Raw genomic sequence first — 56498 nt, 5'->3', positions numbered from 1 at the left:
CGGAACTGCACCTCGCGGCCGTCAATTTCCAGGAACAGGCCGTCCACTTCGTTGGCAATGAGGCGGGCCCGGAACGTGGCCGCCCCGCGCAGCGAGTAAGTTTCGCGGCGGGCGGCGGTGTTTTGCAGCATCACGGGGCCCCGCTTGTCGTCGGCGTTGGTGAGAGCGAAGGCCGTTTTGGGCAGCGCGTCGAAAAAGCCTTTTTTGGCCTTCAGGTAGTTGTCGAAGGTGCCGTGGTAGTCGAGGTGGTCGTGGGTGAGGTTGGTGAACACGCCACCCGCGAAGCGCAGGCCGGTGGTGCGGTGCTGGGCCACGGCGTGGCTGCTCACCTCCATGCAGGCGTGGGTGCAGCCTGCGCCTACCATGCGGGCCAGCAGCGCGTTCAGGCGGATGGCGTCGGGCGTGGTGTGGGTGCTGGGAATCACGTCCTCATCAATCTGGTTCTGCACCGTGCTCAGCAGGCCGGCGTGGTAGCCCAGCTCGCGCAGCAGCTTGTGCAGCAGCGTGGCGCAGGTGGTTTTGCCGTTGGTGCCCGTCACGCCAATCAGCTGCAGCTGGCGCGACGGATGCCCGTGAAAGGCCGCCGCCACCAGGCCCAGGGCCGCCGCGCTGTCGGCCACCTGCACGTAGGCCACGGTGGGGCTCAGCACGGCCGGCAGCGCTTCGCACATAACGGCCGCCGCGCCCTGGGCCACGGCGGCGTCGATGTACTGGTGGCCGTCGGTGGCCGTGCCGCGCAGGGCGCAGAACAGCTGCCCGGGGCCCGCCGCCCGCGAGTCGAGGGTGAGGCCGGTGATGGGCACGTCGGCGGGCCCCTGCTGCTGGAGCACGGCCACGTCGGCGAGGAGGGAAAAGAGCGGGAGAGAAATCAAGCTGGTGTGCCGTTGGGCGGCGGAGCCGCAAAGTTTCGCGCGGCCGGGGCTAAGCGCTGCGCGGAGATTTTTTGGGTTTGCCGGCGGCGAGGCGGGTTTTGGCCAGCTTCGCTTTGGCGTCGGTTTTCGTTTTATTCACTTTGGGGTCGGCCTTCGCTCTGCCCTTCGCCTCGGGCCGGGCCTTCGTGCGGGCCTTGGGTTGGTCCTCGGGTTCGGCCTCAACCGCCGCCTTAGCATCCGCCGGCTTGGCCGATTTGGCCAACTTGGCCGCGCCCCGGGTCGACTTGGCGGCTTTGGGGGCCAGGGGCTCGGGGTCGGCGGGGGTCAGGAGCTTGTTTTCGGCCAGGTCGGTGTGGTCGGGCGCGGGCAGGGCGCGGGGGGCGTCGGCGCGGGGGCCAGTTTCGACCAGCGTGAGGGCAATGGCGTCGCCCCGCTTGTAGGGGGCCCCCACCGGCAGGCTTTGCTCGCGCACGCGGCCCGTGCCCAGGGCCCGCACGTGCAGGCCCCGGTTTTCGAGCAGGAACAGCGCGTCGCGCAGGCTCAGGCCCCGGGCGTTGGGCACGCGGCCGGTGCGCACGGGGTTCACCACCAGGGCCACGGTGCGGGCGTGAAAAGCCGTGTCAGACGCGGCCCGCACCCATTCCTCGCCGCCGGTGGCCAGGGTGTTGCCGGCCAGGCCCAGGCGCTGGCAAACCAGGGCCAGCTCGTCCTGCATGCCGGCCCGCACCAGCGGCACGCGGCTCTTGTTCAGGCGGGCCTTGGCCAGCAGCGGGCGCTGGCTCAGCAGGTCGCGGGCCATGCACTTGTCGGCCACCTCGCGGAACACCGGCGCGGCCACGTCGGCCCCGTACACGCGGCCGTTCTTGGGGGCGTCCACCACCACGATGCAGCTGTACTTGGGCTTGTCGGCCGGAAAATACCCGCAGAAGCTGGTCGAGTACAGCTTGGTGTAGTGCCCGCCCTTAAATTTCCAGGCCGTGCCCGTTTTGCCGGCAATGGTGTAGTCTTTGGGCTGAATGGCGCGGGCCGTGCCCTCGGCCACCACGCCCTCCAGCATGGCTTTTAGCTTGCGCAGCGTGGCGTCGGAGCAGATTTTGGGAATCAGCACCCGCGTCGGAAACTCCTGCACCACCTGGTCGGCCTGCTTCACCTGCTTCACAATCATGGGGGCCACCTTCACGCCGTTGTTGGCCACGGCGTTGTAGAAGGCCAGCGTTTGCAGCGGGGCCAGCTTCAATTCGTAGCCGATGCTCATGGTCGAGAGCGAGGTGTGGCTCCAGCTGCGGTCGGTGGGGTCTTTCACGTAGGGCAGGGCCTCGCCGTTCATCTGGAAGCCCAGGGGCTTGTCGAGCCCAAACCTCTTGAGGTAGTCGGTGTACTGGCTGGGGTGGGCCCCGAAGTGCTCCTGCACCAGCCGGGCCACCCCGATGTTGCTCGACTTCTCGAACACCTGCTGCACGGTGATGCGGCCGTTGGGGTGCGAATCGGTTTTCACGGCCCCGCCGATGGCCATGCGGCCCGGCCCGGTGTCCACCACGTCGTCGAGCCTGAGGCTGGGAAACGCCTCCATCAGGGCCATCATCGAGGCCAGCTTAAACGTCGAGCCCGGCTCGGTGCGGCCCTGGTCGGCGAAGGCGTAGTTGTAGTCTTCCTTGTAGGTGTCGTCGGCGGCCTTGCCCAGGTTGGCCACGGCCTTGATTTCGCCGGTGGCCACCTCCATCAGAATCACGCAGCCGTACTGGGCGTTGTTGTCCACCAGCGACTTGTAGAGCGCGTTTTCGGCCACGTCCTGCAAGTTGATGTCGAGCGTGGTTTTGATGTCGTAGCCCGGCTGGGGCTTGATTTCGGTGCCGTCGTAGAGGGGCTTCACGCCGCCCGGCACCCGCTCAAACAACGCTTCGCCGGCCTTGCCCGCCAGGCTGGGCCCGAACGTGAACTCCAGCCCGGCCCCGTGCTGGTCTTCGTTGATGAAGCCCACCGTGCGCTGGGCCAGGCCCCCGAAGGGCCGGAAGCGCTTGTCCACCTGCTCAAAGATGGCCCCGCCGCGGTGGCGCTTGGCCCGGAAAATGGGCCAGTTGGCCAGCATCTTCTTCTCCTGGAAATTAATCTGGCGCGGGTTCAGGCGGATGTAGCGCAGGGCCGGGTCCTTGGCCGCGTGGGCGTTGACGAGGCGCTGCTTGTACTCCTGCACGCTGCGGTCCTGGAAGAAGTGCGACAGGTGCCAGGCCAGCGAATCGACGCCGGCCTGAAACACCGATTCCTCCACCACGCCCGGGTCCCAGGCCACCCGGTAGAAGGGCAGCGAGGTGGCCATGATGCTCTCGTTGTCGGAGTAGATGTTGCCCCGCGTGGCCGGCACCGATTGGTAGCTGATGCGCCGCTCCTGCTCCAGGGCCCGCCACCGGGCCCCCTCCTGGAACTGGATGCGCGTGGCCTTCCACAGGATAAGGCCCGAGAAAGCGGCCACCCCCAGAAAGGCCAGCCGCACCCGCGTCACAATCGACTTTTTAACGCTGCCTTTCATCGGCCGTGGGAGGTATGGGGTTGGGTACGAGCCGCCTGCTTGTTGTACTTCGTTGTACTTTTTTGTACTGGCTTTTTATTGTCGGGCTTACGGCTGCCCTTGGCTTTTGCCTTAGCTGCCAGCGGCCGGGCCACCCGGCGGGCCGGTCCCGGCGCAGCGGCGCGGGTCGAATCGTCGTCAATGGCCGCGATGATTTCCGGGCCCCCGTCGCCGGCCGTGGCGGCGTAGCGGCGGCGGCCGGCCAGGGCGTCGGACCGCTGAGCGGCCAGCGAGTCGCGGTTGGCGCGGGCGGCCAGGGTGTCGGCCGTCAGCACGGGCATCAGCTCCAGGGCAGCGGCGTCGAGGTGGCCGGCGGGCACCTGGATGCGGAAGGGCGGCGACGAGCTTTCGACCAGCCCAAAGGCGGCCACTTTGCGGGCCACCTCGCTCTGCTTGCTGGCCTCCATGTAGTCCGATTTCAGGGTAGTATAATCGGCCCGCAGGTCCTCGGTTTCCTGCTTGAGGCGCTGGATGTTGCGGTTCATGCGGTTGCCGTAGTGCGTGTTGCCGATGTAGAGCAGCACGAGCAGCATCACGAAGAGCAGGTGCGGCAGGTAGCGCACCGGCAGCCCCTCGCGGAAGAGGTGGTCCACGCTCGTCGCCCGGTCGAGCAGCGAAAAGAGGCTCCAGGTGCGCGGCGGCCGCGGGGGGCGCGGCGGCCGCCGAGCCCGCACCGGCCGCTCGGGGGCCACCGCCACGGGCTCGGCCGCGGGGAGCGGCGCGGGCACGGGGGCCGGCTCCGGCTCCGCGGGGGGGCGGGGCACGTTGGCGCGGCGCGGCGCTTCGGTGGGGCGGTAGGTGTTGGCAGCCAATTTTTTTAATTAAAAATCAGGAATGAGCAAAAAATCGGGATTTGGCGAAGATTAGGTCGTCATGCTGAGCTTGCCGAAGCATCTCTCCCGCAGCAGTAATCAAGGATTAGTCAGCGGGAAAGATGCTTCACTACGTTCAGCATGGCGGCCTGTTTTTTGTATTTTGAGTTACTGCTAATTTCTTTTCATCCCCTATCAATTCCGCACCGCAACCCGCAATTTAGCGCTGCGGGCCCGGCTGTTCTGGGACACTTCCTCAGCCGAAGCCTCTTCGGGGCGGCGGTTGAGGGCGGTGAACGGCTTGGTTTCGTGGCCGAAAAAGTCTTTTTCTACCTCCCCAAAAAACTTTCCCTTGGCGATAAAATTCTTGGCCAGCCGGTCTTCGAGCGAGTGGTAGCTGAGCACCACCAGCCGGCCCCCGGGGCGCAGCACGTCGGCGGTTTGCAGCAGCATTTCCTGCAAGGCCTGCATCTCCTGGTTCACCTCGATGCGCAGGGCCTGGAAAACCTGGGCCAGGTACTTGTTCTCCTTGCCCCGCGGCATCACACGCTGGATGGCAGTTTTCAGGTCCTGGCTGGTGGCCAGCGGCCGCCCGCGCCGGGCCTGCGCCACGGTGGCGGCCAGGGTGCGGGCGTTGGTCACCTCGCCGTACATCCCGAAAATGCGGTGCAAATCGGCCTCCGGGTAGTCGTTGAGCACATCGGCGGCCGTGGGGCCCTGGTCGGCGTCCATGCGCATGTCCAGGGGCCCGTCGAAGCGGGTCGAAAAGCCCCGCGCTGGCGTGTCGAACTGGTGCGAGCTGACGCCCAAATCGGCCAGCAGGCCGTCCACGGGCAAGGCGTCGCGCTGGCGCAGCTCGGCGGCCAGGTCGCGGAAGTTAGCCCGCACGAACGTGAATTGGGACCGGGCCAAGCGGGCGGCTTCGGCCTCGGCGTCGGCGTCCTGGTCGAAGCTGTAGAGGTGGCCCGTAGTCAGGCCGTCGAGGATGCGGGCCGAGTGGCCCCCGCCGCCGAAGGTTACGTCCACGTAGCGGCCGGCGGGCTGCACATCGAGGCCGGCCAGGCACTCGGCCAGCAGCACGGGGCGGTGGTAGGCGGTATCGTTGGGGCGCGGCTCCATCGTCAAAAGGCCAGGGTGGAATCGGTGGCCAAAAACTTCTGCGCCTGCTGGCTAAACGTCTGCTGGTCTTTGACGAGGAACTCCTCGTAGCGGGCCGGGTCCCAGATTTCGCAGCGGTTGCCCAGGCCCACCACGATGGCCTCCTTCTCGATGCCGGCGTAGCGCAGCATGGTGCGCGGCAGCATGAAGCGGCTGATGCTGTCCAGCTCCACCTCCGTCATGCCCCGGAAAAAGTTGCGCTGGAACTGCCGGTACTCCTCGTTGAACTCGTCGAGGGCCATCACTTTGTCGTGGATGACACGCCAGGCGGCCCGCGGGTACAGCACGAGGCAGGGCTCGAAGCCGCGCACCAGCACGAGCTGGTTGCCCGATGCGTCGGGCAAGTTGGCCTTCACCTTGGCCGGGAGCACGAGCCGCCCCTTGGGGTCGAGCTTGCATTCGTATTCGCCGGAGAGCAGGTGCATGGCAGAGGCCAGAAAATGGGGAGGGAAGCAAACAAAAGTACGGGCCCCGTTTTGAATAACAACCACGATTTACCATTATTTACCACAATTTGAAACTGGTTTCTGGGCCATCTAGGGCACATCCGGGCAGGGGCCGCGGCCGGTTTGCCAAAATGGCAGCTACCTTCGGGTTCGTTCCCAACCGTTTTGCTTATGCGCTTGCTTCGCCCCCGTTCCGCCGCTTTGCTGCTTGCCGCCGGGGCGGCGCTGCTGCCCGGGGGGCCCGGCACAGCCGCCCCGGCCCGCCCCCGGCCGCGGGCACCGGTGGCCATCCTGTTCGTGGGCAACAGCTTTTCCCACGGGGCCCGCCTGCCGGTGCTCACCTACAACAGCGCGGCCATCACCGACGAGAATTACGGCCAGCCCGCCGGCTCGCCCCGCGCCGAGGGCGGCGGCCCGGGGCCCTGGGGCGGCATCCCGGCCATCTTCCAAAAGCTGGCCGACGAGGCCGGCCTGCGCTACGACGTGCACCTGGAAGCCATGAGCGGCCAGACGCTGAAGTTCCACTTCGACCATGCCCTGGCCGTCATCGGCCAGCCCCGCTGGCAGGCGGTGGTGTTGCAGGAATACAGCACGGGGCCCCTGCCGGCCCGGCGCGGGGGCAAGCGCGCCGAATTTAACGACTACGCCACCCGGCTGGAGCAAGCCGTGCACCGCGCCAACCCGGCCGCCAAGCTCTACCTCTACGAAACCTGGGCCCGGGCCGACCTCACCTACCCGCCGAACCGGCCGTACTCGGGCCAGCCCGTGGACTCGATGACGGCCGACCTGCACGCCGGCTACTACGGCCTGGCCCGGGCCAACGGCCGCTTCGCGGGCGTGGCCCCGGCCGGCGACGCCTGGCTGCGGGCCATCCGCACGGGGGTGGCGCTGCCCAACCCCTACGCCCCCGCCCCCGGCCGGCTTGACCTGTGGACCGATGACCACTACCACCCCAGCTCCTCGGGGGCCTACCTGAACGCCTGCGTGCTGCTGGCCACCCTCACCGGCCACGACCCGCGCCGGCTGGGCCCCCGGGAGCAGGCCGCCGCGGCCCTGGGCCTGTCGCCGGCCGACGCCGTGGCCCTGCAACGCCTGGCCTACGAGCAGGTGCGGGCCGCGCCGGCGGCGGAGCCCGTGAACGGCTTTGGACGGAAGCATCCGCCCAAAGCCAAGCGATTGAAAGCCACAGCGGACCGATAAGTCGGCGGGGCAGAATCCTGCACGCGGCGGGCCCGGATTTTAGCGGCTTGCAATCCCCCGCCGCCGTACCTTTGCTGCGTGCAAGCCCGGTCCCATTCGCTCGTCCGCCGCATCGTCAGCCTCTGGCTGGCCGCGCTGGTGCTCACCGCCTCGGTGGGCCTCACGGTGGCGCGGCACACCTGCCGGTTCAGCGGGCGCAGCCGGGCCAGCCTGGCGCTGCTGGGGCCGGCCCCGCGGGGGTGCTACGGGGCCACTACGCCGCCCCGCGTCAAGGACGGCTGCTGCGACTTCAGCACCCACCTGCACAAGCTAACGGCCCCCGCCGACGCGCACGCCATCAGCAAAGTGCTGGTGCCGGGGCCCCTAATGGCGGCGTGGCTGCCGGGAGCCGCGTGGCCGCTGGCTCCGCAGCGGCGGGCGCGGGTAGCGGCGGCGGGGCCGCGCTGGTTTGCGGCCGATGCCTCGCCGCCCCCGCGGGGCGGGCGGGCGCTGCTGCGGTGGGCGGGCAAGCTGGTGGTTTAGGTTTTTTCGGACGATGCGCCCGCCGGTGAGGGGGCGCGGCCGGGGCTTTTTAGCCCGGGCTATTTCTTTCGGAAAACCTTAACTTTCAGCTATTATGAAACCTTTGCGCGGGCTGGGCCCGCTGCTGCCGCTTGGCAGGTTATTACCCCTATTATTGTTTCTAGGGGCCCCTACCCCGGGCCAAGCCCAAACCGCGCCCGGCCCGGTGCACGGCGAAATCACGGAGCAAACCACGGCCGCGCCCCTGCCCGGCGCGGTGCTGCGCTGGCTGGCCGACGCGCCCGCGGCCGCCGACAACTTTCCGACCGCGGCCGCCGACGCGGCGGGGCATTTCGTACTGGCCCGCCCGGCCCGCGCCGCCGGCCGCCTGGTGGTGCAGGCCCTCGGCTACCGGCCCGACACGGTGGCCGTGGCCGCCACCGGCAGCCCCTACCTGCGGGTGGGCCTGCGCCCCGGCCTGGAGCTGGGCGAGGTGACGGTGACCACCCGGGCCCTGGCCTACTCGGCCCTCACGCCGGCCAACACGCAGGTGATTTCGGCCCGCGACCTCACCAAATCGGCCTGCTGCAACCTGGCCGAGAGCTTCGAAACCAACGCCGCCGTGGAGGTCACCACCTCCGACGCCGTGTCGGGGGCCAAGCAGATTCAGCTGCTGGGGCTGGACGGGGCCTACTCGCTGCTGACCGTGGACAACCAGCCGGCCCTGCGCGGGCTGGCCGCCCCCTACCGCCTGGGCTACCTGGCGGGGCCCTGGATCGAGAACATCGAAATCATCAAGGGCACGGGCTCGGTGGTGAACGGCTACGAGGCCATTTCGGGCCAGGTGAACGTGAAGCTGCGGGAACCCGAGAAAACCGACCAGCTGCTGTTCAACGCCTACGGCAACGACCTGGGCAAATTCGACGTCAACCTCAACGCCTCGGCCCGCCTCAGCCCCAAGTGGAGCACCGTGCTGCTACTGCACACCGACCACCTGGGCCAGCGCGTGGACCGCAACCACGACGGGTTTCTGGACCTGCCGCTGGCCACCCAGTTCAACGCCCTGGACAAGTGGAAGTACATTTCGGGCCACGGCGTGGTGACGGAGGTGGGCCTGGGGGCCCTGCACGAAACCCGCCAGGGCGGCCAGCTGGGCTTCCGGCCCGACGCGCCCGACGCCTACCGCCAGGCCTGGGGCACCACCCAGACCACCCGCCGCTACACGGCCTTCACCAAGACCTCCTACACCTGGCCCACCCGCCCCTTCCAGAGCCTGGGCCTGCTGATGAACGGCACGAGCCACGACTTCAACTCGACGTACTCGTTCAGCGAGGTGACCGGGCCCCGGCGCTACGACGGCACCCAGCGCACGGGCCAGGCCACGCTGCTGTTCCAGAGCATCATCGGCAGCACCAAGCACGGCTACCGGGCGGGCCTGAGCTACCTCTACGACGACTACCAGGAGTATTTCAGCGACGGGCAAACCTACCTGACCGAGACGCCGGCCGACGCCGACGCCCGCGAGCACCGCGTCCGCCACGAGCGGGTGCCCGGGGCCTTCGCCGAGTACACCTACCAGGACAGCCGCCACCTGACCTTCGTGGCCGGCCTGCGCACCGACCGCCACAACCTCTACGGCTGGCAGGTGACGCCCCGCCTCAACGCGAAGTACGACGCCGGCCCGAACAACATTTTCCGGGCCTCGGCGGGCCGGGGCTTCCGGGTGGCCAACCCCATTGCCGACAACGCCAGCCTGTTGGCCAGTGCCCGCCAGTTCGTCATCGGCACCAACCTGCGCCCCGAAACGGCCTGGAACACGGGCGGCAGCTACACGCACTACTTCACGCTGTGGGGACGCCAGGCCACGTTCGTGACGGACTACTACAGCACCGTGTTCGGCAACCAGGTGGTGGCCGACATGTACACCGCGCCCCAGCTCGTGCTGATTGACAACCTGGGCGCCACGGGCCGCTCCTTCGCCCATAGCCTACAGGCCGAGCTGCAAGCCGAGCCCGTGAAGGGCCTGCAAGTGAAAGCGGCCTACAAGCACCTCGACGTGCGCACCACCTACGACAACGAACTGCTGCCCAAGCCCCTGACGCCCGCCAACCGCGCGTTCCTCAACCTGGGCTACGCCTCGGCCTTCGACAAGTACCGGGCCGATTTCACGGTGCAGTGGTTCGGCGAGCGGCCGGTGGCCCACCTCGGCAACGACGCCACCCACGCGCACGGGGCCGGCTCACCGGCCGTGTACTACGCCCCGCGCTACGCGGCCCTCAACGCCCAGCTCACCCGCGCCTTCAAGCGCCTGGAAGTGTACGCGGGCGTCGAGAACCTCACCAACTACCGCCAGCCCAACCCCATCGAAAGCGCGGCCTTCCCGTTCAGCCCCAACTTCGACGCCGCCATGGTGTGGGGCCCCGTCTACGGCCGCCTCACCTACGCCGGCCTGCGCTACCGGATTGAGTAGGTAAATAAGCTGCTAGCTTTTAGCTGCTGGCTGTTAGCTTTTGTTCTGACTAACAATGATTGAACGGCAAAACAATATTGAATTGACGTGGGTCAAGCATTTAGCCGGTCAGATTTCAACCAGGCGAGCCATCATGCTTATCTGGCTTCATTTTCGCACTAATCATCTCATCATTCTCGTTACCCATTTATGAAATCCTTCGCATTTTTCCTATTCACCGCCCTGAGTGCCGCCGGCCTCAGCGCCCAGGCCCAGACGGCCCCCGCCATTGCCCAAGCTGCCACCGGCACGCAAACGGTCCAATTCAAAACCTCGGCCGTGTGTGACATGTGCAAGGCCCGCCTCGAGAAGAGCATGGCCTACGAGAAAGGCGTGCAAAGCGCCACCCTCGACGTGCCCACCAAGGTGCTGACCGTGAACTACCGCCCCGACAAAACCAGCGTGGCCGCCCTGCGCACCGCCGTGCTGAAAACCGGCTACGACGCCGACGACCAAACCGCCGACGCCCACGCCTACGGCCGCCTCCCCGACTGCTGCAAGAAAACCGCCGCCGCCCATTAATCAAAACCGCAGATTAAGCAGATTTAACGGATAAGAACGGATTGTTGGAGCGCTCGAAAGACATTTATTAGGCCACATCAGTTAAAAAAAGGCCACTCAATGAGTGGCCTTTTTTACGCAAATAGCCGGCTTCAACAAGCCGTTCTTGTCCGATAAATTTACTTAATCTGCGGTTCAGGGCTTTGTTTGCCACAGCCGCCACCAGGGCAGGTAGGGCTGGTCGTGGTGCTCGTAGTGGTAGCCAAAGAAGTAGCAGCTCACGAAAGCCCACACGTGGTGCCGTAGTTGGCTGCGCGAGTGGTGCTGGTTGTCGGGCGCGTGCTCGCCCCGGTGGGGCAGGTAGGTGCCGAAGAAGAACAGCTGCAACGTGGCCAGCACGGCCGGTACCATCCAGAAGGCAATAACGCTGGCCTGCGGAAAGTAAAGCTTCAATACGTTGTAGGTAACGGCCATCAGCAGCACCTGCCACCAGGTCACGTAGTTCCAGGCGAAGCGGGCCAGCCAGGGCAGGAAGCCGGCGTAGTGCTCGGGGTGGAAATCGGGGTCTTCCTGGGTGCCTACGTGGCGGTGGTGGTCGTGGTGCTTGGGCAGCTGGTTTGGGAACCAGTTGTAGGCAAACAGCACCGTGGCCACCGTACCGATGGCGTTGTTGAGCCGCTTGTTCGGGCTCACCACGCCGTGCATGGCGTCGTGGGCCGTGATGAACAGGCCGGTGTAGAGGTGCGTTTGGAGCAGCACCAGCAGGTACGGGGCCGGCGAGTGCCAGTTGGGCCGGTAGCCGGCCAGCAGCCACGCCAGCAGCCCGCCCCAGGCGGCCATTATCAGCAGGGCCGCTGCCACGCCCTTGCCGGCCAGCGGCGCGGGGGCCACGCGGCGGGCGGATACGGAAGGGGCAGCGGACACGCTCATCAAGCTAACTCTAAAATTACAGCGCCACCAGCGCCTCGCGCACCTGCTCCATCAGCCACATGGGCGTGCTGGTGGCCCCGCAAATGCCCACCGACTGCCCCGGCTCGAACCAGGCGCGGTCAATGTCGCCAATGTTGGAAATGAAGTGCGTGGCCGGGTTGGTATCCTTGCACACCTGGTAAAGCACCTTGCCGTTGGAGCTTTTGGTCCCCGACACGAACACCACCTGGTCAAACTGTGCCGCGAAGCGCCGCAGGTCCTTGTCGCGGTTGCTCACCTGCCGGCAAATGGTGTCGTTGGCGTTGATGCGGTAGCCGCGCCCCTCCAGCTCGCCCTTGATGCGGTAGAAGCTGTCGGTGCTTTTGGTGGTTTGGCTGTAGAGGGTGAGGTCGGCGGGCAGCTCGTGGGTCAGCAGCTCGTCGAGGCTTTCGAACACCACGGCCTGGCCGCTGGTCTGGCCCAGCAGGCCCAGCACTTCGGCGTGGCCGTGCTTGCCGTAAATAAAAATCTGCTCGCGCTTGTCGAAGCTGGTTTTGATGCGGTTTTGCAGCTTCAGCACCACCGGGCAGCTGGCGTCAATCAGGGTCAGGTTGTTTTCGAGGGCCAGCTTGTAAGTGCTCGGCGGCTCGCCGTGGGCCCGGATGAGCACCGCCTCGTCGCGCAGCTCCGCCAGCTGCTCGTAGTTGATGATGCGCAAGCCGCGCCGCTGTAGGCGCTGCACCTCCTCGTCGTTGTGCACAATGTCGCCCAGGCAGTAGAGGTACCCCTGCTCGTCGAGCAGGTCCTCCGCCATTTGAATGGCGTAAATCACTCCAAAGCAAAAGCCGGAGTTGGGGTCGATGCGAACACTAAGCGACAAAGGCACCATATGGCAAGGTAACCGGAAATGCTCACGTAAGGTTGCGGTTACAGTTTGCCAAACCCGCAGGGGCCCTCCCCGACCCCGGCACTTCTGCGCGTACAGTTGTGCCTTTGTACCCATCGGCGGGCCACCCGGGGGCCCCCGGCCCGTCTGCCCGCCGCAGCCTGGCCACGGCCAGGCTACCAAACAAAAGGGCCTCCCGCAGCTGCGGGAGGCCCTTTTGTTTAAAGAACGAAGTTTTCAGAACTTCACCACGCGGCCGTGCACTTGCTGGCCGCCCACGTTCACCAGGTAGGTGCCGGCGGGCAGGGCGCTCAGGTCCACTTCGCCGTTGGCCGGCAGGGCCATTTCCTTCACCACGCGGCCCATCATGTCGCTGATGCTCACGCGGGGGGCGGCGTCCGCCAGGGCCTGGGGCAGGCTAATGGTCAGCTTGCCGGCCGTCGGGTTCGGGTAGATGCCAATGGCCACCGCGCCGTCGCCCTGCACCGACACCACGGGCGAGTAGGCCACCGTGCCGTCGAGGTCGATTTGCTTGAGGCGGTAGTAGCTCAGGCCCGGCAGGGGCTGGCGGTCCACGGCGTCGTAGCTGGTGCGGGCGCTGGAAGTGCCCTGGGCCGCTTTCGAGAGGATGGCCGTGAACTGCCGCCCATCGGCGCTGCGCTCCACGTCGAAGCTGCGGCTGTTCTTCTCGCTGGCCGTCACCCAGTTCAGGTTCACCTGCTTGCCGCTGCGCCGCGCCGTAAACGACACCAACTGTACCGGCAGCGGGCTCAGCGGCTGGTTATTGGGTACCAAGTAGTTCTCAGCGTTCAGCACCCCGTCGTTGTTGAACTCGAAGGCGTAGAAGTAGTACTGCGTGTTGGGGTCAAGACCCGACACGTTGAAAGTGCTGGAGGCTCCGCTGAACACCGCGTAGGTATTGCTCGAAGCCTCGATGGCCGAGCCCTTTCCGAACACGTAGGCCCCGTTGCTGTCGGTAGTACCCGGGTCGAAGTTTTGCTTATCCTGTGGGAACAGGTTGGTAGGAAATTGCGCATACGTCGGGGTGGCAATCACCAGGCGGTTTTGGCCGTAAGCCGTACCTGCTGGCGGGTTGCTCAGGTTGAAGGCAATGTTCACGCTGGTCCCGTCGGTGCTGCGCGTGACGCTGGCCGTGGACTGCACCGTGGGCTGGGTGCTAATGGCAAATCCGGAGGCCTGGCCAAAACCGCTGCTCAGCACAAAATAATTGCCGTTGCTGAAGCTTGGGTTTCTGAACTGTAGCTCCTGCGCCGCGTTTCCTACCCGCACCGGCGCAAAGCGCACCATCAAGTTCTGGGAGAAGTTACCCGTCATCGGGTCGGGCATCACGGTGCCCGTCGTGTCGTAGGTCATACCGCCGTCAAGCGAAAACTGAAATGCTGGCGTGCGCTGCGGGTTGCGAGCCAAGTCAGACCCATCGGCGGGGAAGCGAATGTCGACGTTGCTTCCCAGCAGGAAGCCGTCGAGACGCACCGTCGTAGCCGCCGATGTGGTCCCTTTTACGATGTCCGCCGGAAAGGCCGGAATGGTCCGGCTCAGGCGAAGGGTAGGTTGGCTAATGCCCGTCACCGACACGTCGGCGGTGCGAGCCGGTGAGCTGGAGCTGCTAATGTTCGCGTTCACCGTCACGGCGTTGTCGCCCGGCACGAAACGCACGTAAACGGTCTGCTGGGGCACGTTACCGTTCATATCGGGCACGTAGGTAAGCGAAGAGGTAAAAGTGACGTTATCGCTCGATACCTGGAAATAACCGGCGTTGGGGCCAGTCGGGGCCACCGTCAGGTTTTGCAGCAGGTTGGTGCCCGATACCCGGAACGACTGCGAAACCGACGTAGTGGTGGGACGGGTGGCGAACGTGAAATCGTTGCCGTTGGGATTAGTTGCCGAGATATCCGAAATCTTGCCGCTGCTGTTGTTGGCCGTCACCACTACCGTGGCCGAGGCGGTGTTGCTAGCTGCCGCGATGGTTTCGCTGTAAGCCGCGCCGGGCACGGTGGCCACCAGCTTCACCTCAATGGTTTGGGTGGCTACCGTGCCGTTGGTTTGCGTCAGGGTGAGGGGGTTGCTGGAGAAGGCCCCTCCGGCCGAAGCATTCCTGAACTGCAGAGTATTGGCGCTCGGCGTCAGCACAATGTTGGCGGTCAGGTTGGTACCGCTCACGTCAAACGTGCGGGTATTGGTACTGCCACTGCTGGTCACGGTGCCAAAGTCGATTGCGCCGGGGTTCACAATAACGGTAGGACCAGTAGGGGCCGGGGTAGCCGTACCGCTCACCTTCACGTACCTAGCCACCTTAGCAGTGCTTCCGTTGGGCGTGGATACGATTACAGAGTCTTTGTACGCCTGCGCGGCCGTGGGCGTGAAGCGCACGTCGACGGTGGTGGTAGGGATCGTACCGTTGGTTACCGTCAGCACAATCGGATTGGTCGAAAACACGTCCGTGCCGGTGCGAATGCGGAATCCCATGGGCGGCGTGATGGTCACGCTGCTTTGTAGGTTCTGCCCGCCAACCGTGAACGAGTTGGTGGCCGTGCCCGAATTACCTACCACCACCGAGCCGTAGTCGGGCAGCGTTGTGGGCGACACGTTCAGCACGGGGGTGGGCATTACGCCAGTGCCCGACACCGACAGGCTCTGGTCGGCAGCCCCGGGGCTGGTCAGGGTCACGTTGCTGACGTAGCCCTGCGCCGCCGTGGGCTTGAACACGATGTAGACCGTGGCGTTGGTCACCGCTCCGCCATTGGGAGCCAGCGACACCGACGAGGTGTACGTGCTGTTATCCGTGCTTACCTGAAAGCCGGTGGGGGCCGTCACCACAATGGGAGCGGTGAGCGAAGTCCCGTTCACCGTCACCGTCATCGGGTTAGACTGCGTGTTGATAATCTGGTTATTGAACCCTAGCGCTGCTGGATTGATGGTGATGGTTGGCGTACCAGGGGTACCGGTACCCTTCAACTGAATACGTACCGGAGCGGGCGTTATCGTGTTACCATCGTCGTCAGAAGTAGGAAGATTAAAAAACGGCTGGATAGTGGTAGTAGCCGTAGGACTAAATCGTATATATATTACTGTACTGATGTTGCCACTACCATCGGGTACTAGGCCAATAGTGGAAGGCGAAGGGATGAACGTGGTACCATTAACACTGCCTTCAAACTTATTAGGAATGTTAAAAGTGATGTTAGTACCGCTCACAAGACCGCTTCCAGTCACGGTGTAAGATTTGGCAGCCGACTTGGTACCCACGGCCACCGACCCAAAATCTTGCGGATCGCCCGCAGCATTTGGCGTTATAGTCACCGTTTGGGCAAAGCCCAACCCGGGCAGGGCCGTTAGCAGACACAGGCAGAGCCACCGCAGCCAGCTTTTTGAAAAAGAGTAGGAATGTTTCATCATTTTAAGGGTAGGCGCGTGAGCTTAGTGGATAGGAAAGTTAATTATGAGAGATTAAATTGAATTTTACAAGGACGGGGTTTGGCCAAATACAACTCCTATTCATTTCCAGAGCATATTTTCATACGCGAAGTTATACTAATCCAAGCGAACCCCCAATACTACATTTCGATTCATAGGGTTGCACAGTTTGGTAATACCTGCCTAAAAGCCCGATCAGAGCATAAATTCGTCTTTTGCAATTCTTCTATCTTACAAATTATCGCCTTGATAATTAATATTTTGTATTGAAAATGGCTCAAATTGGGAAAAATTATTCAAAATGGGAGCGTAGTAGGATTTTGGGGGTTTAGTAGGCCCTGGCTTGGCCCTGGCAGGCCCCCGGGGTTGCACTTCGCCGGGGCCAGCGCCCACGTCGCGGTCGGCCCACCGCACCAAACGGCCGCGGGGGCCCGGCGGCCCCTTCCGGTTGGGAAGAGGTTCGCCGGGCCCCCGCGGGTTGCAAAGCGCCGGTTACCTTTTTGTTAGTTCACTCCGCCACTTCGCCCAGGCGGGCCGCGTCGGCCCCGCTCACGTGGCCGCGGGCCACCAGGAAGCTGCGCACCGTGCGAAACGCCTCCGCATCGAGGCCCGATCGGGGGTGGGCCAGCGCCGAGCTGAGCAGAAAGGCCTTGTCTTCGTCCACGTGCTGGCTCAGGCCCAGGAAGGCGGGCAGGTTGCTCTCGACCGAGAAGCGCAGGAAGCGGATTTCGGCGTTGTCGGGGGCCAGGGCCACGGCCTGGGCGAAGGTGCGGGCCGCGTCCTGCACGTAGGCGAGCTTGTTGAACATGGACGCGTCGCGGGCGCGGATGGCCTGCGCGGCGGCTTTGTAGCCCAGCACCAGGGCGTCCTGGTCGTGGTAGTCGGCCAGGAGCTGGTAAAAGGCTTCGCCGGCGGCTTTGTCGGCGGCGGCCAGCTCGTAGTGGCGGCGCAGCTGCGCAGGGTCGTAGGGAGAGGGCATGGCAAGGAAAGTGAGGGGCCCTGGGCGCGGCGCGGCCGCTGCCGGGGCCAGGGTGAGCAGTAAAAGGGCCAGTGGAAGGCGCACGGGCCGCAAAGCTACCGCCACCCAGCTGCCCGGCTTCAAATCCGCGCCAGCCGAAACCGGAAGTAAGAGCCCAGCAGCAGCAGCAGCTTGGTGTTGGTGGGCACCCGCACCCGCTCGTGCAAAATGTGCGCAGCCGGCGCTTTCCTGATCTTATAAAAGAGCTTCAGGTAGTACACGTAGGCCAGGTACACCCCCAGCCGGGCCGGGCGCGGCAGCTGCTGAATGCCCGCGTAGCCGGCCTCGAAATCGGCCCGGATGTCGGCTTCGATTTCGCGCTTGGCCGCGTCGTCGAAGCGGTGGTAGGCCACGCCGGGGAAGTACACCCGGCCCCGGTCCTCGTAGTCGGAGCGGATGTCGCGCAGAAAATTCACTTTCTGAAACGCCGCGCCCAGCCGCCGCGCGGGGCTCCGCAGCTGCTCGAACAGGGCCGGCTGCCCGTGGCAGAAAATGCGCAGGCACATGAGCCCCACCACTTCGGCCGAGCCGTAGATGTACTCGTTGTACAGGCCCGGGTGGTAATTTTGGTCCTCCAGGTCCAGGGCCATGCTGTACAAAAAGGCGTCGATGAACTCCTGGTCGATGCCGTACTCGTGCACCACGGCCTGGAAGGCGTGCAGCACCGGGTTCAGGCTGAGGCCGGTGGCCAGGGCCTCGGCCGTCTGGCGCTGAAAGTCGGCCAGCAGTGCCGCCCGGTCATGGCCGTGGAAGGTGTCCACAATTTCGTCGGCCCAGCGCACGAAGCCGTACACGGCGTACACCGGCGCGTGCAGCCGCTCGTCGAGCGTGCGGATGCCGAGCGAAAACGACGTGCTGTAGCGCTTGGTAATGAGCTTGCTGCACGCCAGGCTGGTATCAGTAAAAAGTTTAACGTGGTCCATTGGCTGAATTAAAAATTATGAATTATGAATTATGAATTAAAAATTGAGTACGCCAGAATCACACCGTAGCCCTCCCACTTTTAATTCATAATTCATACTTCATAATTCATAATTATTTAATTCTCTTTAAGTACCTCCCCCGCCACCACTTGGCCCGAAATAAGCGAAGGCGGCACGCCGGGCCCCGGCACGGTGAGCTGGCCCGTGAAATACAGGTTATTGACCTTTTTGCTTTTCAACGTGGGCTTGAGGATGGCGGTTTGCCGCAACGTGTTGGCCAGGCCGTAGGCGTTGCCCTTGTAGCTGTGGTAGTCGGCCTGGAAATCGCGGTGGGCGTAGCCGCGCTTGTACACCACCGCGTCGCGGATGGGGTGGCCGCAGTGGCGCTCCAGGCGGTCCATCAGCTGGTCGTAGTACCGCTCGCGGGTGGCCTCGGTGTCGGCCAGGCCGGGGGCCACGGGAATGAGCAGGAACAGGTTTTCCTGGCCCTCGGGGGCCACCGTGGGGTCGGTTTTGCTGGGCACCGAAGCGTAGAACAGCGGCCGGCTGGGCCACTGCGGCGCGGCGTAAATCTCGCGGGCGTGCTGGGTCAGGTCCTCGTCAAAAAACAGGTTGTGGTGGCGCAGCTTGTCGAGCTTCCGGTTCACACCTAAGTAAAACAGCAGCGACGAGGGGGCCATCGTGCGGCTGTCCCAATATTTTTCGTCGTAGTGCCGGTACGGCGGGGCCAGCACTTCCTGCTCGATGTGGTGGTAGTCGGCCCCCGCCACCACGGCATCGGCGGCGAAGAAGCCCTGGGCAGTGCGCACCCCGGTGCTGCGGCCCTGCTCCACCACGATTTCCATTACCTCTTGGTTGTAAAGAATTTCCACGCCCAGCTCCTGGGCCAGGCGCACCATGCCTTCCACAATTTTGTGCATGCCGCCCAGCGGGTACCAGGTGCCCAGGGCCAGGTCGGCGTAGTTCATCAGCGAGTACAGGGCCGGCGTATTCTCCGACACGGCCCCCAGGAACAGAATCGGGAACTCGACCAGCTCCAGCAGGCGCGGGTCTTTGAAGAAGCGGCGCACGTGCTTGTGCATGCTTTGCAGCACGTCCATGCGCAGCATGTCCACCAGCAGCCGCGGGTCGGCAAACTCCAGCACCGAGCGGCTGGGCGCGTACACGAGCCGGTTGATGCCCACCTCGTACTTGTAGGCCGCCTGCTTCAGGAATTCGTCGAGCCGGGCCGCGCTGCCGGGCTCGTAGCGCTCGAACAGGGCCCGCAGCTCGCTCATCTTCGCCGGGATGTCCACGGCTTCGGGGCCCTTAAAAATGACCTGGTACGAAGGGTCGAGGCGGACCAGCTCGTAGTAGTCGGACACTTTTTTGCCGAAGCGGGCGAAGTATTTCTCGAACACGTCGGGCATCCAGTACCAGCTCGGGCCCATGTCGAAGGTGAAGCCCTGGGCCCGGAACACGCGGGCGCGCCCCCCGGGGCCCTCATTTTTTTCGAGCAGCGTGACGCGCCAGCCGGCCTGGGCCAGCGTGCTGGCCGCGGCCAGGCCGGCAAAGCCGGCCCCGATGACGACGGCCTGTTTCGGTGAGCCTGCGGGCGGTACGGGGGCCGCACCAATGGCAGCGTTAACGGCGATAGTGACAGCGGATGCGGCAGTGGTGGCAGCGGACACAGAATGAGGTGCGAAGACAAACGTGGTGGGAAGAACGCAAAGAATTTTAACAGAAACCGCCGGCCCCGGCGCTGCTTGTGCAACGCCCGGGCCGGCGGATAGTTTTAAAGCCAGCTTGTTTGGTACCTAATCTTCCATGGCGTCGCTCACATCGGCAGCGCTGGCCCCCACCGGGGCGTACACCTGCAAGGCAGCTTTGAGCTCTTTGCGGGCGATGTGGATGCGGTTTTTGACGGTGCCAATGGGAATTTGCAGCTTCTCCGCAATTTCCAGGTACTTGTAGCCGATGTAGTACATCATAAACGGCGTGCGGTAATCGGTGCCCAGGCCGGCGATGGCCTCGTTGATGTCGCGCACCACAAAGTCAGACGTGGCCCCGTTGTGGGTGATGTAGTTCTGGTCGGTGTTGAAATACTGGAAATACTCCGTCGAATCAATATTGGAGCTGCGCTTGGTAATCTTGTTGTAGTTGTTGATGAAGGTGTTGCGCATGATGGTGTACAACCACGCCTTCAAATTAGTACCCGCCTTGAATTTATCTTTGTTCAAGAGGGCTTTGAGCAGGGTTTCCTGCACAAGGTCCTTGGCGTCGTCGGCGTCGCGGGTCAGGTTGAGGGCCGCGGGCCGCAGGGTAAGGGATATTTTCTGCACTTGCGAAGTGAATTCAAGCGAAGTCATAAAGTCTTGTTTTCGTGACAGAATAAACAACCAATGACCCAACCCAGAATTCTTGCGAAAAACGACGGCCGGCGGCTTCGCTTTCCAGTTGTTCTGAATGGTGCTGCAAGGTACGGCTCACAAGCGGGCAACGGCTTGGTTCAGGACCCACTATATGTTAACTTTTTGCAATTTAACCATAAGCAGTGCTTATAGCAGTCCGGCAAAAGTTATTAAATGTCTGTACATCAATGGTGGTGCGCCGCGCTAACGCTGGCAGCTTAGGCCCGGGGCAGCTGGGCGGAGGTGCTGGCAGTCGGGCGGCGCAGCCGGGTTTGCTCGCGGGCCAGGCGCAGGTACTTGGGCGATACCCACAGCAGGCCAAACTCCACGGAGCCGTCGCGGCCGGTGGTTTTGTGGTGCATCTTGTGGGCCATGTTGAGGGCCCGTAAATAGGGGTTTTGTGATTTTTTCCAGAACCGCAGCCGGCCGTGAATCAGCACGTCGTGCACGAAAAAATATACCGTGCCGTAGGCGGCGATGCCCACCCCCACCCAAAACCACCAGCGGCCGCCGTTGGCCCCGGTGATGAAAAGCGCCGCGGACAAGGACCCGTAAATCACGAAAAACAAGTCGTTGCGCTCCACCGGGTGCGGGTGCCGCACGTGGTGCGAGCGGTGCAGCACCCACAGCGGCCCGTGCTGCACAAACTTGTGCATGAACCACGCCCACAGCTCCATGAAGGCGAACGTGGCGAGGGTGACGGCGGCGGCAGGCAAAAAAGACATGGAAAGCTAACCGGCAAACGCCGCGGTTGGTTTTAGGCGGGCCAGGGCCTACCAGCTGATTTTTTCCTTGCTGAGAAAAGCCCCGATGCCGCGGCGGCAGTCGTCGGAGCCGCGCAGCTCGGCGTTGCGCTGGGCGGCAAAGCGCAGGGCCTCTTCGAGGGCCATTTCGGGCAGGGCGGCCAGCATTTCCTTGGTTACCTCCATGCTCTGGCCCGAGTTTTCGCGGCACATGCGCTGGGCGTAGGCCCGCACGGTGTCGGCCAGGGCCTCGGCCGGGGCCAGAAACGTGACGAGGCCCAGGTCGAGGGCCGTTTGGGCCGATACCACGTCGCCGCTGAGCAGCAGCTGCTTGGTGCGGGCCTCGCCGATTTTGCGCAGCAAAAACACGCTCACAATGGCCGGCAGGAAACCGATTTTGACTTCGGTGTAGCCGAACTTGGCTTCGGGCACGGCAAAGGTGATGTCGCAGATGGCGGCCAGGCCGCAGCCGCCGGCGATGGCGTGGCCCTGCACCTGCCCGATGACGACTTTTTTGAGCGTGTAAATCTGGTGGAACAGCTGCATGAGGTGCGTGCTGTCCTCCAGGTTGTCGGTGTAGCCGAAGCCTTGCAGCTCCTGGATGTAGGCCAGGTCGGCCCCGGCGCAGAACACGTCGCCCGCCGCCCGCAGCACCACCACTTTGCAGTTATCGTCGGCCTCGGCGTGGTCAAAAGTTCGCTTTAGCTCCGTTACCACGTCGGCGTTCAGCGCGTTGCGCTTGTCGGGGCGGTTGAGGGTGATGTAGCCGATGCGCTCCTGGCAGTGGTAGGTGAGGTAGCGCAGGGCTTCGAGTTCGGGCGTAAGCAGGTTTTCCATGAGCGGGCGGAATGGCGTGGGGGCAGGCCGGCGGGGCACAGTAAAGACCAGTTCGGGGGCCGCGGGGTGGCATCCCGGTCGGTAATTAACGCAAAAACTTGGCGGTTGGTCGGCAACTTTCGCCGATGTCCGCATTTACCCGGCCCAACCGGCCCGGTTGCGGGCCCAAACTGCGGCGGGCCCGCGGCTCAGCGGCCCGGCGGGCGCCGCCGGAACGCGCCCTGGGCCGTCACGTCCCAGGGGCGCAGGCCCAGGGCCCGCAGCGCCGAATCGTGGCGGGCCACGTACCAGCTTTTGCACGACGAGTCGAACACGACCTGCACCTGCGGGCCGAACGCGGCGGCGAGGGCTTCGGGGGCCACGCGGGCGTTGCGGCGCAGCACCAGCACGTCGAGGGGCGTGGGGCGGGCGGCGGGGGCCAGCCGGCCGCTCACGAAGCCCAGGCGCAGGCCGTGCCAGCGGGCCAGCACCACGGGGCTGGTTTTCAGGTAAAACTTGGGGTTCGCGCTGTCGGCATCGGCGAGGCGGCGCACGGGCACGGCGGCCCCGCGCCAGCCCACGCGGCAGGCCGGGGCCCGCGCCCCGCGCTGGATGAGGCCGGGCAGCAGGCGGTAGGTGCGCTCGGTTTCGGAGAGCGGCAGCGAATCGGCGGCCACGAACTCGGCCGTGGCCCCCTGCCAGAAGCCCACCACCGAGCGGCGCGGGATGCTGTACACCACGAACTCCTCGAGCGGGGCCCCGGCGCGGGCCTCGGCCACGCGGCTGCCGGCCAGGGCCACCGCCAGGCCGGCCCCCGCGCCCAGCCAGCCCAGACGGCGGGTGTGCTGCCAGGCCAGCCACGCGCCCAACAAGCCAAACACCAGCACCGTTTGCCCGGCCGTGACGTGGATTTCGCGCACCAGGGCCCCCGGCAAGGCCCGCCCAATCCAGAAAATGTACTCGTTGAACAGCAAAATCATGCGCTCGAATACCCAGGCCACGGCCTGCGGCAGGTAGTCGAGGACGGGCGCGGCGGCGGGCAGCGCCAGCGCGGGCAGGGCCACCAGGCCTTTCAGTACCAGCAGCCCGAGGCCCACGTACACGGCCCCGCTGGAGATGGGCACGGCCACGAGGTTGGAAAGCAAAAAGCTGAGCGGGAACTGGTGGAAGTAGTAAAGCCCCAGCGGAAACGTGGCCACCTGCGCGGCCAGGCTGAGGGCCGTGGCCTGCCACACGGCGTCGGCGGCCCAGCCCGCGCCGCGCCAAGCGCGCTGCACAACCGGCGGCTGCCAGGGCCGCTGGCGGTTGGCAAAGTAGGCGTGGGCATCGAACCAGCGCCCGATGCGCGGCTGTAAGTACACGATGCTGAGCACGGCCAGAAAGGAGAGCTGGAAGCCCACGTCGGCCACCAGAAACGGGTCGTACACGAGCAGGCAAAACGCGGCCACGGCCAGCGTGTTGAAGATGCCGTCCTGCCGCTCCAGCGCCCGGCCCACGATGACGAAGGAGAACATTACCGCCGCCCGCAGCACCGACGGCGAGAGGCCCGTCAGAAAGGCGTAGGCCCAGATGACGGCCAGCCCCACCCCCACCGACCAGTACCGGAACCCGCGCGTGCGCCCGAAACTCACCCGCAAAAACCACGTCATGAACCCGAACAGCAGCCCCACCTGCAAGCCCGACACGGCCATGATGTGGGTGGTGCCGGTGGCGGCGTAGGCCTGCTTGGTTTCGGCGTCCACGTCGTCCTTGATGCCCAGCACCAGCGCCGAAGCCATGCTGTACTCGCGCTTCGGCTTAATGTAGTGCTTGAAAACCCCGTCGAGCTGCGCCGCGGCCCGCATGCTGATGGCTACCAGGTAGCTGGGCGGCCGCGTGGCCACCACCCGGTACTGGTCGGGGTGGATGAACTGCTGGTGGTACACCTGGTGGTAGGCCAGGTAGCGGCGGTAGTCGAACTCGCCGGGGTTGAGCGGGGCCTTGCTGGGGTCGGGGTGGCCGCGCACGAGCCACACCTCGCCGTAGCGCGGGGCGGGCACCCCGCCGGCCCGCGGCACCGACACCCGGATGCCGCCGGTGGCCGTGCGCCAGCGGCCGGCCACGCGCACGGCCCGCACCCGCAGCGTGGTGGCGTAGGTGGCGGGCCGGGCCACGGTGTAGTCGTCCACCACGGCCTCGTAAGCCTCGGTTTGGGCCGCCACGTGCGTGAGGTGGTCGGCCCGGCGGCTTTCGGTGGCGCGTTGGGCCAGCGCGGCCCCCAGCGCGGCCACGGCCAGCAGCGCCAGCAGCCCGGCCGCGTCGGTGGCCGCCGGGCCGGGGCGCCGCACGGCCAGCAGCAGCAGGGCCCCGGCGGCCCCGGCCAGGCCCAGGGCCCCGGGCCACGCCGGCGGCCAGCCGGCCCCCAGCACTAGGCAGGCCACAATGCCCAAAATCAGCGCCGGGGTGTAGCGTAGGAAGGGAAAGGTGGCCCAGGTAATCATGCGTGCGGGCCCCGGGGGTGGAGTAGCCCCGGGCCCGGCAAGGTAGCCGGTGGCGCCCGGAACGGCGGCCACCGGCTACCTTGCCGGGCCCGGGGCGGCTGTTATCTTGCCCAACAAACCCCGCGCCCACCCATGCTCTCCTTGTTTCGCCGCCTCAAGCTCAGCTACGCCGTTTACAACCTGTTTCAGCGCCGCCGGCTGGTGCACAACGTGCCGGTTTACAAGAAGCTGGGGCTGAACAAGCGCTATTTTTCGCCCGTCAGCAGCCGCGATTTTGCCCACTTGCCCCCGCCCGTCGTTGGCGCGGGCCCCGCGCTGGCCCAGCGGCTGGCGGCGTGCCCCGCCTTCGGGGCCGTGGGCGCGGCCGGGCAGGCCAGCCTGCTGCGCTTCGAGGCCGACGGCTTCGCGGTACTGCCCGGTTTTTTCAGCCCTGAAGCGGTGGACGGCATCAACGCCGACCTGGCGCAGCTCATTGACCGCCGGCAGATTGGCCTGCGCTACGGCAACAAATTCATGTTTGCCTTTCGCCAGTCGGCCCGCATCCGGCACGCGGGCGAGGCCTCGGGCCTGCGCGACCTGGTATCGGCCCTGCTGGGCCACGAGGCCCAGCTGTTTCAGAGCATCAACTTCCTGCGCGGCAGCGAGCAGCACACCCACTCCGACAGCATCCACATGAGCACGTACCCGCTCGGCGGGCTGGCCGCGGCCTGGGTGGCGCTCGAAGACATCACGCCCGACAACGGGCCCCTGCACTACTTCCCCGGCAGCCACGCGCTGCCCTACTACCTCAACGCCGATTACCAGAACGAGGGCACGGCCTGGCTCATCGGCGACAAGGACTACTCCGCTTACGAGCGGTTCATTGCGGGCCGCGTGGCCGCGCTGGGCCTGCAAAAAGAGGTTTTCCTGGCCCGCAAAGGCGACGTGTTCATCTGGCACGCCAACCTGCTGCACGGCGGCGAGCCGCACCGCGACAAAGCCCTGATGCGCCGCAGCATGGTGTTCCACTACTTCAGCCCGGCCCACGTGTGCTACCACGAAATTACCCAGCGCCCGGCCTTGCTGTAGCGGGGCGCGGCGGCCGGCTACCCGCCCAGCACCATCTTAAAGTGCTGAATGCCCGCTTCCTCGAACATCTCCCCTACTTTCTGGAAGCCGTGGCGCGCGTAGAACGGCACGGCCCGCAGCTGCGCGTTCAGGTACACGGTGGCGGCGGGCAGCTCGGCCCGCACGTCGGCCAGCACGGCGTGCAGCAGCGTGGCCCCGATTTCCTGGTTGCGAAACGCGGGCAGTACGGCGAAGCGCTCCAGCTTCACACCGCCCGCGGTTTCGCGCCAGCGGGCGGCCCCGGCGGGCGTGCCGTCGGGGGCCCGGGCGAGGTAGTGGCGGGCGTCGCGGCGGTCGTGCTCGTCGTTTTCGAGCGCGGCGGGCACGCCCTGTTCGGCCACAAACACGGTTTCGCGGATGGTAAAAGCGGCGTCGAGGTCGTGCAGGTCGGCAACGCGGAAGGCGGTAGCGGGCATGGGATGAGCCGTTTGCACGGCGGGCTAAAGCAAAAGGGCCCCGGCTTTCACGCCGGGGCCCCGCTAAAGTCCGAAATAATCGGCGGTTGAAGGCGGTTTACAGCGCCTGCTCGTGGTTCAGGGGCAGCTCGGGTTCGGCCGCGGGCAGGCCGGCTTCGGCCTGCTGCTCGCGCAGGCGGCGCTCGTGGCGCTCGTCGCGGCGCTGGCCGTTCTGGCCGCTTTGCTGGCCCTGGCGGATCATTTCCTCGGTGTCGTACTTGTCGTAGGCTTCCACAATTTCCTTCACCAGGCGGTGGCGCACCACGTCTTCGGAGGTCATCTCGACGTAGCCGATGCCCTGCACGTTTTTCAGGATGTCGAGCGCCTGCATCAGGCCCGATTTCTGGCGGGTGGGCAGGTCAATCTGGCTGCGGTCGCCGTTCACCATCACCTTGGCCGTGGGGCCCATGCGGGTCAGGAACATCTTAATCTGGCTCGGCGTGGTGTTCTGGGCCTCGTCGAGCAGCACGAAGGCGTTGTTGAGCGTGCGGCCGCGCATGTAGGCCAGGGGTGCGATTTCGATGATTTTGTTCTCCTGGTAAAACTTCAGCTTTTCGGCCGGAATCATGTCCTCCAAGGCGTCGTAAATCGGGCGCAGGTAGGGGTCTACTTTCTCCTTCATGTCGCCGGGCAGGAAGCCCAGGCTTTCGCCGGCCTCCACCACGGGGCGCGAGATGATGATTTTCTTCACCTCCTTGTTCTTCAGGGCCCGCACGGCCAGGGCCACCGAAATGTAGGTTTTGCCGGTGCCGGCGGGGCCCAGCGTGAAGGTCAGGTCGTGCCGCATCACGGTGTCCACCAGCTTTTGCTGGTTGGGCGTTTTGGCCTTGATGACGCCGCCCTTGGCCCCGAACAGAATCACGTCGGGCGAGGCGGCCAGCACCCGGCCCTCGGCTTCTTCGCTCGTGGCCGACAGGTACTGGGTCACGTCGCGGTCGGTGATGGAGCCGTACTGGTGGTAGTGCTCGATGAGCGAGGAGAGGATGTCGTTGATGCGGGCGATGACTTCCGTCCGGCCCTGGATTTTGATTTCGTTGCCGCGGCTGATGATTTTCGAGCCCGGAAACGCGGCCGCCAGCTGGCGGATGTTCTGGTTGTCGGTTCCGAGGAAATCAACCAGCGACATGTTTTCAAGGGTGATGACTTTTTCGACCAATCTTTTGGAGGTGAGGAAGTGAGGGGAAGACGGGCAAGCGGGGCCGTGCCGGGCGGCCGGTTCTCGGCGCAAACCGGCTACTTTTGCGCCGGCCCGAGTGGTTCAACAATACTACGAAAAACTACGGAACGCGGGCACGGTACATGGGTTTGATAACGCTGCTGACGGATTTTGGCTACCGCGACCATTACGTGGCCGCGCTCAGGGCCCGGCTGCTGCGCCTGGCCCCGGGCCTGCCCGTGGTCGACATCAGCCACGGCGTTGAACCCTACAACACCGCGCACGCCGTGCACGTTCTGCGGGCCGTGTTCCGCGACTTTCCGGGCGGCACGGTGCACGTCGTCGGCGTGAACGACCACGGCGCGGGCCCCGAGCCCACCTGGCACGCCGCCCGCTACGCCGAGCACTACTTCGTGGTGGCCGACAACGGCATCCTGGCCCTGCTCTGCGACGGCCCCCCCGACGAGTGGGTGGCGCTGCCGGCGGCCGCCACCGCCTCGCCCACCCGCGACGTGCTGCTGCCCGCCGCCGTGGCCCTGGCCCAAGGCGCGGTCCTGGCCAGCCTGGGGCCCCTGGTCACGGATTTGTACCTGCTCACCAACCGCCAGCTGCGGCTGCAAGACCACCGCATCACGGGCCACGTGGCGCACGTGGACCACTACGGCAACCTGATTACCAACATCTCGCGCGCGGCGGTAGAGGCCGTGGGCCACGGCCGGCCGTTCAGCGTGCATTTTGGCCGCGAGGTGGTGCGCGAGTTGCAGCCGCACTTCTCGGCCGCGCCGCCCGGCGAGGCCGTTTCGGTGTTCAACAGCCAGGGTTGCCTGTGCCTGGGCATCTGCCAGGGCAACGCCGCCGAACTGCTGGGCCTGCACTTCGACTCGCAGGTGGACGTGCGGTTTCCGGTGGAGTAGGCCCCGGCGCGGTTTGGCGACTGGGTTCAAGCCGTAAAAAAGAACGTCGTGCTCATCTGGCGTCCGCGCAGCCGAAGCACGACGTTTTAATGATACGCCAATAGAGCAATAAAGCCTACTTGCCAAACGCCTTTTTTAGGTCGTCGGCGGCCAGCTGCTCGGCTTCTTTGGCCTGGGGCACCACGGCCCCCATGCCGTAGAATTCGTGGGTCGTGCCCGGGTAGAGCTTGTAATCGACTTTCACGCCGGCTTTTTGCAGGTTGTCGGCCAGGGTTTTGCCTTCGCTCATCAGCGGGTCCAGCTCGGCCCCGATGATGGTGGTGGGCGGCAGGCCTTTCAGGTTGGCGTTCACCAGGTCGATGCGCGGGTCTTTGCCGTCGGCGGGGCTGCGCAGGTAGTTCTTGAAGAACCAGCCCATGGCGGCCTTGTTGAGGGGCACGTAGTCGGTGGCTTTCAGGTAGGACGGCGTGTTCTGGTCGTAGCCGGCGATGGGGTACACCAGCACCTGGTACTTGGGCAGGGCTACTTTCTTGTCGCGGGCCATCAGGCTGACGGCCCCGGCGAGGCCGCCGCCGGCGCTTTCGCCCACCACGGCCACGTTCTTGGGGTCGCCTTTGATGCTGGCAGCGTTCTTGAGCACCCACTGGTAGGCGGCGAAGCTGTCGTCGTGGGCCGTCGGGAACTTGTGCTCCGGGGCCTGGCGGTAGGCCACCGACACCACCACGGCCCCTACTTCTTCGGCCAGGGCCTGGGCGGAAGAGCTGTAGGTGTCCACGCCGGCAATGACCCAACCGCCGCCGTGGTAGTACACGATGACGGGGAAGGGCGCGGTGCCCGTTTTGGGCGTGTAGATGCGGGCCCGCACGCCGGGCACCAGGGTTTTGCCCACGGTGTCCACGTTCATGGGGGGCACGGGGATGCCGGCCGCTTTCATTTCCTTCATAGCCGCGTCGGCGGCGGTGGGCAGCTGGCGGGCCGCCTGGGGCGTGACGGACGTGAGCGGCGGCGACTTGAAGCTCATCAGCTGCTCAATCACGGCCTGCATTTCGGGGGCGATGGTGGGGCCCCAGGCGGGCTTGGGGCCGGTGGGCTTCACCGCGCCGGCTTTGGCGGTGGCGGTGCTGTCGGAGGCTTTGGTTTCCGAGCCGGGCACGACCACGGTGGTTTTACTGGCGTCGGTTTCGGCGGGCTTGCCGTTGCAGCCGCCCAGCAGCAGGCCAGCGGCCAGGGCCGCTAGCCAAAGCGACGCGGCGGAACGCGAATAAATGGTGTTCATGAAGGAAAAAATGAAATGCTATGATGAATTAGGGTGGCTTACGGTCCGGCAGAAACTTAGTTCAGCGCCGGGCTTTGGTGGGCGCGGGTTGCCACCGGGCCATCTTTGCCCCTCACCAACTGGTTTCCGCTATGCTGCTGCGCGTGGTTCGCATGACGTTTGACCCGGCCCGGGTGGCCGATTTCCGGGCCATTTTCCGGGCCACGGCCCCCCGCATCCGCCAGCAGCCCGGCTGCCGCCACCTGGAGCTGTGGCAGGACGCCGACCAGCCCCACATCTTCTGCACCTACAGCCACTGGGACGACGCGGCGGCCCTCGACGCCTACCGCCAATCGGCGCTGTTCGGCGAGGTGTGGCCGGCCACCAAGCGGCTGTTCGGGGCCCCGCCGTTTGCCTTCTCCTCACTCACCCGCCGTGACGAGGCGTGATTTCCGCCAATTCTTTAATGCCACGCAGTAGAATGGGGTGACACGCCGTTTTACAGCCAAAACATCAGCGCCAGCCGCCGCCCAGGGCCTGGTAGAGGTCGGTGGTGGCCTGGAGCTGCTGAAGGCGGTCGTTGATGCTGCTGAGTTGGGCGGCGAGCAGGCTCTGCTGCGAGGTCAGCACGTCGGTGTATGTGGCCGAGCTGTATTTTACTAGTTCCTGGGTAAAGTCCACGGCCCGTTGCAGCGAGGCGAGCTGGTTGGTGCGGATGGCCACCTTCTCGCCGGCCGTCTGGTAGGCAAACAGGGCGTTGGATACCTCCTGGCCGGCGTTCAGCAGCGTTTGCTGGTAGGTGAGCAGGTACTCGTCCTGGAAGCCCTGGGCGTTGCGCAGCCGGGCCCGGTTGAGGCCCTGGTTGAAGATGGGCTGCACCAGCCCGCCCACCAGCGTACCGAACAGGGCATTGGGCGAAAACAGGTCGCGGACGCTGGTGTTGGTGAGGCCGCCGTTGGCCGTGATGGTGAACGAGGGGTAGAAATAGGCCCGCGCCGCGTTGGTCTGCTCGAAGTAGGAGCGGTAGGCGGCCTCGGCCTCCTGCACGTCGGGGCGGTTGCGCAGCAGCTGGCCGGGCACGCCGGTTTGCAGCAGCGCCGGCTGGGTTTGAGCGGCCAGGGTGCTGCGCTCGATGGGCCCCGGGGCCCGGTTGAGCAGCAGGCTGATGGTGTTTTCGGTCTCGCGGATGTTGCGTTCCAGGTCGGGAATCGAGACCTGGGCCGCGTACAGGTTGGCCTCGCTCTGGGCCACGGCCGCGCCCGTCAGGATGGCGGCATCTTTCAGCAGCTTCGTGGTTTCCACGTCCTTGATGCGGTTCTGCACGGTCTGGCGCGTGATGGCCAGCTGCTCGTCGTAGGCCAGCAGCAGGTAGTAATCGTCGGCGATGTTGGCGATTAGCTGGGTTTGCACGGCGCGGCGGTAGGCCTCGCTTTGCAGGAGCGCGGCCACGTAGCTGCGCTTGTTGCTGCGCAGCTTGCCCCAGATGTCGGCCTCCCAACTCGAACTGAGCGTGAGCAGGTACTGCTGATTGAATTGACTGGTGACCACGGCGTTGGGGTCGTTGGTGCCGGTGCCCGTGGTGCCCGTACCGGTTCCGCCCGTTCCCGTACCGCCGGTGCCGGTACCAGTACCGCCGGTGCCAGTACCGCCGGTGCCAGTGCCCGTCCCGGTACCGGTCGTACCCGTTCCTGTCGTGCCGGTGCCCGTGATGGTGCCCACGCCGGTATTGTTGTTCGACCGGGACTCGGTGGCGCTGCCCCGCGCCGAGAGGCTGGGCAGGAACTGGGCCCGGCTCTGCGCCAGGTTGGCCTGGGCCCGCTGAATGCGCGTGACGGCGATGCGCAAATCCAGGTTCTGGCTCAGCCCTTCCTCCAGCAGCTTTTGCAGCGGCGCATCGGCAAACACCGCGCGCCAAGGCATCGTGGCGATGCTGGCGGTATCGGCAGTGCCCGCGCCCCGGTAGAGGTTGGGCGCGGCCGCGTTGGGGCCCTGGTAAGGGTGCAGCGCGGCGCACGCGCCCAGCAGCAGGGCCCCTAGCAGCGGGAACCAGTAGCGTACCTGCTTAGTTATTAACGGTTTTACTGATAGCATGATAACGGTTTCATAGGCAGTGTGCGAAGCTCGGTAGCGGAGAGTCCTACGCTGGCACGGGCTCCGGCTTGGCGGCGGGGGCACCGGGGGCCGCCGGGGCCCCGGGCGGGGCTTCGGCTTCCTCGCGCTGCATCTGCTCCAGCCGGTCCTTGGGGGCCCCGTTGATGCGCTCCTGCAAGCCCTCAAAAATCATGTAGAGCACCGGAATCACGAACACGCCCAGCAGGGTGCCGAACAGCATGCCGCCAATGGCCCCCGCCCCAATGGAGCGGTTGCCGTTGGCCCCCGCGCCGCTGGCAAACAGCAGCGGCATCAGCCCGAAAATGAAGGCGAACGAGGTCATCAGAATCGGCCGCAGGCGGGCCTTGGCGCCTTCCAGCGCGGCGTCGGCAATGCTAAGCCCTTTGAGGCGGCGCTCGGCGGCAAACTCCACGATGAGGATGGCGTTTTTGGAGAGCAGGCCGATGAGCATAATCACCGAAATCTGGAGGTAGATGTTGTTGTCGATGCCGAAGAGCTTGGCAAACACGAAGGTGCCGGTGAGGCCCACGGGCAGCGACAGCAGCACTGCAAACGGCAGCAAGTAGCTCTCGTACTGCGCACTAAGCAGCAAATACACAAACACCAGGCACAGCGCAAACACGTAAATGGATTGCGTGCCACTGCTCTGTTCCTCGCGGCTCAGCCCCGAGAATTCGTAGCTGTAGCCCGGCGGCAGGTGCTGGGCCGCGGCGGCCTGGATGGCCGTGATGGCCTGGCCCGTGCTGAAGCCCACGTTGGGCGAGCCCTGCACGGCCATCGAGTTGTAGAGGTTGAAGCGGGCCACGCTTTCGGGGCCGTACACACGCGTCAGGGTCACGAATTCGGTGATGGGCGCCATCACCCCGGAGCCGGTGCGCACCTGCACCTTGCCCAGCCCGGCAATGTTGGCCCGGTAGTTCGTATCGGCCTGAATGACAACGCGGTACTGCTTGCCAAAATCGTTGAAGTTGGAGGCGTACAGGCTGCCGTAGTAGCCCTGCATCACGGCCAGGATGCCGCTGACGGGCACGCCGGCCTCGGCGCACTTCACGGCGTTCACGCTCAGCAAGTACTGCGGAAACGTGGGGTTGAAGGATGTGGTGGCGTACTGGATTTCGGGCCGCTCGCCCAGGGCCGCCAGGAAGCCCTGGGCCACCTTGTAGAACTCGTCGGTGCTGTGGGCCCCGCGGTCTTGCAGCTGAAACTCGAAGCCGCCGTTCAGGCCGAAGCCCGAGATGGTGGGCAGCGAGGTAAATACCAGCTTGGCGTCGCGGATGTAGGCAGTTTTCTTCTTCAGCAGCGCAATCACGTCCTCGTTGGTCACGCCCGGGCGGTCGTCCCAGTTCTTGAGGGCGATGATTTCCTGGGCGTAGGAGCTGCCCTGGCCGGCGAGCGAGTTCTGGCCCACCGTGCGCAGGGCATTGGCCACGGCCGGGATGCTGCGCGAGAGGCTGTCCACCTCGTCGGCAATGACGGCGCTGCGCTCGAGCGAGGCGGCCGGCGGCAGGGTGATGTTGACGAAGAGCGTGCCCATGTCTTCGCGCGGCACGAAGCTCGACGGCGTGTTGGTCATCAGCAAGTACAGGCCCCCACCGAACAGGCCCACGAACACCAGCGCCAGCCACTTGCGCGCCGTGAGGAAGCCCACGCCAGCAGTGTACTTGCCCACCAACGCGTCGTAACCGGCATTAAAAGCCACGCCGAAGCGCTGCATGTACGTGCGCTTCTCCCCTTCCTTGGGCGCTTCGTTGTGCGTCGGCGGCTTAAGGAACAGCGCCGCCAGGGCCGGGCACAGGGTCAGGGCGTTCACGGCCGAGATGAGAATGGCCACCGCCAGCGTGATGCCGAACTGCTTGTAAAACACCCCCGTAGAGCCGCCGATGAACGTGACCGGCACGAACACCGCCGCCATCACGAGCGTGATGCTGACGATGGCCCCCGAGATTTCGCCCATGGCGTCGATGGCCGCTTTGCGCGAGGACGTGTAGCCGCTTTCGAGCTTGGCGTGCACGGCCTCCACCACCACAATGGCGTCGTCCACCACGATGCCGATGGCCAGCACCAACGCAAAGAGCGTCAGCAAGTTGATACTAAACCCGAAGACGTACAAAAAGAAAAACGTGCCCAAAATGGACACCGGCACTGATACGCCGTGGATGATGGTGGACCGAAAATCCTGGAGGAACAGGAAAATCACCAAAAACACCAGCGCGAAGCACTCCAGCAGTGTGTGGATCACCTTCTCGATGCTGGCGTCGAGAAACTTGTTGATGTCAACCAGCAGGATGTAGTGCACGCCGGCCGGGAAATCCTTGGCCGCCAGAGCCAGCGCCGCTTTAGCGTCTTTAATCACCTGCGAGGCGTTGGAGCCCGCTACTTGGTTCACCGACACGCTAACGGAGGGCTTGCCGTTCACCGTCACGCGGGTGTTGTAGGCCTGGGCCCCTAACTCCACGCGGGCCACGTCCTTAAGCCGCAGAATCTGGCCCTGGGCCTGGTCGCGCAGGATGATGTTGCCGAATGCCTCCGGCGACTGGAGCTTGCCGGTGTACTTGATGATGTACTGAAACGACTGGTCGCCGTTCTCACCGAACTTGCCGGGGGCCGCCTCCAGGCTCTGCTGGTTGAGGGCCGTGGACACGTCGGCGGGCGTGAGGCCGTAGTTGGCCATCACGTCGGGCTTCAGCCAGATGCGCATCGAGTAGGTGCGCTGGCCCGAGGCCGTGGCGTCGCCCACGCCATTCACCCGCTTGAGCTGCGGAATGATGTTGATTTCGGCGTAGTTCTGGAGGAAGGTTTGGTCGTAAGCCGGGTTGTCGCTGTAGATGGACGCCGTTATCAGGTTACTGGTCTGGCGCTTGCGCACCTGCACGCCGGCCTGGGTCACCTCCTGGGGCAGCACACTGGTGGCGCTGGCCACCCGGTTTTGCACGTTCACGGCGGCCTGGTCGCCATTGGTGCCCACCTTGAAGTACACCTGGATGGTGGCCCCGCCCTCGTTGGTGGCCGTGGAGGTCATGTACGTCATGCCCTCCACGCCGTTGATTTGCTCTTCGAGCGGCACAATCACGCTTTTCTGCACCACGTCGGCGCTGGCCCCGCTGTAGGAGGCCGACACCTGCACCGTGGGCGGCGAAATGTCGGGGTACTGGGCAATGGGCAGCGTGTACAGCCCCAGCAGCCCGAGCAGCACAATGAGCACGGAAATTACCGTGGACAAAACTGGCCGCTCAATGAATATTTTCAGCATCTATTTGTCTGCTAATATTTTATACTAAAGCAGGTCGTCATGTCTCGGCTGCGCTCGGCATGACGACCTTGGAATTTTACAGGACCCAACGGCCTGACAATTACTTATTCTCATTTCCCGCCTTGGCTAGCGAGGCGGCAAACACGCTGTCGGCCTGCACCGGACGGGGCTTAATCTGGCCGTTGTCCTTGAGGCCGCTCACGCCTTCGAGCACGATGGTCTGGCCTTTTTTCAGGCCCGAGCGCACCACGAAAAACTGGCCGTCGGGCGTGGGCTGCACCGTAACCTGGGTGTTGTGCACCTTGTTGCCGGGGCCCAGCACGTACACAAATTGCTTGCCTTGCAACTCATACGTCGCGCTTTGCGGCACCAGCAGCGCGTCCTTAATGGTGCGCGGGGCCCGGATGGTGCCGCTGCTGCCGTTGCGCAGCAACCCCTGCGGGTTGCTGAACGAAGCCCGGAAGCTGCTGGAGCCCGTTTGGGTATTGATCTGGCCGATGGCGGTTTCCACCCGGCCCGTTTGCTTGTAGAGGGTGCCGTCGGCTAGCAGCAACTGCACGTTGGGCCGCTGGGCCAGCTTTTCTTGCAGCGTATTGCCGGGGCTGTCGCGGGTGAAGTTGAGCAGGCTTTTTTCGTTCAGCGAGAAGTACGCGTAGACGTTGGCAATACCCGTGACGGTGGTGAGCGGGTCGGTGGAGGTAGTGCTGATGAGGCTGCCGATTTTGTTGGGAATGGTGCCCACCACGCCGTTCACCGGGCTCAAAATGCGCGTATAGCCTACGTTGGTGCGGGCGTTGGCCAGCGTGGCGCGGGCCTGGGCCAACGCTGCCTCCTGGCCTTGCAGCGTGAACTGCGCTTCCTGGAGCGCGTAGGGGCTGATGATGTCCTTGTTTACCAAAGGCCGGAGCTTTTCCACACCCATGCGGGCCGAATTCACGTTGGCCACGGCGGTTTGAATGCCCGCCTGGGCCGTGTTTACGGCCTCCTGGTACTGCGGCGCGTTGATACGGAACAGCGGCTGCCCCTTCTTCACGGGGGCCCCTTCGTCCACGTAAATGGCCTCCACGAAACCGTCCACCTTGGGCCGGATTTCCACGTTTTGCTGGCCCTGGATGGTGGCCGGAAAATCGTTGTAGAGCACCGTGGTGCGCGGCTGCACCTGCACCACGGCGTAGGGCAGGATTTTGGGCGGGCCCCCGTCTTTGCCGCCGGGGCCTTTGCCGCCCGCGCCGCCGTCGTCGGCAGCATCTTTTTTGCCGCCGCAAGCCACGGCCAGGCCCAGCAAGGGCACCCACACGGCGGCGCGGCGTGCCCAATGAACAAACGATAAAGTAGTAAGCACCATAAAGAGAAAGTATTCCGCCATTAACGAAAAAACCTCGCCGCTGGCTACCTCCCGGGGGCCGTTCTCGCCGGGCCCCGCCGTTGTGCCGCCGAACCGGGCAAAACCATCGGGCGGCTTTGGCGGTAAGCAGGAGCCCACTGCCCGGCCCCGCGCCGCCCTACCTTCGCCCCATGCCCGCCCCCACCCCTACCGACTACTTCGCTTTCTACGGCCTGCCCGAGTCGTTCCGGCCCGACGAGGCCGCCCTCAAGCGCCTCTACTACGCCAAAAGCCGCGAAACCCACCCCGACTTCCACGCCACTTCCAGCCCAGAGAATCAGGCCGAGATGCTGCGCCAGGCCACCCTCAACACCTACGCCTACCGCACCCTGGCCGACGCCGACCAGCGCATGGCTTACTTGTTGCGCCACCACGGCCTGCTGGTGGAGGGCCAGTCGGAAAAGCTGCCCCCCGACTTCCTGATGGACGTGATGGACCTCAACGAGCAGCTGATGGAGTTGGAGCTGGACCCCACCCCCGCCGCCGTAGCCCCCGTGGCCGCCGAAGCCCAGGCCCTGGCCGATGGCCTCGACGCCGGCATCGAGCCGGTACTAGCGGGCTACGAGCAGCTCCCCGCCGACCACCGCTCCGCCGCCCTGCACCAAGTGCTCACCTATTACCTGAAGAAGCGCTACCTGTTGCGCATCCAGCGGCAAGTGGCTACCTTTGCGGCCCGCTCCTGATACCGGCAGAGCGGAATTGTTCTAATCAAGCTCATCCTGCCCGGATGGCGGAACCGGTAGACGCGTTGGTCTCAAACACCAATATCGCAAGATGTGCCGGTTCGACTCCGGCTCCGGGTACGACACACTGCTACGGGAACCCCCGAAAAGCCGCCTCTCGCGTTGTAGAAGGCACTTTTCGGGGGTTCTTTCGTTTGGGCCACTACGCGACATATACCTACTTACTACGGGAAGTACGCCCCCAAACACGCCCCCAGTTACGCCCCCACTCACCCCCAATTTTTATTAGCATGACTATTCAATTTGAGCGGCGGGCAGACCGCCCCGATTCGGCCGGCCGGTGTGTCATTCACTTGCGGGCGTACTTCGACGGCCAGCGGTTGCGGCTGGCAACCTCAGAACGGTGCCTGGCCAACGAGTGGAACGAAGAGAAGGGCCGGTTCCGGAAATCATTTGCCGGGTACCAGGACGCCAACGATGTTTTGGATGCGCTGGACGGGAACGTGGTGAAAGCCTACCGAGAACTGCGCACGGCGGGAGTGGCGGTTACCCCTACCCTGTTGAAAGAGGCCTTGGCTCCAAAAGTGGCGGCGGCCGACCTGCCGCCGGCCCCGCTGCTCACGGACTTGTTCGGGGCGTACATCGAGGTGCTGCGGGCCCGGGGGTTCCGGTTTCATACTCTGAAAGGCTACAAGACGGCGCACAACACGTTGTTGGAGTTTGCGGCGACGCGGCCCAACCGGTTGACGACGGCCGCTTACGACGCCGAGATGCACGACGGGCTGTTGGGGCACCTGCGGGACGTGCGCGGGTCGGCCCAAAACACGGTGGCGGGCGTGGTCAAGCAGCTCAAGCCGTTTCTGGCGTGGGCCCGCGACGAGCGAGGGCAGGCGCTGGCCGTGGACCCGGCCAAGCTGCGGGTGGAGTGGGAGGACGTGGAAAAAGTGTGGCTGACGGCCGCCGAGCTGGGACGGCTGGAAACGGTCAAGTTGCCCGACAACCTGGGGCCCGTGCGGGACGCTTTTCTGTTTTGCTGCTACACGGGGCTGCGCTACTCGGACCTCTCGGCCCTGCACGCGGGCAACGTGAAGGAGTGGGACGGCGGGCGCATCCTGCGGCTGACGCAGACCAAGACGCGCACGGGGGTCAGCATCTACCTCACGCCGCCGGCCGGGGCCCTGCTCGACAAGTACGCCGGCACCCGGGAGCGGCTCTTGCCCTCGACGGCCAACCAGGTGATGAACCGCTACCTCAAGCGCATCTGCCGGCTGGCGGGCGTGGCCGACGCGGTGGAAGTGGTGGAAACGCTGGGCGGGCAAATTATGAAGCGGCCGGTGGCGAAGTGGGAGTTGGTGAGCATGCACACGGCCCGCCACACATTTGCCACGCAAAGCCTGCTGCGCGGCATGCCGGTGGAGGTGCTGCAAAAGGTGCTGGGCCACGCCAAGATTCAGACGACGATGATTTACGCCAAGGTGGTGGAAGACTTGCAGCACCAGACCATGCGCCGGATTTGGGAAGGCACCGGGGCCGGGGCCCCCGTTGGCGCGGGGGTGCGGGCCGAAGAAGTGTGCGCGGTGGTACCGGACGGCCCCGCGGCGCAAGGCCTAGCGGCGTAGGCGGGGCTTTGCTTGGGCGTTCTCGCATGTACACAACGGCCTGTGCGCTGGCCTGTGCGTGTTAAAAGCATTCTGGAGAAGTAACGCCGTTGCTCCCCAAGGTGAAATACTGCCCACTTATAGCGTCACCGAGCATGATAAACGTAGAGGAGAGGCTACTTGCAAAACACTTTCAGCGGCACGACCACGGAGGGCCGGCGGAAGCGACTCATGCGGGCGGGCTTGTCTGCGGTGGGCACATGAAAGACCACGTTGCGACGGATACTCTCGGCGAGCTTGCCAACGGCCGAAGCTGGGATGGTATGAGCTGCTTGGTAGCGCTTTATCTCGGTAATGGCCTCGATGCGCCCGCTGCTGCTCACTTGGCAAGTAAAGGAAATGAAGCCCCGCCCCAACCCGCACAGGCTGGTTCTTTCGGCTACAGAAAACGCCTTTTGCGCCGCTTGGGCAAGGGCTTGGGGCGCTGCTAATCGGATTTCATCGGGGTCGGAGTACGTGGTATTGGGCGTCGTTTGTCCATGAACTTGCTGCAAGCCGCTGGCAAAGCTCATAAGCGTAGTGAATAGGATGCCTGTGGGCTTCATGCGGCGGCAGCTGGGCGCTGAGCACCTGGGCTTTCAATTTCGTGAAGGGTACCGGAAGTTACAGGAGCTGGCAAGTGGGCTGGGGCTTTCAAACTGTTGCCCCAATAATACTGCTCATCTGTTACCAAAAAATTAGCTTTACCACTGCTCCCAATAGAAATATGGCTTGGATGGTGATGGCGATGCCGAGGGAAAAAGTTAGCCACTTCTCACTGTAAAGTTTTTTCTTGTAAGGAATTAGAGCCGCAAATCCGCCTAGAATGAAACTGATGGCTTGGAGTCCAAATACAAAGGAAACGAGCGTTGCCCGCCGCATTTCCGGCGAATGCGCTAGCACTGCCTCGCCGGTGAGGCGTTGCCCGTTGCCCGCAACTAAGTTGCTGAATAGAAGGTTGAGCCCGGCCAGGATGGCCAGCGCAATGAGTTGTTTTTTATTTATTTCCCGCATACCGCCGCGGAGCACTTCCGCATGAAATGTAATGAACCGCTTCGTACCCGGGGCCGGCCGGGCGGGCAAGATACCAGGACCCAGACCCAGTAGTAGCCTGCAAACGGGGTTGTACAGCGTGCCAGGAGCGGTACAGCACCAGCAGTATTGCAAAAATCGGAGCCATTTGCATCACGCTATCAGGTGCTAGGGTCCGGCATTGCGTGGGGCCGGCGGCGGAAATGGTAAGGTTGCGAAGCTGCGGTTGACGCGAAGAAAGGCTTGGTTCTGCCGGGCCGTGGTGCCATCGTGCAAGGCATTTATCCGGCCCATTAGGGTTTGGCCGTGCCAGGAGATTTGTAGGATGCCCGGCACGTCATCCGATTCTATCGTGTAGGACCCAGTCCGCACCGTGTCGGGGTTGGCAAAACGCAGCGTGCGGAAGAAAGCTTGCGTTAGGTCAAAGAGGCTATCGGCACGGGCGGCGGGCACAGCCAGTTCAACGGTATCGAGCCGGTCGCTTTTGGGTGGGGCGAAGATGCTGTACCCGCCGCCGTGGTGTTGGATGAAGTAAGCGAACATTTCAGCTTCGGCCGGGGCCGGGTGGTTTCGGAACTGATAAAACCGCTGCTTCTTGCTGCGGAGCTGGAACTCCTCGCCGGGCATCTGCAACACGATTCGGTAACCGTAGCTTTTTTCCAATTCAAACGTGGGCGCGTGACGGCACGCGGCCAGCGCCCCGAGCAGTAGGAGTTGGCAGGGGCGGGCAATAGTTGTGCGACAAAAAGACCACATGGGGTTTCGGAAGCAGGATTACGGGGACCGAAACTAGCACCTAAAAGCTCCTGCCAACTCGGTGCCGCCGGGCCGACGGGAAGCCGTGTAACTACGGCTCAGGTACGGGCGAGCTACGGGGCAAGTACGGGCGAGCCACGGCCGGCGGGCGCTGCTAGCGGTTGACCAAGGCCTGGTGGAGGGCGGCGCGCACTTCGGGCTCGGGCAGGCCGGTGTAGGCGCAAAACTCCCCGACCGACACGTAGGAGCCGGTGGGTTTGCCGAAGCGGGCGCGCACGCGCTGGAGCAGGCGCTTGGCGGCGTCGTAACCGTTGCCGGTAATGGTGGCGGCTTCTTTGGGGTGGATGGCGACCTGGGGCATGAATACGGGGCAAAACGGGGCACTTGCGGGCCTACGAATATACAACCCGTAAGGGCACCCGGTAGGTTTGTGGGCATGAACGGGATGCGAACAGCGCAAGGATTGGCGCGAACAATTTTGGTGGTAGCAGCGGGTGCCCTGGCCGTAGCCGCGGGGCTGGGGTTGACGCCGCAGGGCGGCCTGGGGCCACCAGTGGCGGGCCGGGCGCTGGCCGGGGAGCGGCCCGCGCTGCTGCGGGCGGTGGTGGTGGAACCCGCCTGGGAAGCGGCCCGGGTGGTGCGCGTGGTGGACGGCGATACTTACGAGGTGCTAACGGGCGGGCAACTGGTGCGGGTGCGGCTGCTGGGTGTGGACGCGCCGGAGCACGACCAAGCTTTTGGGGCCCAGGCGACCGACTCGGTGGCTGCGCTGCTGCGCCCGGGCGGGGTGGCACCGCTGGTGTGGCTACGCCGGCAGGGCACGGACCTGTACGGGCGGACGCTGGGCCGGGTGCGGGTGCCGGCGGGGCCGGGCGGGCCGGCGCGGGCGCTGGATTCGCTGCTCGTGGTACGCGGCTGGGCGTGGGCCTTTGACCCGAACCGGGCGGTGGCGGGGCGGGCCGCGCAGCAGCTGGCGGCGCAACGGGCGGGGCGCGGGCTGTGGAAATGCGGGGCCGCGGCCGCGGTGCCCCCGAAGGTGTGGCGGGGATTTACGGCAACCATTAAACGGCGCTACGGGGTGGGCTGCACCTGGTAGCAAGGCCGGTAACGCAAGCAGTCGGACTTATTCTTTTTCTCACTTTATTTTTTTTATTATGGCACAACAGACCGGTATTTTAGGCATTCAGGGCACCGTGGGGGGCCTGGTGTTTGCCAAGGACGGGAGCATCCGGCAGAAGCCGGCTTCCAACAAGGCTAGCTTTCAGGCCAAGGACAGCATGGCGCGGGTGCGCGAAAACGCCAGCGAGTTCGGCGGGGCGGCCACGGCCTCAAAGCTGGTGCGCGACTCGCTGCGCGTGGCCATCCAGGCGGCCAGCGACAAGCGCATGGTCTCGCGCCTGACCCAGGCGATGCGGGCCGCCATTGCCCTGGACGGGGTGCATGACCGGGGCATGCGCCAGGTGCTGAAATCTAACCTGGCCCCGCTGCTGGGCTTCAACTTCAACCTGGGGGCAGGCATCGGGCAGAACCTGTTCTTCCAGTACACGCTGACGGGCAACGGCCAGGGCGTGACGCTGGCCATTCCGAGCTTGAACCCGCAAACGGACATCGCGGCCCCGACCGGGGCCACCCACTACGAGATTGTCGTGGGGGCGTCGTCGGTGAACTTCCTGGGCAAGACCTACCAGCAGGCGGCCGTGGCCGCGCCGCTGGGCATTCTGCCGCTGAACGGCGCGGCGCTCACGAACCGGACGGTGGTGGCGACGTTGCCGGCCGCCCCGGGGGCCGACGACCTGGTGGTGGGCGTGCTGGGCGTGAACTACTACCAGCAGCTCAACGGCAAGTACTACCCGCTCAACAACAACGCCAGCAACCCGCTGGCGGTGGAGTACGTGAACGTGGTGGCTTCGGCGGTGCCGGCGGGCGGGGGTTCGGCGACGAGCTACGACACGACGCTGACGGGCCCCAACCAGGACGCGCAGGGCGTGACGCTGGCCGCCTCGGCCGGGGACACCTTCGGCTTCAACGCCCTGGCGACCGGCGGCTCGGCCCCGGCCAGCATGGACGTGAGCGTGGGCGGGGCGCAGGTGGCCTCGGTGGCCTACCTCGACCGCTACGCCGGCCAGGCCTTCACCTTCACCCACAACGGCGCGGCCCACACGGGTGCGTTTGCCGCCACGGTGAACTTCTAGGGCCTTCGCCTCAGCAACCAATCGAGCCGGCCCGGGCAGCACGCCGGGGCCGGCTCTTTTTTTTACTCCTTCCCATCATTTTTTATGAGCACTATCTCCAAGCCGCTTTCCGGCTTCATCTTCAACGGGGCGGCGCTGGCGCTGGCTTCGGCCCCCTGGAAAAACAACGTGCGGGCCCTCTATGGCTTCAACACGGCGGGCACCAGTTACCAGGTATTTAAGCCCACGAGTCAATTCAATTCCCTGACGCAACTCGCCCAGGACGGGGTTTACATCGTGGATGCGGCCACGCCGGGCTTTGAGTTGCCGGGGGCCACGCTGACGGCGGCCGGCAGCGCCGACATGGGCGGGGCGGGCCTGGGGGCGGGGCCCCTCTCCTTCGCCACTTTCGACGTGACCAACAACGGGGGCAACGTGCAGCTGCACGTGAACGTGGCCTCCACGGACGCGGGCGACCACGCGGTGCTGGTGACCACGGACGCTTACCCAACGGGCGCGTTCAAGCTGGACCTGAACACCGAAATCGGCATTGGCCTGGGGTCGTTGCCGGCGGGGGCCAGCTACTCGGTGGCGGTGGTCAACCGCTTGGGCAACCTGCTCACGCGAACGTTTACCGTGCCGGCCAGCAGCTAGCAGCGTGACGGGCCGTTGTACGCCCTGAACAGGCCGGCTTCCTTGGGTGGGGGCCGGCCTTTTTCGGGCCAACAGAAGTGGTTGGCGTTCACTTTTACGGCGCGGCTTACCGCTGGTGCAGTTTTTCTTAAATGGCGGCTGGGATGGCGGCATCGCTTCGGTTGCCGAGCGGGATGAACTCCTTTTGCTGGCCGGTTTTCGTGGTCACGTACACGTTACCGCCGTGGGGATAGGGCCCCATGCCCCATTTCTTGCGCGGGTCGTGGGCTACGTGGGGAAGAGTATTCGATGGCCAGCCGCGCGGCGGTCAAACATACGCCGGGGCCCGTGTCAGCAGGCGCTGTATCTTGGGCCTTTATGGCAGAATCAACGCTTTTAACGCTGGCCGGGCGCATCCAACACCTGCACGAACGGACGCAACAGGCGGCCGGGCAGCAGGTGAACTACTGGCTGACGGTGCGCAACTGGGTCATCGGCTGGTACATCGCCGAATACGAGCAGCACGGCGACGACCGGGCCGCCTACGGGGCCCGGCTGATGCCGGAACTGGCGCGCCGCTTGCAGCAAGTCCGGGGCCTGTCGGCGCAACAGCTGTACCGGTGCGTGGACTTTTACCGGACCTACCCGGCCATTCTCTCAACGCTGTCGAGAGAATTGGCCGGGCTGGGGTTGCCCGCGCTGCCGGGTGGCGCGCAGCCGACACCACTGGCGAACCGTTCGCCTTACCATTGAATACCCGCTTTTTGGCAGGTGTCTGGCAGTACCGGCCCGAGGTGGTGTGGTAACACGTCGTCGTTGTCGCGGGCTCCTTTTAGGTGGAATAACGCTATTCAAAATAGAAATAGAGCCAGCTGCTGTTTCCAGGAATCAGCCTTATCTAATATTATAGACCTTTGTTTTACTCTATTTCTGTGCATGAGATAGCGCTAATTAATTGCCGCAAAACTCATGGGGATATTCACACTATATGGGGCTGAAACGCCGCTTGCACTACACACAGCGATGGTATTTATGGTTAACACACCTGTTCCACCTCGGGTAGTCATAGTTCCCAAGAACTTACTATCACCAAAGTTTAGTGTTAAATTGTTTCCAACAACAGAAGCGCTGGTAAGAAAGAAAATATTTTTCCCACCCGAACCTACGTATGTGCCATCACAACCACCAACAATCACAGTCACTTGTCCTCTACCCACGGCTTTACCACTCCCAAATTTGAACTCTAATACCCCGCTTGTGTAAAGAAAAGGATTATCACAACAAACAGAATTAACACGTGGGACAACGGTTACAGCGCTTTCACTAATGGCAGTATAAATTTTTAGCCGCTGCAATTGGGTGCCGTTGATTTGAGTAGTTGGGCTGTCAGGGGTATTGGACGGGGGAAATTTAAAGGGTTTGTCGGAAGGAGAAAGTTCTGCTCCTTGGGCGGATGAGATGCCACCACTTAAAATTATAAATGCGCCAATTGCTCCATAAACCACAAATGCAGTTGTGATAGCTGTTGCTGTTCCGCCAGCGAACGCTACTAGACCGGCACCGATTGCACCTAGACCGAGAAATCCGTATCCAACAGCTGCAACAGCTTTCCCACTATTAATATCTATTTCTCTAATGTCAGCTCCAACGTTTTCAGCAGTTGTCCGGCTGGCACCAGCCGTATGAGCAGGGCCATTTTTTTGATTGGTTCCTAAAACAGTTAACCACTTGTTTGCTGAACTGCTGGCTGAAAGAGGCACCTCGAGAAAGCGTTTTGAATCAATAATACCTGAGGGAGACATGGCGTACGGTATGTTCCCTTGTTCCATCATTGACGCAGGCGAGGCAAGTGGACCAATGGGAATCTTAACTTTATTATAGGTAGTGACCCCACTGATGGCATAAGCATTGTTGGACGTATTAAGTACGACTCGCTTCCTAAGTTTGGTATAGTCGGAAGCCCAGTCGATTCGATACGCACTGAGTACTATAGTTGTCGCATTTGGGTAAGTGAAAGTAAATAGTAGCGTATCTTTTACGACTCCTTTGCTACAGTAAAGCGTTTTCACTCGTAGACTATCGTCTAGAAAAGCATTCAGGCTTAGGCCCGAACTGGCATCGGCAACCACTAATTGGTTGATTTTTCCGGGTTGGCCATCAGCGTCGAAATCGCCATAATGGTACTGAGTAATATGATTACTGGAAATATATGCCAGCAATTTATTGGTTTGATTGGCTTGACTCGGATCTGCTGCGGCAATGACCAATTGCCGGAACGTAGCGGGCTCGATTTGCTGCTCTTCTTCCCGCGAACAACTGCTGCCCACCAACAATGGCAGAAGCAACAACAGGGCATAAATGAACGAGGTGGTTACGGGTGCTTTCATAACGAGGGTGTAAGCAGTTGAATTAAAAAATGAATCGTAAGCGCATCCGACCGGAAGATTGAAGCAACTAATGCGGAAAGCGGGCAGTTCGCTTACGCTGCTTGCTGGCAAGTATTTGAAGCAAGGAGACTTGCCCGTACACGTTGGCCCCGTAAGCATTTGCTCCAGACCACAGGGCCACGAGGTTATTTGACCCGACCACCAACGGACCCAGGCGCAGCATAGCTCCCGCCGCAAATTGACGGTAGTTGTTGGTCATGGACAGGGGGAAAGCCAACTCGAAGCGCCGGGTTTCCAAACGCGGGGCTACAGACAACCATGAGAAAGTGCGCGTGCCAATGGCATACCGAATACGCAGGCCCTGGCTGGCGGAAGCATTGAGGTATAAGTAGCGGGAAAAATGATAATCGAAATCGACGTTTAGAGCCGTTGGTAAGCCCGTTGTAAAATGGTTTTCTAACGGAGTGCCTGCAGACTGAAAAATCTGTGGAATTCGAGTTTCATAATTGCTCAGGTCGATACCAATATAACTAGGCGGTTGCACCGCAGCATCCGTTAAAGAAATATTGTTGACTGCAACGGTATTGTTGCGATAAGTGATGGCTCCGATGTCCGTAACCGATACACCCAACCGGTACAGATAAGTGCGGTGGGTATCATTGGCCGACAGTTCTTTGTTTACTGGAGCCCCCCCCACTGTGCGCCGCGGCCGGTATTCGTAGACGAACCCAACATCACCTCCCCAGCCCGAACCGGTAGCGTTTTGCCCTAGTAGCAAGCGCCTAGCTGTTTGTAAGTCTAAACGTGGTGTTTCTTCGGGGTAGGAATAGCCGTAGGCTCCTTGTAATTGATGTAAAAAAAGAATGCCGTTCCCGCCAGCGTATGCACTCGGTGATGTTTCATAGTCGATATTATTGCCCTGCGCATAGGCTGCACCCAAGCCAATCAACCATTTTCCAGTGAGACCTACTTTCAAGAAGTGTGGCCCGGTATCCACGAGTACTTTTCCGTAAGTCAAGCTTCGTTCTGTGACGGTATTATAATTAAGGTTAAAAGAGCTATTGTGCCATGCGCTTACTGTACGAAAACCTTCGATGGAATTTTGTAGTAGGCTAGCAGAAACGTCGTTACCTTGAAAAGCGGTGCGCACACGCGTGCTCAAGGCAATGCCACTTTTTGGGCCCAGGCGAACCAGCAATCCAGGACCTCGGAGTTGAAAGCCTACGCTGAATATGCGGGGTTGGTTGCTAGCAAGAGCAGTCGCGTTAGTGCCTTGTATGTTGAAATCGGCACCTGGATGCAAATAGCTCCAAGGACCGGTGTACGCGTAGGCTGAGTTAGTTCCGTGAGCGTCGAAATCCGCGATTTGCAATTGTATAGCGTAGCGGTTATCTGCCACTGTAGCAGGATTCCAAAGCACACCTCCGATGCCAGCGTAGTTGCTATGCGCACCGTCGAACTGCTGCTGTGCCCTGACTCGGTTAGGCTGAAGCATGAGCAGTCCGTAAATGTAAATCAACGGCCTCAGGATTCTTTTCATACAATTTTGACTTGATGACATGACGACTCGCAATTCTCCAATACCGAAGCCAAAGGATATTCCGCTTGATGAGTAACCCAAGCCGGCAAAGGGTAACCAAAGTTGCGGAGCCCTTTTGACAGTAAATTTGCCAGGGAAAAGGATCAAGCACAACAAAATTACTGTTTGTCAATACAATGTACAATACCTATAATTAGGTATTGTACATTGTATTGACATTTTTTTGATCAGCTCATATCCCCGTCTGCTAAACCTCTTGATACTCGGCGTGGGCGCGCAGCAGGCGAGTGTATTTCTTACGGCCTTGCGCGAGAAGGCCGGGCAAATTGAATAGTTCCACCTGCCAGACTTCAAAGGGTGCTCTTTTTTGTACGCCGATGATGGTAAAGCGCGTCGCGCCCAGCACGTCGGCGTATAGGGCGGCTTGGCGGTCGTAATCGTACTGCTCGACGGTGCCGCAAAACTGGGCATAGTCGCGGGCGCTGGTAGTCTTAAAGTCTACGAGGCCCACCTTTCCGGTTTTGGGGCTGGTGTGCAGTAAGTCCGGCCGAATTTTAATCAGCACGCCGGTGGCCAGGTGCGTGGCGGTGTGGGTGGCTTCGGGCCGGCCCCGAAACAACAGATCCCGGCAGTAGCGCTGCCGGCGCACAGCGCCGGCCAGTGCCTCCACCAGGGCCCAATTGCACCGTTCGTCGGTGCGGGCGTACCGGCCGGGCTCCAACGTGGCGGTGTGAAAGTGGCTGCCGAAGGCCAAGGCTACGGGATTGGGGGCGTTGGGCTTGCCTAACAGCTTGGCCTTAAGAGTGCTGAGGTCGGTATTGGAGACGTGCGGCAGGGCGCGGTGCTGGGCCTGAGTCAGGCCGGGGTGGTGGGTGAGGGCGGTGAACATCTTTTCAAGGAGCAATGAACAGTGAGCAATTAGCAATCAGCGGATGAGGGCCAAGCGGGTCGCGTCGGCGGCGCGGTGCAGCCAGAGGTGGGCGCTGCCGCAGCCGACGCGGTAGGCGGGCTCGGGGAAGAGCTGGCGCACGGCGGGCGCGAAGTCGCGCAGGTCGGGCAGCGGGTTGGTGTTGGCCAGCAGCTCGCGGAGCTGGGCGAGCTGCGCGGCTTCGGCTTCGTCGTGGGGCGGCTGCTCGATGTGCAGGCGGGGCGTTTCCATCGGGGCGGGTAGTGAGGGCCCCACGGCGGGTGCCGTGGGGCCGGGGGCACTAGGCAGGTTGGGGCAACTCGGCGGCGGGCAGCTCGGCGGCGGGGGTGTGCGGGTCGCCGTCCTCGGGCACGGTGTAGCCGTGCTGGATGCGGATGTCGGCCGCGCCGGTGTAAGTTTCGGCCCGCCAGATGGGCAGGTCGCGGGCGTAGTCGCGGCGGGCGGCGACCTCCTCGGCGGGGGCCGGCTCGTAGCTGAACTGGGCGATGTAATAGGTGGCCGTTTTGCCCTCTTTCGTGGTCTGCTTTTTCTCGGCCGTGACTTTCACCTGCACGTCGGCCAGGGTGAGGTCGTCGTAAAACAGCGGCTCGATGAGGCGGTACAGATTTTCGACCGAGTAGCCGTGGAAGAGCACGGCGCAGATAGCGCCCTTAGAGTCGGCGAAGAACAGCTCGGCCCAGAGCTTGCGGCCCATGTTCAGAATGTCGTCCTGGAAGATGCGCCAGGCCAGCGGGATGAAACTGAGCGAGCTGCCCAGCGGGACGGTGCCGCCGAGGTTGAACTGGCCGGCTTTGGCATCGAAGCGGATTTGGCGCGGGTGGCCGGGCAAGTAGCGGAAGCGCGAAACCCGCGCGACTTCGCCCGTGGCTTCGTTCACCTGGTCCAGCTGGTAGGCGCGGGGGCCGGGTGCCGGCGGGGCCGTGGGGCTGAGCAGGGCGGCGGGGGCGGCGGCTTCGGTGGTGGCGCTGCGCTGGGCGTTGATTTTGGTTGACATGGGGTAAAGGGTAAGAGAAATAAAAAAAGTGGGGCCCGTTGGCGGCCGGCCCCGTCGCCGTGGGGGGTTAGCGGAATTGCTTGTCGTGGCACAGAATGGCGCGGCCCACGATGGCATCGACGCCGCGGGCGGCCGGCTGGTGCTGGTGCCAGAGGTAGGTGGCCAGCAGGTTGAGGTAGGCGGGGCTTTTGAACTTGCCCTCGTCGTCGATGATGAGAATCAGCTCGGGCGTGAGGCGCACCACGTCCACCAGGCGGCAATCGAGCAGGGCGTACAGCTCGGCCAGCTTGAAGCTGCGGCCGTTGGCGGGGTGGACGGGCTGCGGCTCGGCACTCATGGGGTCGAGCAAGTGGGATTGGTAAGCAGTAGCGGTGTGGGGCATGGCGGGGCGGGGTTACTGAATGGCGGCGTGGGCCTGGGTGGCCGGGTAGGCGTGGGCGCTTTCGTAGTAGAGGCGCACGGCGGCGGCCAGGGCCTCGTAGCAGGTGCGGCCGGTGCCGCGGTACTGGCCGGGGCAAGCCGTGCCGGCGGGGGTGGCGACGGTGACGGTGTAGCGAGTGCCTTGAGCAAAGGCGTAGCCGCGCACCGAGCAGCCGGCGAGGGGGAAGCAGGCGGCGGCCACGGCGGAAAAGCTGGGGGTGAGGCGGGCAATCATCGGGGGCGGGGGCTAGCAGGCGTGGTAGCGGTGATAAGCGGCATCGAGGATGCGGGCGCGGCGCTGCCCCTCGGGGCTGGCCCAGTAGGCCCGGGCAGCGGCGGCGAACACGGCGCGGGCGGCGGCGCGGGCCTGCTTGGCGGCGCGGCGCTCGGGCTTGGGGGCCCTGGCCGCGCGCAATTGCCAGCAGTGTTCTTTGGCGGCGGCGTACACCCGCTGGGCTTGGGCCAGGGCGACGCCCGGCGCAAGGGCCGCCCCTGCCGGCGCGGCAGGAGCGGCGGTGGCGACGCTAGGCACGGGCCGGGACGCCAGCGTATGCATCCTCGGCCTGCATGACGGCCCACACGGCGGCAAAGGCGTAGCCGGGGGCCACGGTGCGCAGGGCGCGGAAGGCCTCGCGCAGGGCCTGGAACGGGCACGGGCTGTGGCCCTTAAAATCCTGGGCCGGCTGGCCTTGCTGCGGGGCCAGGCGCAGGGCGATGTACCACTTGCTGCCGCCCTCGTCGTAGGTGGCGGCGGACTGCGAAACGTAGATGCCCGAAAACGAGCAGAGGGCGGGGCCCTGCCAAGCGGCAGCGGCGAGCTGGAGTAATTGAGTGGGCTGCATGGCCTGTAGGAGTTAGGCGGGGGGATGCGCTGCGGAGCGGGCCGGGCCCAGCTCGCGCCGCGGGCGCAATGCGAAACAGGTCTTTCCCATTTCTTATACAAATATAACCCCTAACGCCGTATTAATTACTATTTATTACGAATATATAAGTAAGAAATATTGTTCCATGTGAAACATATTACGAGTAAAATAGCGTAACTTGTAGCATGGAAAAAGACAAAAAGGTAGTAGCGGTGGTGGGAAGCCGGAGCGTGCGCAGCTGCGCGGCCCTGGCGGCGCGGTTGGCAGAACTGGCCCCCGACCAGGTGGTGAGCGGCGGCGCGGCGGGCGTGGACGCCCTGGCGGCGGCCTGGGCCCGGGCGCACGGCGTGCCCCTGCTGGAGCTGCGGCCCGACTATGCCGCCCACGGGCCCACGGCCGCCACCCACGTGCGCAATGCCGAGATTGTGCAGCGGGCCAACTTGGTGCTGGTGGTGTGGGACGGAAAGAGCAAGGGCACGCTGAGCACCCTGCGGGCGGCCCGGCGGCTGGGCCGGCGCTGCGAGCTGCTGCCGCTGGACTGAGGCACCCTCAGCAGGGGCCCCACGACGGGCCTTGCCACCCAACTGAACGCCTTGGATGCCTTGCCGGGGGGTTTGGGGGCGGGCTGAGGCCCCCAATGGACACTCGGCGGAGCCGGCCTTGTGAGGGTGGAGCGGCCTTTTTCGGCCGCGGAACCCGAGGAGGATGACCGGGCGTAAGCCAGTGCATGGTGGCGGGGGCTTGGGGCCCTCCCCAATGAAACCCTCCGCGAAGCGGGCCTTATTTCTGCCTGCGTGGCTGGAACGCAAATACTACTCGCGGGCGGCCGGCATTTTCCGCCGGCGGCCTGCAACCGAATTGGTGGGGCTGGTGCGCGGCGTGGGGCCTTTTTCGGCCCTGCGCGGCGTGGCAGCGGTGCGGTGGGCTTGCCCCGGGCGGTGACGTTGGCAGCTGAGGATGCGGGGGGATAAGGCCGGCTGACCAACGGGAAGCGGGCCGCGGCGTTGGGCCGGTGGTGGGGGCCGGCCTGGGCGACCCTTGGGAGCCGGGGCCGGGCGCGGGTGGGTGGTCGCGGCGGCGTCAGGGAGTGACTTCGAGGAGGTGGGCGGGAAGCGGCCGGCCCGGGGCTTTGGCGACTGGAAGCCGGCGGAACGGCGCGGCGGCGCAACAACGTGCAGCCAGCGCAGCATGCAGCCGGTCTGGAAGGAGCGAAAGCGCTGGGCGGGCCGGGGCGGTGGGTTTGGCGGTAGCGGGGCCCGGCCGAACGTAGCGCCCGGAGCCCTGCAAGCGCAGCGAACGAGGAGCGGAGGTACGGGCGACGACTGAGCGCAGCGCCGTGTGGGCGGAGGAAGCGCAGCGAGGCGGGGCCCCGCGTTGGGCGGTCGTCGCGGGGGCAACGGGAGACGCCGGAGAAATACGTGAGGGATGGCAGCCAAGCGACCAACGGGAGCTGCCCGCAGGGCCGCAGCGAAGCGGAGTGGCGTACAGCCCGACCCCGGCCCGCAGCAGCGCGGAGGGCCGGGGGCACGCCCAAAAAATACAATTTCTAGCCCTAATCCAAAGTGAACCGAAAATGGTTAATTTCTCGTAAGTTCGTATAAATTATGTATTCTCATTATCTACGAAATCATGCTGTTTGCTGACACGAAAACCGGGCACTTGCTGCACATCATCGGCACGGCCCTGGCGGGGCAGGTGCTGACTCAGGAATTAGCGCCGGTTAACCCGCACGTAATCGAGGTGTACAGCCACTTGGTGATTCAGGTGCTGGTGGCGGTGGTGACCATTTGGGCCACGATTCGCAAGACGTTGCAAAAGCCGGAAGCGGTGGTGAAGCTGCCGGCGGCGGCGGTGCCCGGGGCCAACGGCGGAGCTTTGCCGGGTGCCTCCCCTGCGCCTGCCGGGCAACCGGGCGAGCCGGTTCTACCCTAGTTAAGAGTGCTGATGCTTAGTCTGTTTACTTTTCACCTTTAGCCGAATTTTCCGATGGAAGCTGCGAAAAAATTAAGTTTGTTGGACCGAGTGGCGCTGCCGTCGCCCGTGTTCTGGAAGAAAGTAAGTGCGGTGGGCAAGGCCATTGGCGGCCTGGGGCTGGTGCTGGTGGCGGCCCCGGTAGCCTTGCCGGCGGCGGTGCTGACGGCGGCCGGGTACCTGGTACTGGTGGGGTCGTTGACGGCGGGGCTGTCGGCGCTGACCGTAGCGCCGGGGACCACGGGCACGAGTGGGGGCGTTGCGCAGCCGGCGGGCGAAGCCGGCACTTGGTAGCATGACGCCGGCGAAGGTTACGTTTGGCGGTTTGCGCGCCGTGCCGCAGCTGAGCGCGGCGCAGCTGCTGACCCAGCGGGCGCGGTTGGCGCAGGCGGTGCCCAGCCTTGGGGCGGCCTACGTGCGGGCGCTGGCCCGCTGGGAGAGCGACCCGGTGCTGCGGTTGGTGGGGCGGCCCATCGTTACGGAGTGTTTCCGGTCGGTGCAGCGGCAGGACGAGCTGTACGCGCAGGGCCGGACCACTCCGGGGCCCATTGTGACCTACAAGCGCGGCGGGGAGTCGAAACACAACGTGTTGCCCTCGGTGGCGCTGGACGTGGCCTTTGTGCTGCCCGGCGGGGAGGTATCGTGGTCAGGACTGCTGTTGAGCAAGTTTGCGCGGCTGATGATAGCGGCGGATGCGCGGGTGCATTGGGGTGGGGACTGGCCGGGGTTTAAGGACCGGCCGCACTTTGAGGTATAGATTAAAAACGAAACGAGCGGGCCAGATGGTCCGCTCGTTTCGTTTGGTTGCACTTTGGTCGTGGTGCCTTGTTCCAGGCTCGGCAGCGCGTGCTGCTTGGTTGCGGTACTTTACTAGGCGCTCGGGTACCAATTGCGCAGCCAAACGTCAATCTTTTTGTTGGCCGCGTTCACGGTTTTTTGAAAACGGCCACGTCGTTCAGGCAGTTCTGGCCGCGCTCTACTTCTAACCGGCCCGTTTAACCGGCCCGGTAAATGGGGAAAGGGCAAAAATGTGCTTTTCTCCACTACCAACCGGCTCATTATTTTGGGGAGTGTAGAGGAGGTCAGGATATTCTCTCTACAGTTGATAAGGCCCAGTGGTTTGGTCACCTTAATAAAACAAATGATATAGTATTTAAATAATTATTGCAATATTTATAAATTTATGTATCTTAGCACTGGTGATATGCGCGACTCTTATGAATCATTCAACGCTAAAGTGGGCCTGTGGACTGCTCTTAATCGTAAACATTCAGCGTTCCTTTGGGCAACAGGGGTTTGACTTAGCGCACAGTAACCATGCAGGCTATAGTGGAGTTGCGTGGAATCCGGCTACCCTAGCTGCTAACCGGTATGCGGTGCAACTCCAATTAGCTTCGGTCGAAGCGCACGCTGCCAACTCAGCTTACCGATATTCCGGTCCGTGGCTTCCCTGGCATCAGCAAGAGGGGCTGCAGCTCACGCCTACCAACCTTGACCCTGTGAATGATGGCCGCACCAAGCTATTTGACGTGTCCCTACAGATCCGGGGTCCCAGTGTATTGGTTAATATTGGCAAACAGGGTGGAATTGCTTTTTCTGTCAGAACCCGACAAGCTTTTCAAGGCAACACCATTGCTCCCAGTTTATTGAAAACGAGCATTGGTGGGCTGACTTCGCCGGCGAACTGGTCCGGTGCTACGTTTAACTTGAATGCAACGGCCTTGTCTGAATGGAACGGCAGCTACGGCCGGGTACTGCTGGAAAAAGGGGCCCACCAATTGAAAGTCGGTGTAACCGTGAAGCACCTGTTTGGCATAGGCGCTGCCTACCTCCAGGGCCGCGACGTGAACTATGAAGTGCTTAGTTCGCCGGCGGGCGGGGATTCTCTCCTCTTAGTGCATGATTTTCAAGGGGCGTATGGTGTTGCTAACGCCGATGCTTTTCGGGAGCTTGATTTATTAAAAACTATTGGTTGGCTAACCGGCCGTAACGCTTCCGGGTACGGCTGGGGGGCCGATGTGGGAGTGGCTTACGAGTACAGGCCTTCCTCACCGATTGCAGAAGCTGGAGCGCCGCTGCCTTCCGATAAGTCATACCGTTTTCGCGTAGGTGCAGCCTTGGTCGATCTTGGGTCCGTTTATTATGACAAATCGAGCCGTTCCTACCCCAGCATTGAACTCCACGAAGCCCACGTGAGCCAAGACGATGCAAGCAATTTCTACCCCACCAATTTTGACAATAAGCTCAGCGACATAATGCGCCTGCGCCGGCTGTCCGCTCAACCTTCTTTAAGGACCGGACTGCCCACGGTCCTCAACCTGGACCTGGATTACCACATGCGGCGATCCCTGTACCTCAACGCTGCGGTAAGCCAGGGGCTACGAGGGCATTACGCTATTGGCATGCGGTCTTTCTCTTACGCTTCGCTGACGCCCCGCCTCGAAACCCGTGGACTGGAGGTGGCGGTGCCTTTATACATGATGAACGATTACCGCAACTTCGCCACTGGCTTTACATTGCGGTTTCGCTCGCTCCGCGTAGGCACCAATAACGTCATGGGATTCTTCTCCAAGACGAATCCTTATGGGATGAGTTGCTACGTAGAAGGCTCCCTACTGGAATTTGAAAAAGGAAAATCCAGCAAGCGTGGCCGGCACTCAAAGCGCCGGCAAGTGCTCACCCCTCCGTAGAGATGGCGGTTAAGGATTATCGAATTCAAAAACACTTCCGGGTAGCTGCCATCGACAAGTAAACAGCTTGAGCCAGTGCTAAAAGTGGGGTAATGCATTTTATACTTAACTGATGTTGTCATGAACACCTCTAAGCACCGCTTTGCATTTGTGCTTGCTATCAGCCTTTCCTTGTTTGGCTGCGAAAAAGAAAGCCAAGAAATAGAGCAAACTCCCCAGGGCGTTGGCGACACCCTTAATGCTGAAGACAATGAATTTTTAGAAGCTGCCAGCGCTCCTAACCCCACCCTTCAGGAAATACTGGACAGCGACGGTAAGCCTTTGGCTCGGAGGGGAAACGGCTCCAGCACCGGGACGCAAGACCAAGCTGGAACATTAACGACTGACATGCTGAAGTATGCGCAGACTTTGTGTGATAAGAAAAAGCTGCCAATGCCCGGTAAGGGTACCGACGAGCCAACACATTACGGGTTAGTATACAGCTTTGGGCAACGCGACCTCGATCATCGGTTACCTCCGCCGAAGGGAGACTCTTTGCATCGAAGTTATAAAGTGATTGGTACGGATTGCTCCGGGCTGATGATCAATCTGCTGCAAAAAGTCGGCATCAACATTGACGGGAAAAACACCAGTGTTTCTTCTTTTGAAGTCGAACTAAACAAGGCATTAAGTCAAAATGCTAGTTTCGCCGGCTTAAGTGCGGTAAACAAAGGGCGTATACCAGCCAATGAAATAAAGAGCGGTGATTTCATCTTGTGGAGGAAGTACGGAAGAGACCACATGGGAATTATTGCTCCGCTTACGGGCGACCGCCTCCGAATTTTTCAATCCAATGGCACGGGTACTCCTAGTCTATGTACAGTCCAGCCCGAATGCAGCACTCTGACCGCTACCCAACGTAGGGAGAGGGCAAATTCAGAGCAGGAGAAAAACCTGGGCACTTCCAGAGGTGTCCACCCTTTGGATTTCGCTATGCTCATAGGAAATTCTTCCATTGGAGCCACTTTAAATAAATATTGGGGAGAGCATTATGAAGTCTTACGCATTCAGGTCCTCTCCATCAAGCCGGAACTCACCCTGGGATTTGTTAAACGGCAGTACAATTTCGAAGCAAGCATCGGTCAACTACCCCCCAATGGGAGCCTTTTATGGGATTTTGGGGACAAAACTCCGGTAGTGCCGACGACTGGCGTTAAAGTAAGCCACAGCTACGCTGCGGTTGGCACGTACACTACTAGCCTGCGCGTGGTAGACGCCAGCGGCAAAGAGTTCAGCAAAGCATCCGCTAAAACGTCAATAACTGACTGTTCTCAAGCCAACATTGCCGAGATGGCATTCTTGTTGGGGCCGGGGGGGCAAGGCAAGGTCTGGCGCTGGGCAACTTTTGCCGTTACCTCAGCTGGGGATTGCCAGGGGCCGACCACTGGCAATCCCACTATAGATTTTTTTCCTAATGGAAAAGTTACCTTTCAAAACCTAGGTGCGGTAGGCAAGTACAATGTTAAAGGATGCACATACATATCTGCAAAGAACTCGGGTACTGGAAGTTATTGCTTGCAAAGCAAGCATTTGTTGTTGAAAGTAGATGCGAGCAATGACTATGACGGTGGCGATGTAGAAGCAGATATTGTAAATTTTACCGCTACCAAAATGACCCTTATTGCCCCCTCCAAGGAAGGAATTCCGCTAACACTCTACCTTGTAGCTGATTGAGGCGATTTGGAAAATACAGCCAATTAGAAGTTAACTAATTTAAGGCCAACGCGATCTAGGTATGTATTAGAGCAGTCCATACGCGGCGTATAAAAGCCGGACAAGCATTTTTTAAGCCATACCCAACTACTTCCCATCCTAAGTGGGGTAGTCGTGCGTAGTCGTTTTTGCCAAACAGGTCATGCTGGAATTGTAAGCTCCCCTTCAAAGTGAGCCAGTCAAAAATAGAGGTCAGGCAGCTTGTCGAAACTCGATGGGGGTTAAGAAGTTAAGGGCCTGATGGGG

53 protein-coding genes and 1 tRNA gene (1 of these 54 running past the window's edge) are annotated in these 56498 nt (G+C 63.1%); 20 read left to right on the top strand and 34 right to left on the bottom strand.

Annotated elements, in window-relative coordinates; all coding sequences use genetic code 11:
* From HNP98_RS14665 to mraZ, 5 genes are all read right to left on the bottom strand, one after another.
* Positions 1–869 carry the 5' portion of a UDP-N-acetylmuramoyl-L-alanyl-D-glutamate--2,6-diaminopimelate ligase gene (locus HNP98_RS14665; protein WP_380267294.1) on the bottom strand. It extends 601 nt beyond the left edge of the window, so 869 of the gene's 1470 nt are visible here — the first part of the coding sequence; its start codon is at positions 867–869; its stop codon lies beyond the left edge, outside the window.
* A 52-nt stretch (positions 870–921) separates the two neighbouring features.
* Positions 922–3396, bottom strand: a complete 2475-nt coding sequence (locus HNP98_RS14660; protein WP_173810887.1) for a penicillin-binding protein — start codon at positions 3394–3396, stop codon at positions 922–924.
* Complete coding sequence (locus HNP98_RS14655; protein WP_173810885.1) at positions 3393–4247, bottom strand: FtsL-like putative cell division protein; 855 nt, start codon at positions 4245–4247, stop codon at positions 3393–3395. Before HNP98_RS14655 ends, HNP98_RS14660 begins: the two co-directional genes overlap by 4 nt.
* A gap of 195 nt (positions 4248–4442) precedes the next feature.
* Positions 4443–5366: a 16S rRNA (cytosine(1402)-N(4))-methyltransferase RsmH gene (rsmH, locus tag HNP98_RS14650; protein ID WP_173810883.1), complete on the bottom strand. Its 924-nt coding sequence runs from the start codon at positions 5364–5366 to the stop codon at positions 4443–4445.
* Between the two features lie 2 nt (positions 5367–5368).
* A complete protein-coding gene (gene mraZ / locus HNP98_RS14645) occupies positions 5369–5830 on the bottom strand; it encodes a division/cell wall cluster transcriptional repressor MraZ (RefSeq protein ID WP_173810881.1) in 462 nt (153 codons plus the stop codon).
* Positions 5831–6022: 192 nt separating this feature from the next.
* Between mraZ and HNP98_RS14640 the strand changes: the two genes are divergently transcribed.
* The 4 genes from HNP98_RS14640 to HNP98_RS14625 all read left to right on the top strand — a co-directional run bounded on the left by HNP98_RS14640 (position 6023) and on the right by HNP98_RS14625 (position 10583).
* Complete coding sequence (locus HNP98_RS14640; RefSeq protein WP_173810880.1) at positions 6023–7051, top strand: PEP-CTERM sorting domain-containing protein; 1029 nt, start codon at positions 6023–6025, stop codon at positions 7049–7051.
* A 78-nt stretch (positions 7052–7129) separates the two neighbouring features.
* Positions 7130–7573 carry a hypothetical protein gene (locus tag HNP98_RS14635; RefSeq protein WP_173810878.1) on the top strand — a complete coding sequence of 148 codons (444 nt, stop codon included), beginning with the start codon at positions 7130–7132 and terminating at the stop codon, positions 7571–7573.
* Positions 7574–7667: 94 nt separating this feature from the next.
* Positions 7668–10022 (top strand): TonB-dependent receptor, encoded by a 2355-nt coding sequence (locus HNP98_RS14630; RefSeq protein WP_173810876.1) that lies wholly within the window; start codon positions 7668–7670, stop codon positions 10020–10022.
* Between the two features lie 189 nt (positions 10023–10211).
* Positions 10212–10583 carry a heavy-metal-associated domain-containing protein gene (locus HNP98_RS14625; RefSeq protein WP_173810874.1) on the top strand — a complete coding sequence of 124 codons (372 nt, stop codon included), beginning with the start codon at positions 10212–10214 and terminating at the stop codon, positions 10581–10583.
* A gap of 174 nt (positions 10584–10757) precedes the next feature.
* Here HNP98_RS14625 and HNP98_RS14620 read toward each other — a convergent pair whose 3' ends face one another.
* The 10 genes from HNP98_RS14620 to HNP98_RS14575 all read right to left on the bottom strand — a co-directional run bounded on the left by HNP98_RS14620 (position 10758) and on the right by HNP98_RS14575 (position 24162).
* On the bottom strand, positions 10758–11492 hold the full coding sequence (locus tag HNP98_RS14620) for a fatty acid desaturase (protein WP_173810872.1): 735 nt from the start codon (positions 11490–11492) through the stop codon (positions 10758–10760).
* Between the two features lie 16 nt (positions 11493–11508).
* Complete coding sequence (locus HNP98_RS14615; RefSeq protein ID WP_173810870.1) at positions 11509–12360, bottom strand: 4-hydroxy-3-methylbut-2-enyl diphosphate reductase; 852 nt, start codon at positions 12358–12360, stop codon at positions 11509–11511.
* A 234-nt stretch (positions 12361–12594) separates the two neighbouring features.
* The gene (locus tag HNP98_RS14610; RefSeq protein WP_173810868.1) at positions 12595–15333 is read right to left on the bottom strand and encodes a T9SS type A sorting domain-containing protein; all 2739 of its coding nucleotides are present in this window, start codon (positions 15331–15333) and stop codon (positions 12595–12597) included.
* Positions 15334–16300: 967 nt separating this feature from the next.
* Positions 16301–16771 carry a hypothetical protein gene (locus tag HNP98_RS14605; RefSeq protein WP_173810866.1) on the bottom strand — a complete coding sequence of 157 codons (471 nt, stop codon included), beginning with the start codon at positions 16769–16771 and terminating at the stop codon, positions 16301–16303.
* A gap of 119 nt (positions 16772–16890) precedes the next feature.
* Complete coding sequence (locus tag HNP98_RS14600) at positions 16891–17733, bottom strand: phytoene/squalene synthase family protein (RefSeq protein WP_173810865.1); 843 nt, start codon at positions 17731–17733, stop codon at positions 16891–16893.
* A gap of 116 nt (positions 17734–17849) precedes the next feature.
* Positions 17850–19349, bottom strand: a complete 1500-nt coding sequence (locus HNP98_RS14595; RefSeq protein WP_173810981.1) for a phytoene desaturase family protein — start codon at positions 19347–19349, stop codon at positions 17850–17852.
* A gap of 180 nt (positions 19350–19529) precedes the next feature.
* Complete coding sequence (locus HNP98_RS14590; protein ID WP_173810863.1) at positions 19530–20081, bottom strand: RNA polymerase sigma factor; 552 nt, start codon at positions 20079–20081, stop codon at positions 19530–19532.
* A gap of 260 nt (positions 20082–20341) precedes the next feature.
* Entirely contained in the window at positions 20342–20848 is a 507-nt protein-coding gene (locus HNP98_RS14585) for a sterol desaturase family protein (protein ID WP_173810861.1), read from the bottom strand.
* 48 nt (positions 20849–20896) lie between these two features.
* On the bottom strand, positions 20897–21703 hold the full coding sequence (locus HNP98_RS14580; protein WP_173810859.1) for an enoyl-CoA hydratase/isomerase family protein: 807 nt from the start codon (positions 21701–21703) through the stop codon (positions 20897–20899).
* Between the two features lie 188 nt (positions 21704–21891).
* Positions 21892–24162 (bottom strand): ComEC/Rec2 family competence protein, encoded by a 2271-nt coding sequence (locus tag HNP98_RS14575; protein WP_173810857.1) that lies wholly within the window; start codon positions 24160–24162, stop codon positions 21892–21894.
* Between the two features lie 132 nt (positions 24163–24294).
* Here HNP98_RS14575 and HNP98_RS14570 point away from each other — a divergent pair, with 132 nt between their 5' ends.
* Complete coding sequence (locus HNP98_RS14570) at positions 24295–25230, top strand: phytanoyl-CoA dioxygenase family protein (RefSeq protein ID WP_173810855.1); 936 nt, start codon at positions 24295–24297, stop codon at positions 25228–25230.
* 17 nt (positions 25231–25247) lie between these two features.
* Here the strand turns inward: HNP98_RS14570 and HNP98_RS14565 are convergent, their stop codons facing one another.
* Both HNP98_RS14565 and HNP98_RS14560 read right to left on the bottom strand, forming a co-directional pair.
* Positions 25248–25685 carry a GNAT family N-acetyltransferase gene (locus tag HNP98_RS14565; RefSeq protein WP_173810853.1) on the bottom strand — a complete coding sequence of 146 codons (438 nt, stop codon included), beginning with the start codon at positions 25683–25685 and terminating at the stop codon, positions 25248–25250.
* Positions 25686–25782: 97 nt separating this feature from the next.
* Positions 25783–26880 (bottom strand): PhoH family protein, encoded by a 1098-nt coding sequence (locus HNP98_RS14560; protein ID WP_173810851.1) that lies wholly within the window; start codon positions 26878–26880, stop codon positions 25783–25785.
* A gap of 143 nt (positions 26881–27023) precedes the next feature.
* On the opposite strand from HNP98_RS14560, the gene HNP98_RS14555 reads away from it, so the two are divergent.
* On the top strand, positions 27024–27794 hold the full coding sequence (locus HNP98_RS14555) for an SAM hydrolase/SAM-dependent halogenase family protein (RefSeq protein ID WP_173810849.1): 771 nt from the start codon (positions 27024–27026) through the stop codon (positions 27792–27794).
* A 115-nt stretch (positions 27795–27909) separates the two neighbouring features.
* Here HNP98_RS14555 and HNP98_RS14550 read toward each other — a convergent pair whose 3' ends face one another.
* Positions 27910–29070, bottom strand: a complete 1161-nt coding sequence (locus tag HNP98_RS14550; RefSeq protein WP_173810848.1) for an alpha/beta hydrolase — start codon at positions 29068–29070, stop codon at positions 27910–27912.
* A gap of 131 nt (positions 29071–29201) precedes the next feature.
* On the opposite strand from HNP98_RS14550, the gene HNP98_RS14545 reads away from it, so the two are divergent.
* Positions 29202–29498 (top strand): putative quinol monooxygenase, encoded by a 297-nt coding sequence (locus tag HNP98_RS14545; RefSeq protein WP_173810846.1) that lies wholly within the window; start codon positions 29202–29204, stop codon positions 29496–29498.
* Positions 29499–29562: 64 nt separating this feature from the next.
* On the opposite strand, the gene HNP98_RS14540 is transcribed toward HNP98_RS14545, so the two are convergent.
* The 3 genes from HNP98_RS14540 to HNP98_RS14530 form a co-directional block, all read right to left on the bottom strand.
* The gene (locus HNP98_RS14540; RefSeq protein WP_173810844.1) at positions 29563–31140 is read right to left on the bottom strand and encodes an efflux transporter outer membrane subunit; all 1578 of its coding nucleotides are present in this window, start codon (positions 31138–31140) and stop codon (positions 29563–29565) included.
* A gap of 46 nt (positions 31141–31186) precedes the next feature.
* Entirely contained in the window at positions 31187–34411 is a 3225-nt protein-coding gene (locus HNP98_RS14535) for an efflux RND transporter permease subunit (RefSeq protein WP_173810842.1), read from the bottom strand.
* Positions 34412–34511: 100 nt separating this feature from the next.
* On the bottom strand, positions 34512–35756 hold the full coding sequence (locus tag HNP98_RS14530; protein ID WP_173810840.1) for an efflux RND transporter periplasmic adaptor subunit: 1245 nt from the start codon (positions 35754–35756) through the stop codon (positions 34512–34514).
* A 170-nt stretch (positions 35757–35926) separates the two neighbouring features.
* On the opposite strand from HNP98_RS14530, the gene HNP98_RS14525 reads away from it, so the two are divergent.
* The 3 genes from HNP98_RS14525 to HNP98_RS14515 all read left to right on the top strand — a co-directional run bounded on the left by HNP98_RS14525 (position 35927) and on the right by HNP98_RS14515 (position 38097).
* Positions 35927–36478, top strand: a complete 552-nt coding sequence (locus HNP98_RS14525) for an iron-sulfur cluster co-chaperone HscB C-terminal domain-containing protein (RefSeq protein ID WP_173810839.1) — start codon at positions 35927–35929, stop codon at positions 36476–36478.
* A gap of 38 nt (positions 36479–36516) precedes the next feature.
* Positions 36517–36598, top strand: a tRNA-Leu gene (locus HNP98_RS14520).
* A gap of 170 nt (positions 36599–36768) precedes the next feature.
* Positions 36769–38097, top strand: coding sequence for a site-specific integrase (locus tag HNP98_RS14515; RefSeq protein WP_173810837.1), 1329 nt, complete (start codon positions 36769–36771; stop codon positions 38095–38097).
* A gap of 155 nt (positions 38098–38252) precedes the next feature.
* Here HNP98_RS14515 and HNP98_RS14510 read toward each other — a convergent pair whose 3' ends face one another.
* The 4 genes from HNP98_RS14510 to HNP98_RS14495 form a co-directional block, all read right to left on the bottom strand.
* Positions 38253–38648: a hypothetical protein gene (locus HNP98_RS14510; RefSeq protein WP_173810835.1), complete on the bottom strand. Its 396-nt coding sequence runs from the start codon at positions 38646–38648 to the stop codon at positions 38253–38255.
* Between the two features lie 154 nt (positions 38649–38802).
* On the bottom strand, positions 38803–39144 hold the full coding sequence (locus HNP98_RS14505) for a hypothetical protein (protein WP_173810834.1): 342 nt from the start codon (positions 39142–39144) through the stop codon (positions 38803–38805).
* A gap of 171 nt (positions 39145–39315) precedes the next feature.
* The gene (locus HNP98_RS14500) at positions 39316–39810 is read right to left on the bottom strand and encodes a hypothetical protein (RefSeq protein ID WP_173810832.1); all 495 of its coding nucleotides are present in this window, start codon (positions 39808–39810) and stop codon (positions 39316–39318) included.
* 247 nt (positions 39811–40057) lie between these two features.
* A complete protein-coding gene (locus tag HNP98_RS14495; protein WP_173810831.1) occupies positions 40058–40264 on the bottom strand; it encodes a hypothetical protein in 207 nt (68 codons plus the stop codon).
* Positions 40265–40384: 120 nt separating this feature from the next.
* Here HNP98_RS14495 and HNP98_RS14490 point away from each other — a divergent pair, with 120 nt between their 5' ends.
* The 4 genes from HNP98_RS14490 (at position 40385) to HNP98_RS14475 (ending at position 43460) form a co-directional block, all read left to right on the top strand.
* Positions 40385–40999 carry a thermonuclease family protein gene (locus tag HNP98_RS14490; protein ID WP_317171114.1) on the top strand — a complete coding sequence of 205 codons (615 nt, stop codon included), beginning with the start codon at positions 40385–40387 and terminating at the stop codon, positions 40997–40999.
* A 58-nt stretch (positions 41000–41057) separates the two neighbouring features.
* Positions 41058–42095, top strand: coding sequence for a hypothetical protein (locus tag HNP98_RS14485; RefSeq protein ID WP_173810828.1), 1038 nt, complete (start codon positions 41058–41060; stop codon positions 42093–42095).
* A gap of 84 nt (positions 42096–42179) precedes the next feature.
* Positions 42180–42728, top strand: a complete 549-nt coding sequence (locus HNP98_RS14480) for a hypothetical protein (RefSeq protein WP_173810826.1) — start codon at positions 42180–42182, stop codon at positions 42726–42728.
* 357 nt (positions 42729–43085) lie between these two features.
* A complete protein-coding gene (locus HNP98_RS14475) occupies positions 43086–43460 on the top strand; it encodes a DUF1016 N-terminal domain-containing protein (protein WP_173810825.1) in 375 nt (124 codons plus the stop codon).
* A gap of 194 nt (positions 43461–43654) precedes the next feature.
* Here the strand turns inward: HNP98_RS14475 and HNP98_RS14470 are convergent, their stop codons facing one another.
* The 9 genes from HNP98_RS14470 to HNP98_RS14430 form a co-directional block, all read right to left on the bottom strand.
* Positions 43655–45094, bottom strand: coding sequence for a hypothetical protein (locus HNP98_RS14470; protein WP_173810823.1), 1440 nt, complete (start codon positions 45092–45094; stop codon positions 43655–43657).
* A 67-nt stretch (positions 45095–45161) separates the two neighbouring features.
* Positions 45162–46634, bottom strand: coding sequence for a DUF5723 family protein (locus HNP98_RS14465; protein WP_173810822.1), 1473 nt, complete (start codon positions 46632–46634; stop codon positions 45162–45164).
* A gap of 247 nt (positions 46635–46881) precedes the next feature.
* Positions 46882–47523 (bottom strand): PD-(D/E)XK nuclease-like domain-containing protein, encoded by a 642-nt coding sequence (locus tag HNP98_RS14460; RefSeq protein ID WP_173810820.1) that lies wholly within the window; start codon positions 47521–47523, stop codon positions 46882–46884.
* A gap of 36 nt (positions 47524–47559) precedes the next feature.
* Complete coding sequence (locus HNP98_RS14455) at positions 47560–47793, bottom strand: hypothetical protein (protein WP_173810818.1); 234 nt, start codon at positions 47791–47793, stop codon at positions 47560–47562.
* Positions 47794–47842: 49 nt separating this feature from the next.
* The gene (locus HNP98_RS14450; RefSeq protein ID WP_173810816.1) at positions 47843–48556 is read right to left on the bottom strand and encodes a hypothetical protein; all 714 of its coding nucleotides are present in this window, start codon (positions 48554–48556) and stop codon (positions 47843–47845) included.
* Positions 48557–48623: 67 nt separating this feature from the next.
* Positions 48624–48938 (bottom strand): DUF3846 domain-containing protein, encoded by a 315-nt coding sequence (locus tag HNP98_RS14445; RefSeq protein WP_173810814.1) that lies wholly within the window; start codon positions 48936–48938, stop codon positions 48624–48626.
* A gap of 12 nt (positions 48939–48950) precedes the next feature.
* Positions 48951–49211: a hypothetical protein gene (locus HNP98_RS14440; RefSeq protein ID WP_173810813.1), complete on the bottom strand. Its 261-nt coding sequence runs from the start codon at positions 49209–49211 to the stop codon at positions 48951–48953.
* 12 nt (positions 49212–49223) lie between these two features.
* Positions 49224–49508 carry a hypothetical protein gene (locus HNP98_RS14435; RefSeq protein ID WP_173810811.1) on the bottom strand — a complete coding sequence of 95 codons (285 nt, stop codon included), beginning with the start codon at positions 49506–49508 and terminating at the stop codon, positions 49224–49226.
* Entirely contained in the window at positions 49501–49818 is a 318-nt protein-coding gene (locus HNP98_RS14430) for a hypothetical protein (protein WP_173810810.1), read from the bottom strand. Before HNP98_RS14430 ends, HNP98_RS14435 begins: the two co-directional genes overlap by 8 nt.
* A 206-nt stretch (positions 49819–50024) precedes the next feature.
* On the opposite strand from HNP98_RS14430, the gene HNP98_RS14425 reads away from it, so the two are divergent.
* From HNP98_RS14425 to HNP98_RS14400, 6 genes are all read left to right on the top strand, one after another.
* A complete protein-coding gene (locus HNP98_RS14425) occupies positions 50025–50381 on the top strand; it encodes an SLOG family protein (protein ID WP_173810808.1) in 357 nt (118 codons plus the stop codon).
* Between the two features lie 1087 nt (positions 50382–51468).
* Positions 51469–51771: a hypothetical protein gene (locus HNP98_RS14420; RefSeq protein WP_173810806.1), complete on the top strand. Its 303-nt coding sequence runs from the start codon at positions 51469–51471 to the stop codon at positions 51769–51771.
* A 54-nt stretch (positions 51772–51825) separates the two neighbouring features.
* A complete protein-coding gene (locus HNP98_RS14415; RefSeq protein ID WP_173810805.1) occupies positions 51826–52104 on the top strand; it encodes a hypothetical protein in 279 nt (92 codons plus the stop codon).
* 1 nt (position 52105) lies between these two features.
* Entirely contained in the window at positions 52106–52567 is a 462-nt protein-coding gene (locus HNP98_RS14410) for a M15 family metallopeptidase (RefSeq protein WP_173810803.1), read from the top strand.
* A gap of 460 nt (positions 52568–53027) precedes the next feature.
* Positions 53028–54500 (top strand): DUF5723 family protein, encoded by a 1473-nt coding sequence (locus HNP98_RS14405; protein ID WP_173810802.1) that lies wholly within the window; start codon positions 53028–53030, stop codon positions 54498–54500.
* A 120-nt stretch (positions 54501–54620) separates the two neighbouring features.
* The gene (locus HNP98_RS14400; RefSeq protein ID WP_173810801.1) at positions 54621–56213 is read left to right on the top strand and encodes a PKD domain-containing protein; all 1593 of its coding nucleotides are present in this window, start codon (positions 54621–54623) and stop codon (positions 56211–56213) included.
* Positions 56214–56498 lie beyond the last annotated feature (285 nt).

The organism is Hymenobacter caeli (assembly GCF_013294115.1).
In the GTDB taxonomy this organism is placed as follows: Bacteria; Bacteroidota; Bacteroidia; order Cytophagales; family Hymenobacteraceae; genus Hymenobacter; species Hymenobacter caeli.
This window is presented reverse-complemented; position numbering and strand designations above follow the sequence as displayed.

Bases quoted from the DNA above. Each gene is read 5' to 3' on its own strand.
- HNP98_RS14605 (WP_173810866.1), bottom strand. From the start codon at position 16,771: ATGCCCTCTCCCTACGACCCTGCGCAGCTGCGCCGCCACTACGAGCTG.
- HNP98_RS14440 (WP_173810813.1), bottom strand. From the start codon at position 49,211: ATGATTGCCCGCCTCACCCCCAGCTTTTCCGCCGTGGCCGCCGCCTGC.
- HNP98_RS14510 (WP_173810835.1), bottom strand. From the start codon at position 38,648: ATGAGCTTTGCCAGCGGCTTGCAGCAAGTTCATGGACAAACGACGCCC.
- HNP98_RS14485 (WP_173810828.1), top strand. From the start codon at position 41,058: ATGGCACAACAGACCGGTATTTTAGGCATTCAGGGCACCGTGGGGGGC.
- HNP98_RS14465 (WP_173810822.1), bottom strand. From the start codon at position 46,634: ATGAAAAGAATCCTGAGGCCGTTGATTTACATTTACGGACTGCTCATG.
- HNP98_RS14425 (WP_173810808.1), top strand. From the start codon at position 50,025: ATGGAAAAAGACAAAAAGGTAGTAGCGGTGGTGGGAAGCCGGAGCGTG.
- HNP98_RS14660 (WP_173810887.1), bottom strand. From the start codon at position 3,396: ATGAAAGGCAGCGTTAAAAAGTCGATTGTGACGCGGGTGCGGCTGGCC.
- HNP98_RS14565 (WP_173810853.1), bottom strand. From the start codon at position 25,685: ATGCCCGCTACCGCCTTCCGCGTTGCCGACCTGCACGACCTCGACGCC.
- HNP98_RS14415 (WP_173810805.1), top strand. From the start codon at position 51,826: ATGGAAGCTGCGAAAAAATTAAGTTTGTTGGACCGAGTGGCGCTGCCG.
- HNP98_RS14420 (WP_173810806.1), top strand. From the start codon at position 51,469: ATGCTGTTTGCTGACACGAAAACCGGGCACTTGCTGCACATCATCGGC.
- HNP98_RS14525 (WP_173810839.1), top strand. From the start codon at position 35,927: ATGCCCGCCCCCACCCCTACCGACTACTTCGCTTTCTACGGCCTGCCC.
- HNP98_RS14615 (WP_173810870.1), bottom strand. From the start codon at position 12,360: ATGGTGCCTTTGTCGCTTAGTGTTCGCATCGACCCCAACTCCGGCTTT.
- HNP98_RS14515 (WP_173810837.1), top strand. From the start codon at position 36,769: ATGACTATTCAATTTGAGCGGCGGGCAGACCGCCCCGATTCGGCCGGC.
- HNP98_RS14470 (WP_173810823.1), bottom strand. From the start codon at position 45,094: ATGAAAGCACCCGTAACCACCTCGTTCATTTATGCCCTGTTGTTGCTT.
- HNP98_RS14575 (WP_173810857.1), bottom strand. From the start codon at position 24,162: ATGATTACCTGGGCCACCTTTCCCTTCCTACGCTACACCCCGGCGCTG.
- HNP98_RS14540 (WP_173810844.1), bottom strand. From the start codon at position 31,140: ATGCTATCAGTAAAACCGTTAATAACTAAGCAGGTACGCTACTGGTTC.
- mraZ (WP_173810881.1), bottom strand. From the start codon at position 5,830: ATGCACCTGCTCTCCGGCGAATACGAATGCAAGCTCGACCCCAAGGGG.
- HNP98_RS14620 (WP_173810872.1), bottom strand. From the start codon at position 11,492: ATGAGCGTGTCCGCTGCCCCTTCCGTATCCGCCCGCCGCGTGGCCCCC.
- HNP98_RS14580 (WP_173810859.1), bottom strand. From the start codon at position 21,703: ATGGAAAACCTGCTTACGCCCGAACTCGAAGCCCTGCGCTACCTCACC.
- HNP98_RS14630 (WP_173810876.1), top strand. From the start codon at position 7,668: ATGAAACCTTTGCGCGGGCTGGGCCCGCTGCTGCCGCTTGGCAGGTTA.
- HNP98_RS14545 (WP_173810846.1), top strand. From the start codon at position 29,202: ATGCTGCTGCGCGTGGTTCGCATGACGTTTGACCCGGCCCGGGTGGCC.
- HNP98_RS14405 (WP_173810802.1), top strand. From the start codon at position 53,028: ATGAATCATTCAACGCTAAAGTGGGCCTGTGGACTGCTCTTAATCGTA.
- HNP98_RS14445 (WP_173810814.1), bottom strand. From the start codon at position 48,938: ATGCCCCACACCGCTACTGCTTACCAATCCCACTTGCTCGACCCCATG.
- HNP98_RS14460 (WP_173810820.1), bottom strand. From the start codon at position 47,523: ATGTTCACCGCCCTCACCCACCACCCCGGCCTGACTCAGGCCCAGCAC.
- HNP98_RS14495 (WP_173810831.1), bottom strand. From the start codon at position 40,264: ATGCCCCAGGTCGCCATCCACCCCAAAGAAGCCGCCACCATTACCGGC.
- HNP98_RS14450 (WP_173810816.1), bottom strand. From the start codon at position 48,556: ATGTCAACCAAAATCAACGCCCAGCGCAGCGCCACCACCGAAGCCGCC.
- HNP98_RS14585 (WP_173810861.1), bottom strand. From the start codon at position 20,848: ATGTCTTTTTTGCCTGCCGCCGCCGTCACCCTCGCCACGTTCGCCTTC.
- HNP98_RS14480 (WP_173810826.1), top strand. From the start codon at position 42,180: ATGAGCACTATCTCCAAGCCGCTTTCCGGCTTCATCTTCAACGGGGCG.
- HNP98_RS14400 (WP_173810801.1), top strand. From the start codon at position 54,621: ATGAACACCTCTAAGCACCGCTTTGCATTTGTGCTTGCTATCAGCCTT.
- HNP98_RS14550 (WP_173810848.1), bottom strand. From the start codon at position 29,070: ATGAACACCATTTATTCGCGTTCCGCCGCGTCGCTTTGGCTAGCGGCC.
- HNP98_RS14455 (WP_173810818.1), bottom strand. From the start codon at position 47,793: ATGGAAACGCCCCGCCTGCACATCGAGCAGCCGCCCCACGACGAAGCC.
- HNP98_RS14555 (WP_173810849.1), top strand. From the start codon at position 27,024: ATGGGTTTGATAACGCTGCTGACGGATTTTGGCTACCGCGACCATTAC.
- HNP98_RS14475 (WP_173810825.1), top strand. From the start codon at position 43,086: ATGGCAGAATCAACGCTTTTAACGCTGGCCGGGCGCATCCAACACCTG.
- HNP98_RS14430 (WP_173810810.1), bottom strand. From the start codon at position 49,818: ATGCAGCCCACTCAATTACTCCAGCTCGCCGCTGCCGCTTGGCAGGGC.
- HNP98_RS14410 (WP_173810803.1), top strand. From the start codon at position 52,106: ATGACGCCGGCGAAGGTTACGTTTGGCGGTTTGCGCGCCGTGCCGCAG.
- HNP98_RS14600 (WP_173810865.1), bottom strand. From the start codon at position 17,733: ATGGACCACGTTAAACTTTTTACTGATACCAGCCTGGCGTGCAGCAAG.
- rsmH (WP_173810883.1), bottom strand. From the start codon at position 5,366: ATGGAGCCGCGCCCCAACGATACCGCCTACCACCGCCCCGTGCTGCTG.
- HNP98_RS14530 (WP_173810840.1), bottom strand. From the start codon at position 35,756: ATGGTGCTTACTACTTTATCGTTTGTTCATTGGGCACGCCGCGCCGCC.
- HNP98_RS14590 (WP_173810863.1), bottom strand. From the start codon at position 20,081: ATGACTTCGCTTGAATTCACTTCGCAAGTGCAGAAAATATCCCTTACC.
- HNP98_RS14625 (WP_173810874.1), top strand. From the start codon at position 10,212: ATGAAATCCTTCGCATTTTTCCTATTCACCGCCCTGAGTGCCGCCGGC.
- HNP98_RS14535 (WP_173810842.1), bottom strand. From the start codon at position 34,411: ATGCTGAAAATATTCATTGAGCGGCCAGTTTTGTCCACGGTAATTTCC.
- HNP98_RS14640 (WP_173810880.1), top strand. From the start codon at position 6,023: ATGCGCTTGCTTCGCCCCCGTTCCGCCGCTTTGCTGCTTGCCGCCGGG.
- HNP98_RS14570 (WP_173810855.1), top strand. From the start codon at position 24,295: ATGCTCTCCTTGTTTCGCCGCCTCAAGCTCAGCTACGCCGTTTACAAC.